The 57,671-nt window shown below is 60.5% G+C and carries 50 protein-coding genes and 1 pseudogene (1 of these 51 cut by a window edge); 15 read left to right on the plus strand and 36 right to left on the minus strand.

The window, feature by feature from the left end:
* Positions 1–769 carry the 5' portion of an acyltransferase family protein gene (locus ACIOYV_RS06545; protein WP_401321975.1) on the minus strand. Its footprint begins 230 nt before the window's first position, so only the first 769 of its 999 coding nucleotides appear in the window; its start codon is at positions 767–769; the stop codon falls past the left edge of the window.
* A gap of 202 nt (positions 770–971) precedes the next feature.
* On the opposite strand from ACIOYV_RS06545, the gene ACIOYV_RS06550 reads away from it, so the two are divergent.
* On the plus strand, positions 972–1,181 hold the full coding sequence (locus ACIOYV_RS06550; protein WP_290028575.1) for a hypothetical protein: 210 nt from the start codon (positions 972–974) through the stop codon (positions 1,179–1,181).
* A gap of 43 nt (positions 1,182–1,224) precedes the next feature.
* Here ACIOYV_RS06550 and metC read toward each other — a convergent pair whose 3' ends face one another.
* The 10 genes from metC to ACIOYV_RS06600 are packed head-to-tail and all read right to left on the minus strand — an operon-like array spanning position 1,225 to position 11,941.
* Positions 1,225–3,948: a cystathionine beta-lyase gene (gene metC, locus ACIOYV_RS06555; protein WP_401321978.1), complete on the minus strand. Its 2,724-nt coding sequence runs from the start codon at positions 3,946–3,948 to the stop codon at positions 1,225–1,227.
* Positions 3,949–3,972: 24 nt separating this feature from the next.
* A complete protein-coding gene (locus tag ACIOYV_RS06560) occupies positions 3,973–4,629 on the minus strand; it encodes a glutathione S-transferase N-terminal domain-containing protein (protein WP_401321980.1) in 657 nt (218 codons plus the stop codon).
* Positions 4,626–5,222, minus strand: coding sequence for a cysteine dioxygenase (locus ACIOYV_RS06565; protein WP_401321983.1), 597 nt, complete (start codon positions 5,220–5,222; stop codon positions 4,626–4,628). Before ACIOYV_RS06565 ends, ACIOYV_RS06560 begins: the two co-directional genes overlap by 4 nt.
* Positions 5,223–5,239: 17 nt before the next feature.
* Positions 5,240–6,076, minus strand: coding sequence for an amino acid ABC transporter ATP-binding protein (locus ACIOYV_RS06570; RefSeq protein WP_401321986.1), 837 nt, complete (start codon positions 6,074–6,076; stop codon positions 5,240–5,242).
* On the minus strand, positions 6,063–6,851 hold the full coding sequence (locus ACIOYV_RS06575) for an amino acid ABC transporter permease (protein WP_401321988.1): 789 nt from the start codon (positions 6,849–6,851) through the stop codon (positions 6,063–6,065). Before ACIOYV_RS06575 ends, ACIOYV_RS06570 begins: the two co-directional genes overlap by 14 nt.
* Positions 6,841–7,575, minus strand: coding sequence for an amino acid ABC transporter permease (locus tag ACIOYV_RS06580; RefSeq protein WP_054614482.1), 735 nt, complete (start codon positions 7,573–7,575; stop codon positions 6,841–6,843). Before ACIOYV_RS06580 ends, ACIOYV_RS06575 begins: the two co-directional genes overlap by 11 nt.
* Positions 7,572–8,783, minus strand: a complete 1,212-nt coding sequence (locus ACIOYV_RS06585; protein ID WP_401321992.1) for an aminotransferase class I/II-fold pyridoxal phosphate-dependent enzyme — start codon at positions 8,781–8,783, stop codon at positions 7,572–7,574. Before ACIOYV_RS06585 ends, ACIOYV_RS06580 begins: the two co-directional genes overlap by 4 nt.
* Positions 8,780–10,204, minus strand: a complete 1,425-nt coding sequence (locus ACIOYV_RS06590; RefSeq protein ID WP_401321995.1) for an FAD-binding oxidoreductase — start codon at positions 10,202–10,204, stop codon at positions 8,780–8,782. Before ACIOYV_RS06590 ends, ACIOYV_RS06585 begins: the two co-directional genes overlap by 4 nt.
* Complete coding sequence (locus ACIOYV_RS06595) at positions 10,201–11,052, minus strand: transporter substrate-binding domain-containing protein (RefSeq protein WP_401321998.1); 852 nt, start codon at positions 11,050–11,052, stop codon at positions 10,201–10,203. Before ACIOYV_RS06595 ends, ACIOYV_RS06590 begins: the two co-directional genes overlap by 4 nt.
* A 46-nt stretch (positions 11,053–11,098) precedes the next feature.
* Complete coding sequence (locus ACIOYV_RS06600) at positions 11,099–11,941, minus strand: transporter substrate-binding domain-containing protein (protein WP_401322000.1); 843 nt, start codon at positions 11,939–11,941, stop codon at positions 11,099–11,101.
* Positions 11,942–12,187: 246 nt separating this feature from the next.
* Between ACIOYV_RS06600 and ACIOYV_RS06605 the strand changes: the two genes are divergently transcribed.
* Positions 12,188–13,039 carry a LysR substrate-binding domain-containing protein gene (locus ACIOYV_RS06605; RefSeq protein WP_054050770.1) on the plus strand — a complete coding sequence of 284 codons (852 nt, stop codon included), beginning with the start codon at positions 12,188–12,190 and terminating at the stop codon, positions 13,037–13,039.
* Between the two features lie 407 nt (positions 13,040–13,446).
* Here the strand turns inward: ACIOYV_RS06605 and ACIOYV_RS06610 are convergent, their stop codons facing one another.
* A complete protein-coding gene (locus ACIOYV_RS06610) occupies positions 13,447–13,644 on the minus strand; it encodes a YbdD/YjiX family protein (RefSeq protein ID WP_401322003.1) in 198 nt (65 codons plus the stop codon).
* Between the two features lie 15 nt (positions 13,645–13,659).
* Positions 13,660–15,717, minus strand: a complete 2,058-nt coding sequence (locus tag ACIOYV_RS06615) for a carbon starvation CstA family protein (protein WP_163914555.1) — start codon at positions 15,715–15,717, stop codon at positions 13,660–13,662.
* Between the two features lie 277 nt (positions 15,718–15,994).
* On the opposite strand from ACIOYV_RS06615, the gene ACIOYV_RS06620 reads away from it, so the two are divergent.
* Together ACIOYV_RS06620 and ACIOYV_RS06625 are read left to right on the plus strand one after the other, a co-directional pair.
* Complete coding sequence (locus ACIOYV_RS06620; RefSeq protein ID WP_401322007.1) at positions 15,995–17,350, plus strand: cache domain-containing protein; 1,356 nt, start codon at positions 15,995–15,997, stop codon at positions 17,348–17,350.
* Positions 17,351–17,389: 39 nt separating this feature from the next.
* Positions 17,390–18,022 (plus strand): response regulator transcription factor, encoded by a 633-nt coding sequence (locus ACIOYV_RS06625; RefSeq protein WP_054614475.1) that lies wholly within the window; start codon positions 17,390–17,392, stop codon positions 18,020–18,022.
* 190 nt (positions 18,023–18,212) lie between these two features.
* Here the strand turns inward: ACIOYV_RS06625 and ACIOYV_RS06630 are convergent, their stop codons facing one another.
* Positions 18,213–18,428 carry a molybdopterin-binding protein gene (locus tag ACIOYV_RS06630; RefSeq protein WP_034150404.1) on the minus strand — a complete coding sequence of 72 codons (216 nt, stop codon included), beginning with the start codon at positions 18,426–18,428 and terminating at the stop codon, positions 18,213–18,215.
* A gap of 226 nt (positions 18,429–18,654) precedes the next feature.
* On the opposite strand from ACIOYV_RS06630, the gene ACIOYV_RS06635 reads away from it, so the two are divergent.
* Positions 18,655–19,608: an aliphatic sulfonate ABC transporter substrate-binding protein gene (locus tag ACIOYV_RS06635; protein WP_401322012.1), complete on the plus strand. Its 954-nt coding sequence runs from the start codon at positions 18,655–18,657 to the stop codon at positions 19,606–19,608.
* Between the two features lie 426 nt (positions 19,609–20,034).
* Here the strand turns inward: ACIOYV_RS06635 and ACIOYV_RS06640 are convergent, their stop codons facing one another.
* From ACIOYV_RS06640 to ACIOYV_RS06670, 7 genes are all read right to left on the minus strand, one after another.
* Positions 20,035–21,054, minus strand: coding sequence for an ABC transporter substrate-binding protein (locus ACIOYV_RS06640; protein ID WP_401322015.1), 1,020 nt, complete (start codon positions 21,052–21,054; stop codon positions 20,035–20,037).
* Positions 21,055–21,472: 418 nt separating this feature from the next.
* On the minus strand, positions 21,473–22,234 hold the full coding sequence (locus tag ACIOYV_RS06645; protein WP_054050757.1) for an ABC transporter ATP-binding protein: 762 nt from the start codon (positions 22,232–22,234) through the stop codon (positions 21,473–21,475).
* Between the two features lie 6 nt (positions 22,235–22,240).
* Positions 22,241–23,572 (minus strand): ABC transporter substrate-binding protein, encoded by a 1,332-nt coding sequence (locus ACIOYV_RS06650; RefSeq protein ID WP_401322018.1) that lies wholly within the window; start codon positions 23,570–23,572, stop codon positions 22,241–22,243.
* A gap of 53 nt (positions 23,573–23,625) precedes the next feature.
* Positions 23,626–24,693: a branched-chain amino acid ABC transporter permease gene (locus ACIOYV_RS06655; RefSeq protein ID WP_401322020.1), complete on the minus strand. Its 1,068-nt coding sequence runs from the start codon at positions 24,691–24,693 to the stop codon at positions 23,626–23,628.
* A gap of 22 nt (positions 24,694–24,715) precedes the next feature.
* Positions 24,716–25,597 (minus strand): branched-chain amino acid ABC transporter permease, encoded by an 882-nt coding sequence (locus ACIOYV_RS06660; protein ID WP_054050750.1) that lies wholly within the window; start codon positions 25,595–25,597, stop codon positions 24,716–24,718.
* A gap of 2 nt (positions 25,598–25,599) precedes the next feature.
* The gene (locus ACIOYV_RS06665; RefSeq protein WP_401322024.1) at positions 25,600–26,400 is read right to left on the minus strand and encodes an ABC transporter ATP-binding protein; all 801 of its coding nucleotides are present in this window, start codon (positions 26,398–26,400) and stop codon (positions 25,600–25,602) included.
* 9 nt (positions 26,401–26,409) lie between these two features.
* The gene (locus ACIOYV_RS06670) at positions 26,410–27,501 is read right to left on the minus strand and encodes an AMP-binding protein (protein WP_401322027.1); all 1,092 of its coding nucleotides are present in this window, start codon (positions 27,499–27,501) and stop codon (positions 26,410–26,412) included.
* 282 nt (positions 27,502–27,783) lie between these two features.
* Between ACIOYV_RS06670 and ACIOYV_RS06675 the strand changes: the two genes are divergently transcribed.
* The 3 genes from ACIOYV_RS06675 to ACIOYV_RS06685 all read left to right on the plus strand — a co-directional run bounded on the left by ACIOYV_RS06675 (position 27,784) and on the right by ACIOYV_RS06685 (position 31,797).
* On the plus strand, positions 27,784–27,945 hold the full coding sequence (locus ACIOYV_RS06675; RefSeq protein ID WP_177332730.1) for a hypothetical protein: 162 nt from the start codon (positions 27,784–27,786) through the stop codon (positions 27,943–27,945).
* A complete protein-coding gene (locus ACIOYV_RS06680) occupies positions 27,942–28,589 on the plus strand; it encodes a helix-turn-helix domain-containing protein (protein WP_054050744.1) in 648 nt (215 codons plus the stop codon). The genes ACIOYV_RS06675 and ACIOYV_RS06680 overlap by 4 nt, the downstream gene beginning before the upstream one ends.
* Before the next feature lie 241 nt (positions 28,590–28,830).
* The gene (locus tag ACIOYV_RS06685; RefSeq protein WP_401322032.1) at positions 28,831–31,797 is read left to right on the plus strand and encodes a hypothetical protein; all 2,967 of its coding nucleotides are present in this window, start codon (positions 28,831–28,833) and stop codon (positions 31,795–31,797) included.
* A 407-nt stretch (positions 31,798–32,204) separates the two neighbouring features.
* Here the strand turns inward: ACIOYV_RS06685 and ACIOYV_RS06690 are convergent.
* Positions 32,205–32,715: pseudogene (locus ACIOYV_RS06690) on the minus strand (hypothetical protein).
* A 394-nt stretch (positions 32,716–33,109) separates the two neighbouring features.
* Here ACIOYV_RS06690 and ACIOYV_RS06695 point away from each other — a divergent pair.
* On the plus strand, positions 33,110–33,571 hold the full coding sequence (locus tag ACIOYV_RS06695) for a DUF3574 domain-containing protein (RefSeq protein ID WP_401322035.1): 462 nt from the start codon (positions 33,110–33,112) through the stop codon (positions 33,569–33,571).
* 39 nt (positions 33,572–33,610) lie between these two features.
* Here the strand turns inward: ACIOYV_RS06695 and ACIOYV_RS06700 are convergent, their stop codons facing one another.
* The 12 genes from ACIOYV_RS06700 to ACIOYV_RS06755 all read right to left on the minus strand — a co-directional run bounded on the left by ACIOYV_RS06700 (position 33,611) and on the right by ACIOYV_RS06755 (position 46,721).
* Positions 33,611–35,998 carry a TonB-dependent receptor plug domain-containing protein gene (locus ACIOYV_RS06700; protein ID WP_401322038.1) on the minus strand — a complete coding sequence of 796 codons (2,388 nt, stop codon included), beginning with the start codon at positions 35,996–35,998 and terminating at the stop codon, positions 33,611–33,613.
* 404 nt (positions 35,999–36,402) lie between these two features.
* The gene (locus tag ACIOYV_RS06705) at positions 36,403–37,458 is read right to left on the minus strand and encodes a substrate-binding domain-containing protein (RefSeq protein ID WP_401322041.1); all 1,056 of its coding nucleotides are present in this window, start codon (positions 37,456–37,458) and stop codon (positions 36,403–36,405) included.
* A 31-nt stretch (positions 37,459–37,489) separates the two neighbouring features.
* Positions 37,490–38,515 (minus strand): ABC transporter permease, encoded by a 1,026-nt coding sequence (locus ACIOYV_RS06710; protein WP_054050734.1) that lies wholly within the window; start codon positions 38,513–38,515, stop codon positions 37,490–37,492.
* A complete protein-coding gene (locus ACIOYV_RS06715) occupies positions 38,508–40,061 on the minus strand; it encodes a sugar ABC transporter ATP-binding protein (protein WP_401322045.1) in 1,554 nt (517 codons plus the stop codon). Before ACIOYV_RS06715 ends, ACIOYV_RS06710 begins: the two co-directional genes overlap by 8 nt.
* Positions 40,058–40,729, minus strand: a complete 672-nt coding sequence (locus ACIOYV_RS06720; RefSeq protein WP_401322047.1) for a methionine ABC transporter permease — start codon at positions 40,727–40,729, stop codon at positions 40,058–40,060. The genes ACIOYV_RS06715 and ACIOYV_RS06720 overlap by 4 nt, the downstream gene beginning before the upstream one ends.
* Complete coding sequence (locus ACIOYV_RS06725) at positions 40,726–41,697, minus strand: methionine ABC transporter ATP-binding protein (protein WP_401322049.1); 972 nt, start codon at positions 41,695–41,697, stop codon at positions 40,726–40,728. Before ACIOYV_RS06725 ends, ACIOYV_RS06720 begins: the two co-directional genes overlap by 4 nt.
* Positions 41,694–42,518, minus strand: coding sequence for a MetQ/NlpA family ABC transporter substrate-binding protein (locus ACIOYV_RS06730; RefSeq protein WP_401322052.1), 825 nt, complete (start codon positions 42,516–42,518; stop codon positions 41,694–41,696). Before ACIOYV_RS06730 ends, ACIOYV_RS06725 begins: the two co-directional genes overlap by 4 nt.
* Positions 42,519–42,536: 18 nt before the next feature.
* On the minus strand, positions 42,537–43,574 hold the full coding sequence (locus ACIOYV_RS06735) for an isopenicillin N synthase family dioxygenase (RefSeq protein ID WP_401322055.1): 1,038 nt from the start codon (positions 43,572–43,574) through the stop codon (positions 42,537–42,539).
* A gap of 183 nt (positions 43,575–43,757) precedes the next feature.
* Positions 43,758–44,744 carry an ABC transporter substrate-binding protein gene (locus ACIOYV_RS06740; protein WP_401322058.1) on the minus strand — a complete coding sequence of 329 codons (987 nt, stop codon included), beginning with the start codon at positions 44,742–44,744 and terminating at the stop codon, positions 43,758–43,760.
* Positions 44,745–44,766: 22 nt separating this feature from the next.
* Positions 44,767–45,546, minus strand: a complete 780-nt coding sequence (locus ACIOYV_RS06745; RefSeq protein WP_054614458.1) for an ABC transporter ATP-binding protein — start codon at positions 45,544–45,546, stop codon at positions 44,767–44,769.
* A gap of 1 nt (position 45,547) precedes the next feature.
* A complete protein-coding gene (locus tag ACIOYV_RS06750) occupies positions 45,548–46,420 on the minus strand; it encodes an ABC transporter permease (RefSeq protein WP_401322061.1) in 873 nt (290 codons plus the stop codon).
* 94 nt (positions 46,421–46,514) lie between these two features.
* Positions 46,515–46,721: a hypothetical protein gene (locus tag ACIOYV_RS06755; RefSeq protein WP_401322064.1), complete on the minus strand. Its 207-nt coding sequence runs from the start codon at positions 46,719–46,721 to the stop codon at positions 46,515–46,517.
* Between the two features lie 61 nt (positions 46,722–46,782).
* On the opposite strand from ACIOYV_RS06755, the gene ACIOYV_RS06760 reads away from it, so the two are divergent.
* On the plus strand, positions 46,783–47,871 hold the full coding sequence (locus ACIOYV_RS06760; protein WP_163914519.1) for an LLM class flavin-dependent oxidoreductase: 1,089 nt from the start codon (positions 46,783–46,785) through the stop codon (positions 47,869–47,871).
* A 529-nt stretch (positions 47,872–48,400) separates the two neighbouring features.
* On the plus strand, positions 48,401–49,348 hold the full coding sequence (locus tag ACIOYV_RS06765; RefSeq protein ID WP_401322067.1) for a Dyp-type peroxidase: 948 nt from the start codon (positions 48,401–48,403) through the stop codon (positions 49,346–49,348).
* Positions 49,349–49,486: 138 nt separating this feature from the next.
* Here the strand turns inward: ACIOYV_RS06765 and ACIOYV_RS06770 are convergent, their stop codons facing one another.
* Both ACIOYV_RS06770 and ACIOYV_RS06775 read right to left on the minus strand, forming a co-directional pair.
* Positions 49,487–50,281 (minus strand): class II aldolase/adducin family protein, encoded by a 795-nt coding sequence (locus ACIOYV_RS06770; protein WP_054614454.1) that lies wholly within the window; start codon positions 50,279–50,281, stop codon positions 49,487–49,489.
* Positions 50,282–50,400: 119 nt separating this feature from the next.
* Positions 50,401–51,306: a LysR family transcriptional regulator gene (locus ACIOYV_RS06775; RefSeq protein ID WP_401322070.1), complete on the minus strand. Its 906-nt coding sequence runs from the start codon at positions 51,304–51,306 to the stop codon at positions 50,401–50,403.
* Positions 51,307–51,535: 229 nt separating this feature from the next.
* Here ACIOYV_RS06775 and ACIOYV_RS06780 point away from each other — a divergent pair, with 229 nt between their 5' ends.
* The 4 genes from ACIOYV_RS06780 to ACIOYV_RS06795 all read left to right on the plus strand — a co-directional run bounded on the left by ACIOYV_RS06780 (position 51,536) and on the right by ACIOYV_RS06795 (position 57,620).
* Positions 51,536–52,144 (plus strand): cysteine dioxygenase, encoded by a 609-nt coding sequence (locus ACIOYV_RS06780; protein ID WP_401322072.1) that lies wholly within the window; start codon positions 51,536–51,538, stop codon positions 52,142–52,144.
* Complete coding sequence (locus ACIOYV_RS06785) at positions 52,141–53,724, plus strand: rhodanese-related sulfurtransferase (RefSeq protein ID WP_401322075.1); 1,584 nt, start codon at positions 52,141–52,143, stop codon at positions 53,722–53,724. Before ACIOYV_RS06780 ends, ACIOYV_RS06785 begins: the two co-directional genes overlap by 4 nt.
* A 235-nt stretch (positions 53,725–53,959) precedes the next feature.
* Positions 53,960–54,829, plus strand: a complete 870-nt coding sequence (locus ACIOYV_RS06790; RefSeq protein ID WP_401322078.1) for a TauD/TfdA dioxygenase family protein — start codon at positions 53,960–53,962, stop codon at positions 54,827–54,829.
* 316 nt (positions 54,830–55,145) lie between these two features.
* Positions 55,146–57,620, plus strand: a complete 2,475-nt coding sequence (locus tag ACIOYV_RS06795; RefSeq protein WP_401322081.1) for a TonB-dependent receptor plug domain-containing protein — start codon at positions 55,146–55,148, stop codon at positions 57,618–57,620.
* The last annotated feature ends 51 nt before the right edge of the window (positions 57,621–57,671 follow it).

A 57,671-nucleotide genomic window follows, 5' to 3' on the forward strand; every position in this document is an offset into this window, starting at 1 on the left:
TGTTCCCCAACAACTCATCCACCCGATGGTACTTCAGCTTGCTCAGCACAAAGACAGCCGGAACGCCCAAGGCAATACCGGCAGTGACCTCCGCGTTGAAGGGCCGCCGGGGAATGAGTCCCGTGACAATCGCCAGGAACATCAGGGCCGCGACGATGGCGGTGCCGGCAACGATCATCCCTGCCCTGGCCCGCATGCGGTACAGGTAGCTGCCGCAAAGGAAGATGAACAGCACGCCGGGCAGTAGTCGGTAACCGTAGACATCGGTGTTGATATAACCCAGCGCTGCGACCATGAATACCGCCACGGACAGCGCATACGCGATGCCCCGGACCTTGTAGACGATCAGGAACGGAATCAGCAGGTAGAAACACATTTCGAGACCCAGCGACCAGGCCGCCGGCAGGATCTCGGGAATGGTAATGCCGAACATATAAAAACCCATCGGCACAATCGGCAGGCTGGTGACGATGTTGTTGACGGTCAGCGCCGCCGCTTGGGGCGTACCGGGCAACAGGAAATGGATCACGGCGCAGGAGCTGACGAAGTAGAGCAGAAACTGCGGATAAAGCCGCAAGACCCGATCAGCGTAAAACCGTTGAAATTGCTCCGGCGCGTTGTAGTTCCTCTCGATCAACGAGGTCATCACAAAGCCGCTGATGAGCAGGAAGGAAACCACCGCAATGACGCCAGGATTGAAACCCGCAAACGCCACGCCCATATGAGAAATCGCCACCAGCATCGCCAGCAGCAGTCGATAAGCCCCCACGCACATCATCCCTGAATGTCTGATTATTTTGCGCGGTAAGGTACGTGGCTTTTCGCTTGTGGAAAAGTGTTTTTCAAGATGTGTTTACTCAACGACGAGCCGCCAGTCCCCACGGCTGGCAACAACCCGTTTCCTCAACTAACGTTTCTACCTCATCGAACAGCTCCCGCTTCATCGCGGGCGCTTAATCAAGGAGAGATAGATGACCCCCGTTCGTATCGCCGAGCAAACCTATCGCACCTGGTCCAGCCCGATCCTGCTGGAACTCAAGGAGCGCGAAGATCAGCTGGACCCGGTGGCCCGCCAGGCATTGCAGAATGTGCTGGTAGAACGCCGGCTGGTGGACACCGGCAACTCCGCCGGCCCGGAACGGCGCAATGCCGGTCCGGTCAAGCGCGACAAGTTCTGGTAACGACCGCTCACCGTCGATTCGCTGCCAGGGAGGTTTCAACGCCTCACGTTGCCGCAGCGAATCCCCGTTGCAGATCCTCGATCAACGCCTCGACATCTTCCAGCCCGATGTGTAAACGCAGCACCGGGTTGAGTGCGCGATCTTCGGTGCTCTCGCGTTCCTTGAGTTCGGCGACGGTGACCAGGCTTTCGTAGCCGCCCCAGGAAGCGCCCAGCCCGAACAGTTGCAGCGCATCGATGAAGCGCTCGAGATAGGCCTCGTCCGCGTCGCGCAGCTCGAATGAGAGCAGGCCATTACTGCCCTTGAAGTCTCGCTGCCACAAGGCGTGGCCTGGGTGATCGGGCAACGCCGGATGGAACACTTGCTTCACTTGAGGCTGAGCCTGTAGCCAGTGGGCGATTTCCAGGGCCTGGCGTTCATGCACGTCGAGGCGTGTGGCCAGGGTGCGGGCGCCGCGCAGCACCAGATAAGCGTCGTCGGGACTGACCGCGTTGCCGAAAGTGTCGCCCATCGCCGCCAAGGGTTGCCACACCTCTTCCCGGGTGCAGACACTGCCCATGACCACATCGCTGTGGCCACACAGGTATTTGGTCAGCGCCATGATCGAGATGTCTGCGCCGAGAGTCAGTGGCCTATACAGGTAGCCCGAGCCCCAGGTGTTGTCCACCGCCAGCAGGATGCCGCGCGGTTTGCACAGGGCGGCGATGGCCGGCAGGTCGCAGAGTTCGTACAGCAACGAACCGGGGACTTCGGTGTAAACCATTTTGGTATTGGATTGCAGCTTCGCAGACAGATCGCTGCCGTCGGGGGCGAAGTAGCTGACTTCAATACCAAACGGCTGCAGAAACTCCCGGGCCAGGCGCCGCACCGGCGAGTACACCGCATCGGTGATCAGCACATGATCGCCGGGCCGCAGATAGGCGAGGAACGTCTGCGCCACCGCTGCCAGGCCGGTGCCGAACAGGCGCGTGCGATAGCCGCCCTCCAATTCGCTGACCAGGTCTTCGAGGGCGAACGCCGTCGGATTGCCGCGTGCGCCGTAGCTCAGGACGCGCTCGTGGTCGCGGCGGGAACGCGCATCGCGCATTTGTGCGAGGTTGTCGAACAGCACCGTGCTCAAGCGTGTGACCGGGACATTGACGGCGCGACCGCCATTGCCCTTTTCAGTGCGCGCGGAATGAACCAGTTGAGTGCGAACCCGAAGCGTTTGCTCACGCAGCGGCTTGAGGCTGGCGATTTCCTCCGTGCTCATCTGCGCCAGCAAACCGATTTCCCAGGCCAGGTACTGGCGCGCCGCGTCCTTGTTGCCGGAGTGACGGTCGTGGGTGAAAAACAGGAAATCGATGCATTGCTCATCGGGCGGTGTGCTGGCGTCCGCTTGCAGCTCAAGACCCGCCACATTCCCGGCGAACCGGGTTTGCTGGCGCTGATGCTCGGGCAATTCCAGCGCCGCAAACGCCGCCAACCGTGGATCATCCGCCAGCAGCACCAATGGCCGTTGCTCCCCGGCGACCTCGGCCGTCAGCAACGAACGGATCGACCAACGCGCCCCGGCGATATGACCTTTGCGATACACCATGCTCGGGCGCAGATCGATCAATGCGACCGCGTCATCCTTCAACGCATCGGCCAGCGCTTGCGTCGTGATGGTTGGCAACGCTTCAGGCGCAATGCTTTCAAGCGCCGGCAGCACAAGAGCACTGCCCACACCGCCCTCAAGCACATACGCCTCATGCCCCAACTGCCGCAGCCAACTGGCGACAATCGGTGCGCGCACGCCATCGCTGTCGATCAGCACCAACCGCGCTTTACGCACGCCGATATAAAGGTCGGTGGATTGAATCAACTGCCCGCCCGGCGTGTGTTGTGCGCCCGGCAGCGTGCCGGCGGCGAATTCCTCGGCGGTGCGCACGTCGCACAGGAACAGGCTGCGCCCACTCTCCTTCGCCCACTGCTCAACCTGCGCGGCCCCGACGGTTTTCACCCCAGCCTTTTCCGCCAATTGCGCAGCGGCCAAGCGTTGACCCGGTAAAGCATCGGATGACACCTCATCGGCGTAACGCCGCGTGCTGCCATGCTCCAGCTGAAAGTCTTCCAGATACCAACCCTGAGTGCCGTTTTCCAAGGCGTAAACCGGATTCTTCACGCCCAGGTTGATCAGTGTCTGCGCGCCGATAATGCTGCGGGTTCGACCGGCGCAATTGACCACGATCGGCGTGCTCTCGTCCGGCACCAGATCATGCACGCGATAGCCCAGCTCGCCATTCGGGCAGCACACCGAACCGGGAATGGTCATCTTGCGGTATTCATCGAACGGCCGACCGTCGAGCACCACCAGCGGCTCGCCCCGCGCCTGCCATTCGGCCAACTGCGTGGCGGTGACATGCGGCGTATGGCTCGCCTCCTCCACCAACTCGCCAAACGCCTTGGACGGCACATGCACACCGGCAAACAACTGGAAACCGGCGGCCTGCCAGCCCTCAGCACCACCCTCCAGAATATGCACGCGGCCATAGCCCAGCGCCTCTAAACGCTGGGCGGCACGCGCCGCAACATCGCCACCGTCCTGGTCGTAAATCACCAGCCGTACCTGAGGATTCGGCGCCAGGCGCCGGGCCTCCAGCTCCAGGCGGCTATAGGGCAAATTCACGCCGAAAAACAGATGGGCTTCGCCATATTGGCCATGCTCACGCACGTCGAACAGGGCAATTTCCTGCCCGTCGAACAGCCACTGTTGCAGTTGCCCTGGGGTTACGGTCTGGCTCATGGAAGTCCCGCTTGAAAATAGAAATTATTGAAGCGCGAGGGAGCGCTCGTTGGCGGCGATGTCGCGGCCCTTGGCATAGGCGCGCTGGATCGCCGGCCGCGCCTTGAGGCGTTCGCGCCAGGCGTGGATTCGCGGGTAGTCCGCCAAATCCTGGCCCTGGCGCAGCGGCTGAATCCACGGGAAGATCGCCATGTCGGCGATGGAGTACTCGCCCGCCACATACGGCACTTCGGACAGGCGCGTTTCCAGTACCCGATACAGTCGCATCGCCTCGGCATTCAGCAGGTCGAGGGCGAACGCAATCGGTTCCGGCGCCTTCTCTTTGAACAGCTGTAACTGGCTCAGGTAAGGCGTGACATGGCCGACTTGCCAGAACAGCCATTCCTGGACCTTTTGCCGCTCGGCCGTCCCGCTTGGCGGCAGAAAACGCCCGGCCTTGTCGGCCAGGTAATTGAGGATCGCACCCGACTCGAACAGGCTCAGCGGTGCGTCCAGCGCCTCGGGTGCATGATCGACAATCGCTGGAATCCGCCCGTTGGCGCTGATGCGCTGGAACGCCGGTTGCTTCTGTTCGCCGGTGCGGATGTTGACCGGCACCACGCGGTATTCCAGCCCGAGCTCTTCGAGCAGGATGCCGATCTTCAAGCCGTTGCCGGTCGGCCAGTAGTACAAATCGATCATGCGTAGGCCTTGATCGATGGCGCCATTTGCGAGGCGTTGTAATTGAGAATCCGCCCGTCGGCTTCGACGCCGTAGCGACCGTTGAGGGATTCCAGCGGCAAGCCATAGAGGTGGAAATGCAGGGTCGCCTGCTCGCCTTCGACGCTAATCCCGTGCAGGTCTTCACCGAGGAACGAGATCGACGTGCCGGGTTGCACGATCACTTCTTTTTCCAGGTGCAGGGTGGTGAAGCCCGGCTCGCGACCTTCATCACTGCGCCCGTAGACGTAGTTGATTTCCTGGCCCTCGACGGCGCTGATGATCGCCCAGGTTTCGTGGTTGTGCGGGATCGTGCTTTTGCCCGGCAACAACGAGTTCAGGTACAGCGTCGGCGTGTCGCCATCGTCGTTGAGGCGGTAGCGGAACGCGGTGCTGCCCTGCCCCGGCACGGGTGCCGGGAACGCGTCGAAGTTGAACAAGTCGCGGCGCTCGGCCAGGGTTTCGAGCAAGGCGACAATTTCCACCAGCGCGGCGCGGTCGACGCCACGTTGATTGATCACACGGATTTTCTTGAGGAAATCCTCGATGACGACGGCACGGTTATCGGTACTCATGAATTAGCTCCTCGGTGTTACACGGACAGGCTGTAGCGGCTCAGGTTGGTCAACAGGTACGGATCATTGGAATTCGCCGGGCGACGGCCCGGATCACCCAAGGCGTGGCGCAGGAATTCCTGGGTGCGCTCGCTGCTCGGGTGTTGGAAGATTTGTGCGGCGCTGCCGTGTTCGACGATCACGCCGTTTTCGGTGAAGTAGACGATGTCGCTGATTTCCTCGGCGAAGCGCATTTCGTGGGTCACCAGCACGCAGGTCATGCCCTCTTCGGTCAGCTCGCGAATCACCGTCAGCACCTCGCCAACGGTTTCCGGGTCGAGGGCCGAGGTCACCTCATCGAACAGAATCAGTTCCGGGCGCATCGCCAGTGCGCGGGCAATCGCCACCCGTTGCTGCTGGCCGCCGGACAACTGGCCCGGATAGGCGTCGGCCTTATGTTCCATGCGCACTTTGGCCAGCAGCGCCCGGGCCTCTTTTTCGGCCTCGGCGCGGCTACGGCCCAACACTTTGCGCGGGGCGATCACCAGGTTTTCCAGCACCGACAAATGCGGGAACAGGTTGTATTGCTGGAACACAAACCCCACGCGTTTGCGCAGTTCGATGCGCTGGGCTTCCTTGGCCAGGGTGTGCACTTCGGTGTTGCCGACGCGGATGCTGCCGCGCTGGGGCTGCAACAGGCCGGTGATGCAGCGCAGGATCGTCGATTTGCCCGAGCCGGACGGGCCGATGATCGACACGGCCTGGCCGCGATGCACATCGAGGTCGATGCCCTTGAGCACCGGGTTGGCGCCAAACGACAGGTGCAGGTCACGCAGGCTGACCAGGGGCTCGGCGACGGTTTCAATAGAAGGCATAACGTCGCTCCAGGCGTTGGGTCAGTCGGGAAATCGGGTAGCAATAGGCAAAGAACAGCACCAGCAAACTCAGGTAAATCACCACGGTGAAACCGGTCATGTTCACGGTGTTGCTGGCGATCTGCGCGGTGTCGATCACGTCATGCACGCCCACCAGCGAGGCCAGTGCGGTGCCCATGGTGATCACCGCATAGAGGTTCATCCACGGCGGCAACATGCGTTTGAAGCATTGCGGCAGGATGATCGAGCGGAAAATCTGCCCACGGGTGAAGGCCAGGGAACGCGCGGCTTCCCATTGGGTGCTGGGGATCGAGGCGATGGCGCCACGGAAGATTTCCGCAACGTTGGCACTCGCCGGCAAGGCCAGGCCGATGGTGACCTTGACCCAGTCCGGAAACGAGACATAAGTGCTGCCGAGTTTGATCTCGAACGGAAACACGTAGGTGGTGAAATAGATCAGCACCAGCCACGGCGCGTTGCGGAAAACCTGCACCCAGATCTGCGCCGGCAAGCGCAACAGGCGCAGCGGCGACACCGCCAACGCACCCACCAACAATCCCAGTACCGAGCCCAGACCAATCGCCACCAGGCTGATCAGAATGTTCTGGCCAAAGCCGACCGCCAATGCCGGCGACCATTGCAGCAAAGCTTTAAATACTGGACTTTGCGGCGCGAAATACAGCAGGAACAGCACCGCGCCAGCCAACAACAGCAATTTGCCGACATGCCGGCGCGGCCAGGCCAGCGGTGCGCTGACGGACGATTCAATGGCCATAGCCGGGCATCCTCAGGCGCGCTTCGAGCAGCCGCCCCACACAATTGACGATAAAACTCAGCAGGCCGAAAAAGCTCAGGATCAGGATCATCAGCTCCAGCACGTTATCGCTCTGGGTCCAGATCATGATCGCCGCGTAGGTGATGTCGCCCACGGCGATTGCCGAGGCCACGGCGGTCATCTTCACCAGGTCGATCAGGTTGTTGATCAGCGACGGCAAGGCAAAACGCAGGGCCAGCGGCAGTTGCACATTCCACAGCAACTGGCGGCTGCTGAAGGCCAGGGAACTGGCAGCCTCCAGGGTCACGGCTGGTACGGCTTCGATCCCGGCGCGCAAGGCTTCAGCGTGGAACGCGCCCTTGTGCAGCGAGATCACGATCACCACCCAGGCAAACGGCGTCAGCGGATTCGCCGCGCCGACGGCTTGGGTCAACAGCATGTTCAAGACCAGGAACGCGCAATACAGCTGCACCAGCGTCGGCGTGTTGCGGGTGACTTCGATGAACACCCGCGCCGGTTTCGCCAGCCACGGCTTGCCCGAGGTCAACATCGCCGCCAACCCGACACCCGCCAGCAAACTGCCAACGATGGTGAACAGGCACAGCAGCGCGGTGGTCAGCGCGCCTTGTTCCAGAGTGCCGCGTTGATAGGCGTCCAGCAGGAAGTTGTAGTTGAGACCAAACCCGGCGGTCCAGTGGACGAACAGCTCCAACAGATGACTCATGCTGTCCCCCGCAATTGCCCGCAAGCATGGGCGATGCGGCGACCGGCTTCGGCAACGCTGTCAGTCGCGGTGGCGATGGACAGGCGAAACCACGGCGACAAGCCATACGCGCTGCCCGCCACGCCAGCGACGCCCTCCTCCAGCAAATACGCGACGACATCGGCGTCGCTGTCGAGACGCACGCCGTTCGGGCGATAACGTCCCAGCAAGCCTTCGCAGCGGACGAACACGAAGAAGCCGCCCTGGGGTTCGAGCACCTCAAGACCGTTTACGGCTTTTAACGCCGTCACCAACAAGTCCCGACGCTGCTGATAGGCCGCGACCTGCGCCGGCAGGAAATCCAGTCCGCCGTCGAAAGCGGCCAGCGCCGCAGCCTGTCCGACCGAGGAAGCCCCCGACGTCGATTGCGATTGCACAACCGCCATCGCGCTGGTCAGCACTTGCGGCCCGGCACCGAAACCGATGCGCCAACCGGTCATGGCGTAAGTCTTGGACACCCCACCCACCAACAGGCAACGCGCCTGCAAATCCGGCGCGACGTTTAGCAAACTCAAAGGTGGCTGCCCGTCAAAGCGAATATGTTCGTAAAGCTCATCCAACAGGATCAGCACTTGCGGATGGCGCCGTAGCACCTCGGCCAATGCCTGCAACTCGGCGGCGCTGTACACCGCGCCGCTTGGGTTGCCTGGACCGTTGAGAATCAGCCATCGCGTGCGTTCGCCGATGTGCTGTTCCAGCTGTTGCGGCGTCAATTTGCAACCCTGGGCCAGTCCGCACTCGATAAACACCGGCTCGCCGCCATTGATGCGCACGCTGTCCGGGAACGACGGCCAGTACGGCGTCGGCACCAGCACTTCATCGCCCTCATCGAGGGTCGCGGCGAAGGCGTTGAAGATGATCTGTTTCGCGCCGTTGGCAATCACGATGGATTCCAGCGGGTACTCCAGCCGGTTTTCGCGTTGGAGCTTGCGTTTTACGGCCAGTCTTAACGCTTTCACTCCCGGCGTCGGCGTGTACTTGGTGGCGCCAGCGGCGATGGCGGCATACGCGGCTTGCTTGATGTGTTCCGGCGTGTCGAAATCCGGCTCGCCGGTGGTCAGGTCGAGGATATCGCGACCGGTCTCGCGCAACGCCGTGGCCTGGGATTTGGCGGCGGCGTTGGCCGACAGCGAAACCCGCTGCACGCGTTTGGACAGGCGAACACTCATGGCTTGGCCACCTCCACGACTTTGCCCGGATTGAGCAGGTTTTTCGGGTCCAGCGCGTGCTTGATGCGCCGCATCAGGTCCAGCTCCACCGGGCTTTTGTAGCGATCCAGCAAGCCGACCTTACGCTGCCCGATGCCGTGTTCGGCACTGATCGAGCCGCCGTGGGCGTGGGCGCTGTCGTGCACCAGTTCGCTGAGCTCCGCGTAATTCGCCATGTGCGCCTCGACCGTCGAACCCAGTGGATGCGCGACGTTGTAGTGCAGGTTGCCGTCACCCAGATGGCCGAAGGTGAAATGCCTCACGCCGGGAAAGTGTTGTTGCAGCAGCGCATCGGTGTGCGCGACAAATGCCACGACCTGGGAGATCGGCACCGAGATATCGTGCTTCATGTTGCGCCCGGCACGCTTCTGCGCCTCGCTCATGTTTTCGCGCAGCAGCCACAAACCTTCGCTCTGAGCCAGGCTTTCGGCAATCAGCGCGTTGGCCAGCAGCTCCTGTTCAAAGGCATCGCCCAGCACCGTTTCAAAGGCTTCGCGGGCATGGCTTTCGCTGTGGTTATCCGAGAGTTCCAGCAGCGCAAACCACGGTTGCACCGCGCCGAGAAACGGTTGCGGACCTTCGGGAAACTGTTCGCGCAACAACGCCAGGCAATCGGCGCTGAGCAATTCGAACGCAGTCAGGCTGGCGCCGAAACCGGCGCGGGCGTGGGACAGGAACGTCACCGCTTGGGCCAGCGAGTCGAAGGCCAACAACGCGGTAGCCTGAGCCTTGGGCAGCGGAAACAGCTTCAGGGTCGCAGCGGTGATAATGCCGAGCGTGCCTTCGCTGCCGATAAACAGGTCGCGCAGGTCGTAGCCGGTATTGTCCTTGCGCAAACCGCGCAGGCCATTCCAGATTTCGCCTTGGGCGGTGACCACTTCCAAGCCGAGGGTCAGCTCGCGGGTATTGCCATAACGCAGCACCGCCGTGCCGCCGGCGTTGGTGCCGAGGTTGCCGCCAATCGTGCAACTACCTTCAGCGCCGAGGCTTAGCGGAAATAGACGCCCGGCGTTGCGCGCCACGTCCTGCACGGTTTGCAGGATGCAGCCGGCCTCGACGGTCAGGGTGTCGTTGTCGGTGTCCACGTTGCGCACGCGGTTCAGGCGATCGAGCAGCAGCAACACGGCGCGGCCACTGGCGTCCGGGGTCGCGCCGCCCATCAAGCCGGTGTTGCCGCCCTGCACCACGATGGGCGTGTCATTCGCCACGCAAGCGCGGACCACCGCTGCGACTTCTTCGGTGTTGGCGGGATGCACGGCGGCAATCACCTGCCCGACGTAGCGCCCCTGTTTGTCCGTCAGGAACGGCGCAGCCTCTTCGCCACTTTGCACATGGCTGGCGCCGAGCAGTTGCTGCAATGTCGCGAACAGCCCTTGGCTCATGGTTGAACCGCCAATGGCGCCGCGTTGCGATACTGCTCATGCAAGTCACGCAAAGCCTGGGATGGCGCCATGCCGGTGCGTTCGCCCAGCGCGATCAACCAGCCGCTGCGGTGCCAGTCGCGGACGATGGCATCCAGTCTGGCTTGGGTATCGTGCTCACCCTTGCGAATCCAGATCACCGAGTTCGACGGGATCAAATCCCCCGGCAGCGGGATTTCATAACCGGCCCATTCGGCATCGCTCAACAACGCATGCATGGTCGGGCTGACATGCACCGCCGCCACGCAACCATTGCCGCGCAGAGACAACAGTGATTCAGATTGACTGCGGAACGCCTTGATCTCGGCGCCGTAGGTTTCCTGCAACGGCTTGATGAAGTTGCTGCCCTGGGACACGCACACCGGTTTGCCCTTCAGGTCGGCCCACTGGGTGATGCCCGCGCCTTTGCGAATCAGTGCGGCGCCGCCGACTTCTTCATAAGGCGTGGGCACGTAATCGAGAATCTCGGCGCGCTCATCGGTGTACTGCATGTTGGCGATCAGGATGTCGACTTTGCCCTGTTGCAGGAACTGCACGCGGTTCGGCGCCAGCACTGAAACAGTGTTGGCCTCGACCCCCAGAGCCTTGCCGATACCCTTGGCCAGTTCGACGTTGTAGCCCAGGTGTTCGCCGCTCTTCGGGTCGATGGTGCCGAACGGCGGGCCACTGAGAATCACCCCGACGCTGATGGCGTGGCGCTGTTGAATCTTGTCCAGGGTGGCGTCGGCCTGGGCGAGGCTGGCGGCCAGTGCGGCGCATCCGGCCAGGCACAGGGTGGTCAGGGATCTGGCGGAAAAAAGTGGCTTCATGCACGGCTACCTTGAGCGTTGATCGGTTGAAAACGAGGAGCCGGACTCAGGCGCCGTTGGCCTGGAACTGTTTCTGCAACTCGACCAGCGCCGGGGATGCCGGAGTGATGTGGTTGCGAGTCTGGGCCTCGATCAACCAGCCGCTGCGGTGCAGTTCCTTGATGATCGGGTCGAGTCTGGCCTGGGTGTCGCTCTCGCCACGGCGGGTCCAGATCACCGACGGCGCCGGGTTGAGTTCCGGCGCGAGCGCGCGATAGCCCTGCCATTCCGCGGTGTCGGCGATCAACGGATTGATCAGCGTGGCGTCGTGCACGGCAGCGACGCAGTTGTTGCCGCGCAGGGCCAGCAAGGATTCCGACGAGCTCTTGAATGCTTTGATCTCGGCGCCCAACTCGGTCAGCGGCTTGACGTAGCTACTGCCCTGGGAGGTGCAGACCGGTTGATTCTTCAGGTCTTCCCAACGGGTGATTTTGCTGTCCTTGAGGACGGCTGCAGTGCCGCCGACGCGGTAGAACGGTGTCGGCACAAAACCGAGAATCTCGCCGCGTTCGGCAGTCCATTCCATGTTGGCGATCAGCAAATCGACCTTGCCCTGCTGCAGGAATTGCACGCGGTTGGCCGGCAGTACCGGCACCAGTTGAACTTCGGCGCCGAGTTGCCGGCCAAGCTCGTTGGCGAGGTCAACGTTCAAGCCGCGAGGTTTCTGGCTGGTGGGATCGATCCCGCCGAATGGGCCGCCGGACAGCAGCACACCGACCACCAACACGTGGCGTTCCTGGATCTTGTCCAGAGTCGCATCGGCTTGCGCCGCATTGATGCCGGACAAGGAGATCAGGGCGCCCAGCATCACAGGCAATAATCGTTTTACGGGTGAGCGCTCGAGCAACATGGAATTCCCCCTCATGGATGATCGGCGTACCCCGACCTGATTGAGTGGGCATCCTGGGTACAGCGCCCAGGTAACGGAAATACAAATATCTAATATCGTTATAACTCGCAGTATTTCCTTTTTGAGCAAAACGCTTATATCGCCGTATTTACTGGGACTCGCCGTCGCCGCGGAAAATACCCATCAACAAACACATAAAAATATGTAATGTTTAGGTTTGCACCCTTGATATAAAAAGCAGCCGCCATGTCGACCCTCGATCTCGAATTACTGCGCACCTTCATTGCCGTGGTCGATCACCACAGCTTCGCCGAAGCCGGCGCGCAACTGGACCGCACGCAATCGTCCGTCACCCAGCATATGCAACGCCTGGAGCAGCAGGTTGGCGTGAGTCTGTTCGAGAAACGCGGGCGGCAAAAACAGCTCACCGAAGCCGGCCAGCAATTGCTGCGGCATGCGCGGCAGATGCTGTCCTTGAATGACGATGCGCTGAATTCCCTGCGCGAAAGCAGCTTGAGCGGCGTGTTGCGCATCGGCTCGCCCCACGACATCGCCGACACCATCCTGCCGCCGATGCTCAGCCACATTGCGCGCTCGGCACCGCGCTTGCGCCTGGAGATCGATGTCGGGCGCAGTCCGTTCCTGATGGATGACCTGCACCGGGGCAAGGTCGACATGGTGATCTCCACCCGCGCCGATCCCAACCTCGAAGGCTTCGCCTTGCGCACCTCGCCGGTGTGGTGGATCTGCTCGGCGCAGTACATCCACAATCCTGGAGAACCGTTGCCGCTGATCCTCGTGGATGAGCCGAGTATTTATCGGCGTTATGCGCTGGAAGCCCTGGAACGCGCAAACATTCCCTGGCGCCAGGCGTACCTGGCGTCGAACCTGATCGGCATCAAAGCCGCGACCCGCGCAGGGTTGGGCGTGACCCCCAGAAGCATGGAAATGCTCGGGCCGGACATGCGGGTGCTGGGGGAAAACGATGGGTTACCGCGGTTACCGGATGTGACGTATCACCTGTGGATCCGGCCAAACACCGTGAACCCGCTGGTGCGCAGGGCCTACGATCTAATCAAAAGCAATCAGGGTCACTAACCAACACCACAAAACAACTGTGGGAGCGAGCTTGCTCGCGATGACGGCTTAACATTCAACAATGATGCTGACTGTCAGACCGCTATCGCGAGCAAGCTCGCTCCCACAGGGGTTTTGCGTCGCTCACAAATACAAGGCTCAACCCCAATCAAATGTGGGAGCGAGCCTGCTCGCGAAAGCGGTGTGTCAGCCAACAAAGATATCGACTGACAGATTGCCTTCGCGAGCAGGCTCGCTCCCACAGGGGTTTTGCGTCGCTCACAAATACAAGGTTCAACCCCAATCAAATGTGGGAGCGAGCTTGCTCGCGATGACGGCTTAACATTCAACAATGATGCTGACTGCCAGACCGCTATCGCGAGCAAGCCCGCTCCCACAGGGGGATTTGCATCTACCGGGCTATCGGCTTAACAACACTTCGGCCCGGCCTTGCTCCCGTAACGTGCTTCCTGACGTTCGCGGAAGAACATCTCGCAGTCCATCACCGGTTTGTCCGGGTGTTTGGTTTGCATATGCTCGACGTAGTTGTCGTAGTCGGGCATGCCGACCATCAGGCGTGCGGCCTGACCGAGGTATTTACCGAGGCGACTCAGGTCATTGAACATCGTGGCAATCCTCGATCACACGTCCGGCACAGCCTGGAATGGCGATTCTTTATCCGTGCGTTCTTTGGTGCCCCAGGCCGAAATACCGACCTTGAGCGCATAGAACAGGATGCTGAACACCACGAACAGGAACAGCGCGGTCAGCGTTGCATTGGTGTACGCGTTGTAGATCACGTGCTGCATCTGGTTGATGTCCTTGGCCGGCGCGAGGATCTGGCCGTTGGCCAAGGCATCGCTGTATTTCTTGGCCAGGGCCAGGAAGCCGATCGCCGGGTTAGCGTCGAACAGCTTGATGAAGCCCGCAGTCGTGGTGCAGATCAGCAACCACGCGGCTGGCAACAAGGTCACCCAGATGTAGCGTTGGCGTTTCATTTTGATCAGCACAACCGTGGCAAGCATCAACGCGATGCCGGCGAGCATCTGGTTGGAGATGCCGAACAGCGGCCACAAGGTGTTGATCCCGCCGAGTGGATCGATCACGCCTTGATAGAGCAAGTAACCCCACATCGCCACACAACCGGCGGTGGCGATCAGGTTGGCGGTCCAGGACTCGGTGCGTTTCAGCGCCGGGACGAAAGAACCGAGCAAATCCTGAAGCATGAAGCGTCCAGCACGGGTGCCAGCGTCCACGGCGGTCAGGATAAACAGCGCTTCAAACAGAATCGCAAAGTGATACCAGAACGCCATGGTGTTTTCACCCGGCAGCACGCTGTGCAGGATCTGCGCGATACCTACGGCCAGGGTCGGTGCACCGCCGGCGCGAGCCAGTACGGTGGTTTCACCGATGTCATGGGCCACGGCTTGCAGCGCTTCTGGAGTAATCGCAAAACCCCAGCTGCTGACGGTTTGCGCCACAGCCACCACGTCACCACCGACCACGGCAGCCGGGCTGTTCATGGCGAAGTACACGCCCGGCTCGATCACCGAGGCAGCAACCATCGCCATGATCGCGACGAAGGATTCCATCAGCATGCCGCCGTAACCGATGTAACGGGCATGGCCTTCGCTGGCGAGCAGTTTCGGCGTGGTGCCGGAAGCGATCAGTGCGTGGAAACCGGAGACCGCGCCACAGGCGATGGTGATGAACAGGAACGGGAACAGGCCGCCCTTCCACACCGGCCCGGTGCCGTCGATGAATTGGGTCAGCGCCGGCATTTTCAGCTCGGGCATGGTCACCAGGATCCCGACGGCCAGCGCCAGGATGGTTCCGATTTTCAGGAAGGTCGACAGGTAATCACGCGGCGCGAGGATCAGCCACACCGGCAAAACCGCCGCGACAAAACCGTAGCCGATCAGCATCCAGGTGATTTGCACACCGGTGAAGCTGAAGACCTTGGCCCAGGCTGGATCAGCCGCAATCTGCCCGCCGACGAAGATCGAACCGAGCAGCAACGCCACGCCGATCACCGAGATTTCGCCAATGCGACCCGGGCGGATATAGCGCATGTAGATGCCCATGAACATCGCGATCGGGATGGTCGCCATCACGGTGAACATGCCCCAAGGGCTATCGGCCAGGGCTTTCACCACGATCAGCGCCAGCACCGCAAGGATGATGATCATGATCAGGAAGCAGCCAAACAGCGCGATGGTGCCGGGGATGCGGCCCATTTCTTCACGGACCATATCGCCCAGGGAACGGCCGTTACGGCGTGTGGACAGGAACAGCACCATGAAGTCCTGCACCGCACCGGCAAACACCACACCGGCGATCAGCCACAGCGTGCCGGGCAGATAGCCCATTTGCGCCGCCAATACCGGCCCGACCAAAGGTCCTGCGCCGGCAATTGCCGCGAAGTGGTGACCGAAAAGGATGTGTTTGTTGGTCGGGACGTAGTCCAGGCCATCGTTGTTGAGAACTGCGGGAGTGGCGCGATTGGGGTCGAGTTGCATCACCCGGGTGGCGATGAACAGGCTGTAGTAGCGGTAGGCAACAAGGTAGATGGCGGTGGCGGCGACGACGATCCAGAGGGCGTTGATCGCTTCGCCGCGGCGCAAGGCCACGACACTCAGCGCAATCGCTCCAATGACAGCCACGACAAACCAGGCGAGGTGTTTAACCAGACGGGTCATTGCGTGTCTCCTGCCGGCAGTCCGATAGGCCGCGGCGATAATTTTTATAATGGTGCCCGTTATGCGAGCGTGCCTAATATCCGCGCATGTCGCCATCAGTGAAATCCGCAGTACTACGTAAGGCCCTTCTACGTAGTACTACGCAGAGCGGATTTATCCATTAGTTCGACGGCGCTTTACGCTGGGGAAGTGAGGATCTTTTTGGCCTATGATGCGCCAACCACGCCACCCACCAACGGCCCTGCCGCACCGTCGCCCGGTCTGGACAGGAGTAGATATGCAGCTCAAACACAAAATCGTTGCCCTGGGCATCCTGCCGCTGATCCTCGCGATTGCAGTGATTTGCGCCCTGGTCATGTTCCAGAATCGCCAGCTCGGCGAGCAGCAGGCGCAGTTGATCGAGGACAGCATCCTCGCCAGCAAACGCGCGGAACTGAAAAACTACGTAGAAATGGCCAAGAGCCTGATCGAGCCGCTGTATGCCGACGGCAAGGGTGACGAAGTCGCGCAGCAGCGGGTGCTCGAAGAGTTGCGCAAACTGAGCTTCGGCATCGACGGTTATTTCTTCGTCTACGACCGTCAGGGCCGCAGCCTGATGCATGCACGGCAATCGGACCTGGTGGGCAAATACCTGTGGAACATGACCGACCCGCACGGTCTGCCGGTGATTCAAGCCCTGCTGAAAAGCGCGGAGTCCGGCGCCGGTTTCCAACGCTACGCCTGGAAAAAACCCTCGACCGGCGCGGTCACCGACAAACTCGCCTACGTAGTGATGCTCGACCGCTGGGGCTGGATGCTCGGCACCGGCATCTACCTCGAAGACGTCGAGCAGGCTACGCAACAAGCCCGGGATGAAGTTGCCAATGGCATCCACGGCACCATGCTGGCGATTGCTGCGGTCGCACTGATTGCGGTGCTGCTGGTGTTCGTCAGCGGCATGACATTGAACGTCAGCGAACATCGCCTGGCCGACAAAAAACTCCAGCGCCTCAACCAGCGCATCGTCAGCTTGCAGGAAGAGGAACGCTCGCGGGTTTCCCGGGAACTGCATGACGGCATCAGCCAATTGCTGGTGTCGATCAAGTTTCAGTTCGAACTGGCCAGCCATCTGATCGAGGCCGGACGCGACAATGGCCTGAGTATTTTGCGCGAAGCCACGGAGCGTCTGGGCAGTGCCATCGGCGAGGTGCGGAGCATTTCCCATGACTTGCGTTCATCGCTGCTCGACACCCTCGGCCTGCCCGCCGCCATCGGCCAATTGGCTGCCGAATTCCAGCAACGCAGCGGCTTGCAGGTGAACTACGAAAGCGACCTGTTCGATTGTGATCTGGTGGACGGCGCCGCCGTGGCCGTGTTCCGCATTGCCCAGGAAGGCCTGACCAACATTGAACGGCACGCCCAGGCCAGCTCGGTGTCGATCACGTTGCAGGGGTCCAAAGAGGCGTTGCGACTGGTGGTCGTGGATAACGGCGTCGGCTTTAACGTCAACCGCGTCGATCGCCTGAACGCCGGGATTGGCTTGCGCAATATCCGTGAACGGGTCGAGCACTTTGGTGGCCGACTCGACCTGCATTCAACGCCGGGCCGAAGTGAACTGAACGTCCTTATCCCGATGAGCATGACGGCTGCGTGACGCCGATCATCCTCACACAACAATAAGAGAGCTGCATTGATGAGCCTGCCCTTCCCGATCCGCGTCGCTTTGGTCGACGATCATTCACTGGTGCGCGACGGCATCCGTGCGTTGCTGACGGTGGTGGATTTCCTGGCCATCGTCGGTGAAGCCGACAGTGGCGCGAGCGCGATTGAAATGGTCCGCGAGACCCAGCCGGACTTGCTGCTGGTGGATATCGGCCTCAAGGACATGAATGGCCTGGAACTGACTAGGCAACTGCGCCGCGAGCACCCGGAGATCAAGATCCTGATCCTGAGCATGTACGACAACAACGAGTACGTGAGCGAGTCGGTGCGCTCGGGGGCCAGCGGCTATGTGCTGAAGAACTCGCCTTCGCGCGAAATCATCGCCGCGATCGAAGCGATTGCCAGCGGCGGCACGTTCTATAGCGCGGAAATCGCCCAGAAACTGGCGGCCGAGCGCCCTGCCGACAACGAGCTCACCCCGCGTGAAAGCGAGGTGCTGTGCAAAATGGTATTGGGCATGAACAACAAGGAAATGGCCCGCGAACTGGATATCAGCGTGCGCACCGTGGAAACCCATCGCCTGAGCATTCGCCGCAAACTCAACATCGACAAACCGGCGGCGCTGCTCAACTACGCGATTGAGCGTGGGTTGATTTCCCGCTGAGAATTGTGCCCCCGCGAAACCCTGTGGCGAGGGGGCTTGCCCCCGTTCGGCTGCGGAGCAGTCGTAAAACCTGACGACGGGGTCTATCTGAGAGATTGCGGGGGGCCGCTTCGCGACCCAACGGGGGCAAGCCCCCTCGCCACAAGCAAGCTCCCTCGCCACAGGGACAGTGTTTCAACTTGAAAGATCTTCAGAGCTTGGCAATCGACACTTCGGTGGACTTCACGAAGGCAATCACTTCGCTGCCGATTTTCAATTCCAGATCGCGCACGGAACGGGTGGTGATCACCGAGGTAACGATGCCGGAGGCAGTTTGCACATCGATTTCCGAGACCACTTCGCCTTCCAGGATTTCTTTGATTACACCTTTGAACTGGTTACGAACGTTGATCGCTTTAATGGTCATGTTGAGGCTTCCTGTCTGATGTGGGGCGAAACCGCACTGAGGTGCAGGCCTTCAAAATGCACTGCTTCGGCAGATTACAAAAGGAATAAATAACGATTTATTTATTCCTGAATAGAATATGCAAAACCCCTAAGCTAAGATCCAAAAATTATTTAAAGAATAATTCTTAGAACCCTATGCTCATGACAGTTCGCCACCTTCTCCATTGCCAACTGTCGAGTTCGCCATGTCAAAACCCCTCAAGAATGCTGTGCTGTCCGGTCTGGTTGTCGCACTGGCCTTGTCCTTCGCACTGCCGGCCCAAGCCCGGGAAACCGTGCGCATCGGTTACCAGAAGTCATCGACCCTGATCACCCTGCTGAAAACCCAGGGCACCCTGGAAAAGACCCTCGCGCAAAACAACATAGACGTGACTTGGCATGAGTTCTCCAGTGGCTTACCGCTGCTGGAAGCGTTGAATGTCGGCAACGTCGATATCAGCGCCGACGTGGCCGATACCGTGCCGATCTTCGCCCAGGCCGCGCAGGCCAAATTGACCTACTTTGCCGAGGAAGCGCCCTCGCCTTCGGCCCAGGCGATTGTGGTGCGCAAGGATTCGCCGTTGCAGCAACTGGCAGATTTGAAAGGCAAGAAAATCGCGGTGACCAAAGCGGCGGGTTCCCACTACTTGCTGATCGCTGCGTTGAACAAGGCTGGCTTGAAGTTTTCCGACATCGAGCCGGCGTACCTGTCCCCGGCTGATGGCCGGGCGGCTTTCGAGAACAACAAGGTCGATGCGTGGGTCACGTGGGAACCGTTCCTGACTGGCGTGCAACGCCAACTGCCGACCCGCACCTTGGCAGACGGCGCCGGGCTGGCCAGCTACAAACGCTATTACCTGACCAGCAATGCCTACGCCAAGGAACACCCGGAAGTCCTGAAACTGGTTTACGAACAACTGCACAAGGCCGGCGACTGGATCAAACACAACCCCCGCGATGCCGCGCAAGTGCTAGGGCCGCTGTGGGGCAACCTGGATGTGGAAACCGTCGAGGCGGCGAATGCCCATCGCAGTTACCAGGTACAACCGGTGAAGGCTGAGCAGTTGGGCGAACAGCAGAAAATCGCCGATGCGTTTTTTGCCGAGGGGTTACTGCCCAAGGCAGTGGACGCCAAAGACGTCAACATCTGGAAGCCCTAGTTGCCAGTTTTTTGTGATTGAGAGCAGACACTGACTCACCACGATCAAATTGTGGGAGCGAGCTTGCTCGCGATGGCGGTGGTTCAGTCAACATCAATGTTGGCTGTAATGGCCTCATCGCGAGCAAGCTCGCTCCCACAGGGGTTTGTGGTGGTACGCAAATACCTGATCCACCCTAGATCAACTGTGGGAGCGAGCTTGCTCGCGATGGCGGTGGTTCAGTCAACATCAATGTTGGCTGTAATGACCCCTTCGCGAGCAAGCCCGCTCCCACAGGGGTTTGTGGTGGTACGCAAATACCTGATCCACCCTAGATCAACTGTGGGAGCGAGCCTGCTCGCGAAGGCGGTATTCCAGGCACAGAGGATGTGTCGGATGTACCGGCCCCTTCGCGCCGCTTCTGGCAACGTTAGCGCTAACCCGGCTTCAACTACCCGCCCCGCCATGGGCTTCTTCAAAGAAATAATCCTTCCAGCTCGCCGCCTTGTTTTTCAACACACCCAACTCCTGCAATTTCTCGGCATAGATAAAGGTGCGCTGTGGCACGACTGTGAAATCGATTTCCGGGTCGGCGACGATTTTCTCAACCAGCGGCAGGGCCAGTTTCGATTGCTCTACGCGAATGTAGGTCTGGGCCGCTGCGGGTTTGTCGGCCTTGATGATTTTCTCGGCTTCAACCAGCGCGTCGTAGAAGGCCTTGTAGGTCTTCGGGTTTTCGTCGTGGAATTTTTCAGTGGTGTACAGCACGTTGAACGTGGCCTGGCCGCCGAGTACGTCGTAGGAACTCAGCACTTTGTGCACGTTGGGATTCTGCAGTTCCTGATACTGGAACGGAGGGCTGGAAAAGTGCGCGTTGATTTCCGAACCGCCCGCAATCAGCGCCGCTGTTGCATCCGGGTGGGCAAGGCTGATCGAGATATCGTCAAACTTCTTGTAATGCTCTGGGCCAAACTGTTTCGCCGTTTCGATCTGCAACGTGCGCGACTGGAAACCCACACCCGCCGCCGGTACGGCGATGCGGTCCTTTTCAGTGAAGTCCTTGAGGCTCTTCACGTTCGGATTGTTGGTCAGCAAGTAATTGGGCATCGAGCCCAGCGATGCGATGCCCTTGACGTTCTGCTTGCCCTTGGTGCGGTCCCAGATCGTGAGCATCGGCGGCACACCGGCCGACACCACGTCCAGCGCACCGGCCAGTAGCGACTCGTTCATCGCCGTAGCACCCGAGATGCTGTTCCAGTCGACCTTGATATCGAGGCCTTGCGCCTTGCCCTGTTTCTCGATGAGTTGCTGATCGCGCACCACATCCAGAATCAGGTAACCGATGCCGAATTGTTGGGCGATGCTGATCTTGCCTTCGGCCTGTACGCCGGGACTCAGCAACAGGCTCGCCGTCGCCAGGGAGGCTGCCAATAGTGTCAACGCTGAACGCTTGAAAGGAGTTGCCATGAATACCTCAAAGTCATTGCAAGAAAGGGAAAGCAAAATTCGCACGGATACGCAGGCGCTCAAAGTGCACTGCCCGTAACAACACTAAAAGGAATATTTAAAGCTTTGGTTATTCAATAAATGAATATACAAGCCTGCCCATCTGCCTCGAAAGATACCTAGGCCAGATTCGTGTGCCCCCACCGCCGATGCAGTCCTCTGGCCAATGCATCAAGGGCAAAGCCCAGCACACCGATCAGCAGCACCTGACGCCTTCGCTGTAGGAGCGAGGCTTGCCCGCGAAGGCAGTGTGTCAGGCAACGTCAATGTTGAATGAACGACCGCTTTCGCGAGCAAGCTTCGCTCCTACAGAGGATCGGTTGTGGACGCAAAATCTGTGTCCGACGGGGATCGGTTGTGGATAACGCGGTGTACCAGGCTACCCCACAGCCCCCAGGTAGTAAGTGTGCAAATCCTCCCGCGCGGCCAGTTCGGCCGCTGAACCTTCGTCCACCACCCGGCCGTTTTCCAGCACAAACGCGTACTGGGCGTAATCCAGTGCGATGTTGATGTTCTGCTCGGCCACCAGCAGGCTCAGGCCTTCTTCACGATTCAGCCGGGCAAGAATATCGAAAATCTCCTCGACCACCTGAGGCGCCAATCCCATGGACGGTTCGTCCAGCAGCAACAGGCGCGGCTCGGACATCAACGCACGCCCGATGGCGACCATTTGCTGCTCGCCGCCGGAGGTGTAGCCCGTGAGGCGTTTGCGCAACAGCCGCAACCTCGGGAAGTAGCCGTAGATGCGTTCCAGCCGCTGACTCAACACTTTGCGTGAAGGCCGCCCAGCAAAGCCGCCGATCAACAGATTCTGCTCGACGCTGAGGTGCGTAAAACAGTGCCGCCCCTCAAGCACCTGGGCCAAACCCGCCAGCACCAAACTGGCAGGGTCGGCCTCGGTGATCTCTTGCCCTTGATAGACAATCCGCCCCGTGGTCACTTCCCCGCGTTCGGCGCGCACCAGGCTGGAAATCGCCTTGAGCGTGGTGCTTTTACCGGCGCCATTGGCCCCGAGCAACGCCACCATCTGCCCTTTGCCGACCTGCAATGAGACGCCGCGCAAGGCGAGAATCGACTGTTCGTAAAAAACTTCGACCTGCTCCACGCTCAGCAGCGGGTCGGCTATCGGGCTCTGGCTCATCGGACTTTATTGCTCCTGGCTGCAATTGCGCGGGGTGATGCCTTTTTCCTTCGCGTATTGCGCGGCGGAGGCTTCGATGATCGGCCGCAACAAGGCGCGGTCGGCCTGGACCCAATCACTGATCAGGTTCCAGCGCTGGCCGTCCCATTGCTGGAAGCGCACCGCACCGCCGCCTTCATGATCGGCGCACGACAGCTTCAGCGGCTGCACCAACCCTTTCGCGCCCAAGGCCTGCAAGCGCGCATCGTCGAGGTTCAGGTGTTCGAAGCCCCAGCGCACCTGCTCACCGGTCAGCGGTTTATTGCCGTATTTTTCCTGGGCCAGGCGCACGGCTTCGACGTTTAGAATGCCGTTCACCACGCCGAGGTTGTAGTACACGGTGCCGAAGCGTTTCGGATCGGCGAGGTTGCCTTTGCCGGCGTCCACCACGCTTTGCTTGATGCCTTGCAGCACCGGGAAATCGGTGCCCGACGGGTGCGTGGTAATCGCGATGAAACCCTTGGCCGCCGCGCCTGCCGGCACCACGTCCTCTTCCGAGTTGCTCCAGATATTGCCGATGATGTGATCCGCTGGGTAACCGACTTTTTGCGCCGACTTCAACGCTACCGGATTCATCACGCCCCAGCCGCGCAGGATCACCCAGTCCGGCTTGAGGCGACGGATGTTCAGCCATTGCGATTGCTGCTCGTTGCCGGGGTGCGGCACTTCCAGCAGGGTCAATTCGAAACCGGCGTTTTTCGCCAGTGTCTCCAGCACGCCGTTGGTTTCCTTGCCATACGGCGAACCGTGGTAGAGCACGGCAATTTTCTTGCCTTTGAGTTTGTCCGCGCCGCCTTCGCGCTCGCCGATGTAATTGATGATCGCCGACACTTCGGAATACGGGTTGAGCTGCAACGGGAACACATACGGGAACACGCTGCCGTCGGTGGAATCCGTGCGCCCGTGGTTGATGGTGATCAGCGGCAGTTTGTCGGCGGTCGAACGATCCAGGGTCGCGTACGCAATACCTACCGACAGCGGGTTGGTGGCGGCGGCCGGTGCACCGTTCAAGCCACCCTTGAGGCGTTCATAGCACTCGACGCCCTTCTCCACCACGTACTCGGTTTCGCATTCGCTCCAGGTCAACTTGACCCCGTTCACCCCACCCTTGGCGTTGATGTATTGCAGGTAGTCGATAAACCCGCCGAAGAAACCGGTGCCGCCAGCGGCATAAGGCCCGACGCGATAGCTCTGCAACGGGAAATACTGTTCGTTGGCAGCCTGGACCCCGGCACTCAGGCCGGCAGTCAGTAAAGCCAGGCCCAGTGCCAGGCGGCGCAGCGTTTTGCGGTGAGTCATGAAAGCAGTTCCTCGTGGGAGATCGATGGTGTTTTTGTCAGGGATGAAAGCAATCAGTACCGCAGCGGCCAGACCCTGGCCCGTTGCCGAAAGCGCTGCCACAGTCGGGCCAGGCCTTCGGGTTCCTTGATCAGAAAGGTGATGATCAGTGCGCCGAACAGCATTTTCTGGATGTTTTCCAACTGGCCGGAATCGATCAGCCCCGCCGGTAATAACCCGCAGACATTGGCCAGCAGAATCGGAAACAGCACGATGAACGCGGCGCCGAGAAAGTTGCCGAGCACACTGCCCAGGCCGCCGATAATGATGATGAACAACACTTGGAATGAACGGCTGAGATCGAAGCCGTGGGGTTCCACCGTGCCCAGGTAAGCGAACGCCCACAGCGACCCGGCTACCCCGAGGTAGAAGCCGCTGATGGCAAACGCCAACAGCTTGGCCTTGAACAGGCGGATGCCGATTACTGCAGCGGCGGTGTCCATGTCGCGCACCGCCATCCAGTTGCGGCCCAACTCGCTGCGCACCAGGTTCTTGCCGAGCCAGAACAGCACGACCACCACCGCCAGGGTCAGCAGGTAACGGCCCCGGGGCGAACTGAAATCCAGTCCGGCGATCAACAGCGGCGGCGAGGTGATGACCCCGGAGGCGTTGTCGTTGGTGAACCAGCTGAAGCGGGTCAGCACCCATTCCACGACAAACTGCGCGGCCAGGGTCGCCACCAGCAGGTAGAAGCCCTTGATCCGCAGGCTCGGCAAGCCGAACAACACCGCCACCAACGCAGCGATCACGCCACCGAGGGCGAAGCTCACCAGCAACGGCAAACCGGGCACGCGCAGTTGCAGGTTGTAGGCAGCAAACGCCCCGACCGCCATGAACGCCGCCGAGCCCAGCGACAGTTGTCCGGCATAGCCCGTCAGCAGATTCAAACCGAGCCCCGCCAGGGACAACACCAGCAGCGGCACCAGAATCGCGCTGAACCAATAATCATTGCCCAGCCAAGGCACGGCGACGAAGGCAAACGCCAACAGCAGCCACAGGCCGAGGCGATCCTGGCGCAAGCGAAACGTGCGCCGCTCTGCCGCATAGGTGCTGTTCAGTTGACCGGCTTCTTGATAAAGCATGCAGGCATTCCTTGAAAAAATGTCAGACCCGCTCGATCGCGCGCTCGCCGAATAACCCGGCAGGCCGCACCAGCAGGAACAGCAACGCGAGGACGTAAGGCACCCAGTTTTCGATGCCGCTGCCGATGATCGGGCCGAGGTAAATCTCAGCGATTTTTTCCGCCGCACCGATGATCAAGCCGCCGACAATCGCGCCACCAATCGAAGAAAAACCGCCGATGATCAACACCGGCAGCGCCTTGAGCACCACCAGCGACAACGAGAACTGCACCCCGAGACGCGCGCCCCACAGCAGCCCCGCCACCAACCCGACGAAACCCGCCACAGCCCAAACCAGCGCCCAGATCCGTGGCAGGCGAATGCCCACGGCCAAGGACGCGAGCGGATCATCGGCGACCGCGCGCAAGGACAAACCGACCCGGGTTTTGTTGAACAGCAGCGACAAGGCAATCACCAAGGTCGCGGCGGTGCCGGCGGCGAACAGATCGAACTGCGAGAGCAGCATCCCGCGAATTTCCAGCGGCTCATCGGGAATGCCCAATTCCAGCCCATGCACCTGCGCGCCCCAGAGAAATTGCGCCAGGCCTTCGATCATGTAAGACAGCCCGAGGGTGGCCATGAACAGGATGATCGGCGGGCGATTGACCAAGGGCCGCAGCACCATTTTTTCGATCAGCAACGCCAGCACCACCATGCTCGCCAGCGTCGCGACAAACGCCCAGAAGAATGGCAAGCCGCGCTCCAGCAGACTGACGAAAGTCAGCGCGGCAAACAGCACCATCGCGCCCTGGGCGAAGTTGAAAACCCCGGAGGCCTTGTAGATCAGCACAAACCCAATCGCCACCAGCGCATACATGACACCGGCCAGCAAACCGCCAATCAGCACTTCGAAGAAAAATTCCATGCTCAGCGAGCCTCCGCGCGGGAACGTCGGGTGCCCAGGTAGGCCGCGATCACTTCTGGATTGGCGCGCACTTGGTCGGGGGTGCCGTCGCCGATTTTGCGGCCGTAATCGAGCACCACTACGTGATCGGAAAGGCCCATGACCACGCTGATGTCATGTTCGATCAGCACGACGGTGGTGCCGAACTCACGGTTGATGTCGCGGATGAATTGGCTCATCTCGCCCTTCTCTTCCGCGTTCATGCCGGCCATGGGCTCGTCGAGCAGCAGCAACTTCGGCTCAGCGGCCAAGGCCCGGGCCAGCTCAACGCGTTTTTGCAAACCGTAAGACAGCTTGCCCACCAGCACGTGGCGCCAAGGATGGATGCGCAGGAACTCGATGATTTTTTCGGCGTGGCGGCGTTGCTCGTCGTCTTCACATGGGGCGCGGCCAATGCGCAACATTTGCTCGATCCAGCTGCTGCGGCGCTTGAGGTTGCGCCCGGTCAGCACGTTGTCGAGCACGCTCATGCCTTTGAACAAGGCGATGTTCTGGAAGGTGCGGGCAATCCCGCCCTCGGCGGCTTGGTGCGGACGCATGCGGCGTCGGGTCTGGCCGGCATAACTGACGCTGCCGCTCTGGGCCTGGTAGACGCCGTTGATCACGTTCAGCAACGAACTTTTGCCGGCGCCATTCGGGCCGATCAGGGCGCAGATTTCCCCGGTCTTCACCGCGAAGCTGATGGAGGTAATGGCCTTGACGCCCTTGAACGACAGGGAGATGTCATCGAGCCGCAATAAGATGGATTCAGTGGTCGCGCGCATGGGGGCTCGTCAGACGGAGTGAGGAATCAGGTGGGCCAGGACTTCGGCGGGTTCACGCGGTGTGGACGGTTCTTGCCAGTGGCCGGGACGAATCCCCAACGCCGCGAAGAACGCCGCGCTGTCCTCGGTCAGGGCCGGCCCCACCAGCAACGGCACGCGCAAACGGCTCATGCCCAACACATCGAGCAAGGGTCGGCGGATCAACCAATGGCCGAGCCAGCGCCGGACCCCGTGCGCATCTGGGACCATCGCCCAGCGATACAGGTGATGACTGAGCGTGCCTGGCAACGGCAAGCGTTCCCGGGCCCAGTGTTCGAGGCGTGCATAGGATTCGTGGGTGCCCAGCACCAAGGTCGGTCCGAGCTCACGGCGGTCGGTGTCGCGAGTGGCCAGGGCTTCGGGAAAGTTCAGGCAGAACCCGGCACTCAGCCAGGGCGCCAGCAGATAACGGGCCTGACCGCTGGCGGCGAACACTCGGGCGGCGAGCGCTTCTTCATCGGCGCTGAGGTTTTCCCGTGCGATCAATTTGCGCGCGCCCTCCAGCAACTGGCCGTGACTTAAACGCTGGGGTTGGCTGTCATCAGCACGATGAAATACGAAGGCTGTTGACGCTGACTCCGTGACGGGGGCCGGGGGCTCGGCGGTGATGCCAACCGTCAATTCGGCATACGCGCTCAACCCGGTATCGGTGGCGGCATTCAGGCCACGTCCGTCGAGGTACAACAGAACCCGAGGCGCGTGATCGGCGCTGCGAACCTGCTGCACGGCGTCGAGGGTTTCGGCCAGTACAAACGCTGGTTTCAGCGTGGCCAACAGATGCCGGTGATCAAGGTCCGGGTCCAACAGCGTGACACTGCCGCCCAGCCATTGCGCTGCCAGTGCCAGCAACAAGGCTTCGGCCCGGGCCTGACTAATGATGAGCAAGTCATCGCCGCAACCGAACCCACGTTGCTGCAAACCCGCAGCGAGACGGCTGACGTCCTGCGCCACTTCACTCCAGCGCCGGACCTGCCAGATACCCAACTGTTTGTAACGCAGGGCAATCGCCGAACCTCGGGTGGCGGCTTGTAGCAACAAGGCCTGGGGCAGTGTCTGGGTCATGGGGCGATCTCTTCGGGGGCTGACTGCAAACAGCCATTGCAGCCTCCGTGCCAGCCAATAAATACTTAACTATCAATCAGTTAGTCCATAACGTCGGTTTAGCTCCATGTATCGCCCGCGCACAGCCTGCCGAATCCCTGTTGCCCCACCAACACTTGCGCCCCGCCACTGCCCCTATAAGAACCAAAACGAATTAATAAATACAAAATCAGTATTTATCGTTATAAAAATATTCGCGTACTGTCAGCTCATCCCGTCATTCATCACACAGTGAAGTGCCCCATGAATCCGACTGCCAACGTCATCGACTTCGCCAGCTACCGCAAACGCAAACAGGCTCAGCAACGGGCGCGGGCCATGTGGGAAATGTACGCACGCAACGCCGGTTTGCAGGCCTTTCAATGGGTGCAAGCGGCCCAGGCTTCCGAGACGCGTCACGCGTGAACGGGCAGCAACCCTCGCGCTTTCTGGCGAGCGCCGACGAGCCTGTCGTGGATTTGAATAACCTGGAATCACAGGAAGAAGACCCGATCTGCGAGCGTGTCGCGCAGAACCTGCAACGCCTGCGCGGCAAGCGACATCTGTCCCTTGATGCCCTCGCCCGCCAATGCGGCGTGAGCCGGGCGATGCTGGCGCAGATCGAATCCGGGCGCAGCGTGCCGTCGATCAAAGTCCTGTGCAAAATCGCCAAGGGTCTGAAAGTGTCGGTGGCCGCGTTTCTTGAGCACCGCGCCTTTGAAGGCGTGGCGGTGTTGTCGGCGAGCCAGAGCAAACGCCTGGTCAGTGCCAGTGGTGCGTTTGTCAGCCGGGCGCTGTTTCCGTTCGACGTGGCACGGCAATCGGAGTTTTACGAGCTGCGCTTGAGCCCGTTGGGTGAGGATGTTTCCGAGGGGCATGGCCCCGGTGTCCAGGAAAACCTGGTGGTATCCCAAGGCGTGCTGGAAATCAGCGTCAACGATGAACGTTACCTGCTCTCCACCGGCGACTCGATCCTGTTCTACGCCGACCAGCCCCACCGCTATCGCAACCCGGCGGACAGTGAGGCCGTCGCGTACCTGGTAGTCACCTACCCCGAACGCCTGGACTGAACTCCATCCCCCTGTGGGAGCGGGCTTGCTCGCGAAGGCGATTTTACTTCCAACACATTCGTCAACTGAACCACCGATTTCGCGAGCAAGCTCAGCTCCTACAGTTTTGGCGTCTGCCAGCTCTCCACTCGTCGCTACTGTCAGATCTGACAGTAGCCAGCCCACTACCCTTTCCCGCTTGATACCTCCATCCCGCTGGCCCCTTCCGGCCAGCCCCGTTTTGCGGTGAAGGAGCGTTCCCATGACCAAAATCCCGGCAGTTGAGTCCGAAGCGTCCAGCGCACCCCTGACCTTGCGCCCGCCGTACTTCCCGTCCAGCACCACCCTGGCCGACCCGCGGCACTACGCCGGCGGGATTCCGATTCGGGCCCTCGAAGGGAATCTGCAGTGCATCATCCCGCCCTGGAACATCATGGGAATTGGCGATCGGGTTGATGTGACTTGGCAGAGCCTCACCTCGCCGGCCGTCAGTAAAACCATCGAGTTTGATCACGAAGTGGATAAACAAGTGGTGCTCTGGATCCCTCGCGGTCAGGTTCTGGAGGGCGACGCGGAGCCGGTGTTTTACCAGGTCACGCGACGCGGCCAGACTTCGGAACGCTCGGACCCGCTGGAGACCTACCTGGTCAAGACCACCCGCCCCGGCGGTTATGACGACAGTCCTGAAGAGGGGCATTCCGGGTTCAAGTACAGCTTCCTCACGGACATCTCCGGCGGCGTCGACGCCGACATGGCGAACCGCGGCGTGCAGATGCGCATCGAGCCCTACGAACACATGACCGCGTACGACCGCATCGTCTGCCGCTGGGGCAGTCAGGAAGTCATGCATTACCCGGTGACCCAGGCGCAAGTCAACGACCCGGTCAACAACCCGATCATCATCACCTTCACCCGCGCCGTGATCGAAGCCGCCGGGGATGGCCCGCGCGTGGTGGTGACCTTTCAGGTCATCGACTGCGTCGACAACCGCCCGGATGAACGCGCGCCGTGGGCGAAATACACCTATGTGCTGGTGGATCTGGGCGGCAATCGACTGGATGCACCGCTGGTGCTGGTGGCGGGTCTGCCGACCGACAGCATCGACCTCGATCAGTTGGGCGATGACGATGTGAATGTGCGGGTCTATACCCCTGTCGCGGACTTCGCAGTGGGCGACACCGTTCGACTGACCTGGACCGGCACACCAGCCCAAGGCACACCGATCATCGTCGGGCCGCTGTTGGAGTTGGTGAACTTTGTGCCCTTTCAGCTCGACTTCACCATCCCCAACGCCGCCGTCAAAGCCATCGCCCAAGGCTACGCCACGGTCTCCTACGTGCGCATCCGCAGCGGTGAGGCGGATCGTCCGTCGAAAAACGCCAGCGTCAGCGTGCGCGGCAACATCAACCGTTTACCCGCACCAAGCGTGGCGCAGGCCCCGGGCGGAACCCTGCCCGCGGATGCACCCTATGCGACGATTTCCGTGGCGTACTTCGAAGGTCGAAAAACCGGCGACCTGATCACGATCCATTGCCAGGGCCAACGTCCGGGCGGCAGCGAAACCTATTACCCGATCCGCATCATCGTCGCCGACAGTGACGGCCGATCAGCCATCACCCGCGACCTGCCCGGCAGTGAAATTGCCCCGTTGGGCGGCGGCACCCTGAGGCTCTACTACGTGGTGGCCAACGATGACCTGACGGTGCGCAGCGAACGCGAATCCCTGCCGCTGAACCTCAACGTCGGCGTGGCCCTGCCCGACTTCAACCGGGCGGAGATCACCGAAGCCGACGGCGATGTGCTGCTACCGGAAAAAACCCCGAACGGCGCCAACGTCATCGCGCCGTTCAACGTGCCGGGGGATACTCTGCCGGGCGACACCGTCGGCCTGCGCTGGACCGGTTCGGTCACTGGTGCGCATCCGCTGTATGAAATCCCCCTGACCACCCAGACCGCCGGCAAACCGGTGCCGTTTCTGGTCAGCGCGGAGCATATTCATCCCAATGTGAATGGCACGGTGGAGGTGGATTACTACCGCAAGCGCGGGACTGAGGCGACACGGTTTTCGCGCAAACGGGTGTTGAGTGTTGGCAATGCGCTGCCGGATTGGGACGCGCCAGCTATCAAGGAAGCGAGCGGCGGCACCCTCGATCCGATGAGGGCGACGCTCACCCTGACCGTGCAGGTTCCCGGCACCTTACAACCCGATGATTTGCTGAGCGTAACCTGGTCAGGTGCGGCAGGTTCCGGTTCCTACACTAGCGAGGCGAAACCGGTACGGGAAATCGGTCAGAACATCGAAATCTCGGTATTGCTCGTCGCCTACAACCTGGGCCGAGACGTGACGGTGAGTTACGCAGTCAGTCGAGGTGGCGTGCCAGCAAAAGCGTCGTTGCCGTTGGTGCTGAATGTGCAGCGTATTCCTGATGAACATCCCGGCTTCCCAACGCCCAGGATCAGTCGCGCCCAAGGCAATGAACTGGATGTCAACCAACTGGTTGGCACCGATACGTTGTTGATTGATCGGTGGCCTTTTCCGGCGGTGGGTCAACGTGTCTATCTGACGTTAAGTTGCCCCGGAGCTGACGGCACGAATGTGCCATTGGTAATCTGGACCGGGCAGGCACACAACTATGAACCGGAGATAATGTTGCCTTTGCAGAACTATTTGAACTGGTTGAAGGGACGCAGGGACGGTGCAACGCTGAGTATTGTATTTAAGGTGAACCTGGACAAAGTGGCGAATGATGCGACGGCGGTGAAGTTTCCGGTGCGCACATATATCGTCAGGGCATCTGACGAGAAAAGAGAGGACTTCGAAAGTATTGCCGATCAAAGAATAGTCGTCCCATTCACACTACCAACACTAACTATAACTCATGCGCAAATGCCAGCTTTTATTGAGACTCACAATTTTGGAAACAGCCCTAATAGAAAGATCCTTCGAATAGACGGATCTAACTCCATGAGCCGCAACTGTGATATTGAGATAACATCGACCTGCAAGAAAATAAGCTTTTGGTACGTCAACAGCGATAGCGGAGGCGAATATACTGACATCCTAGTCTATAACAGCACCGGTAAATTAGTTGGGGCCGATGTTATTAACCGAGCAAACCCTAATCCTGTGTTGTGCACCATAACGGGTGCTGATCTCAAAAAAATAAGGTTCTCCCTGAGTTTCCTGTCGATAAGCATTGATGAGTTCATATTCGAAGGCTGGAATTAACTCTATCAACGAAAAAACGGGACAGCATTATTTAATAGTTGCTTCGTCTGGACTGAAGCGAAGGAGACGGATTTATTTATCAAATACACAAATCCCTCTGTGAGGGCGAGTCTGCTCGCGATAGCGATTTTCCATTCAACATTGATGTTGACTGATACTTCGCCTTCGCGAGCAAGCTCGCTCCCACAAGGGATCGACGATGGGCGCAAATTTTGTGTACGACCGCGATCAACTGTAGGAGCGAGGCTTGCCCGCGAAGGCGGTGTGTCAGGTAACAACAATGTCGACTGAAAGACCGCTTTCGCGAGCAAGCTTCGCTCCTACAATTTTGATTTTTGGTGATTTCAGATATGAAAAAGCCCCCGCGGCCTAATGGCCTGCGGGGGCTTTTTTTGTACTGCCCGGTATCAGCAGGTGCAGCACATCAGCGGCATGCCGTTGCAGCTCATCATCATCGGCATGCTGCAGTCGTTCATCATTTTCATCATCAGGGTGCAGCAGTTTTTCATCATGTCCATGTTCATGCCGGCCATCGGCATGATTTTGCACATCATGCAGTCATCCATCATGGTGCATTCCATGACGCACTTCATCGATGGCATTGGCATGCCCATCATCGGCATTGGCATCATCATGTTCATCATCGGCATGGTCCATGGCCGCCTGGGACATGCACATCATGCTCATGTTGCCGCAATGCATCATCATCGGCATGCCGCAGTTCATCATCATCTGCATCATTTCAGCGCTGTTCTTGAACATCGCCATGTCCATGCCAGCAGCTGGCATCATTTTGCACATCATGCCGTCGTCCATCATGTCGCACGACATGGTCGCCATCATCATCGGCATGCCCATCATCGGCATCATTGGCATGTTGGCGTTCATCGGCATTTGCATCTGCATGGCGTTCATCATGGTGTTGTTCCCCGAAGGATTGAATAGTTGGACGAAGCTGATGGAGTGGATTCTAAGGATTGGTGACCGGGCGACAAGAGGGTGACAAAACAGCAAAAACGGACGCCGGAGCCGACTTAGTGTCGCGCACGGGACACTTGTGACTGCTGTAGAAGCTTATTGATGGTCATGACGGAAAATATGAATACTGCGGCATGTTTTCATCGGTCATGGATATTCGACCGGAAGCTATATAAATAACTGAAAGAAATATTCGTTCTAAACAGCCGCAACTTTTTTCACCCCGCTGCTTATGCCGTTAGTTACCACCAGGCTGATTTTTTAATCTTTTCTAGCTATTAAGCCGCCCCCTTATAATAACCACGCTCTCCAACTCGCTAAATAAGGACGTTCCATGCCTCAACGCCTTTTACTGGCTGCACTGTTCCTGGCGGTCGCCGGGTGTGCCAGCCCACCGCCCGTTTCTGTTCATACCAAGGATCCCGCCAGTTCGACCCTGCAAGGCGACGCCACGCGTCCGGCGCAGGCGCAATGGGTGCGCACCGAGCTGTATTTCTCGGTGGGACCACTGGAAGGCAAGCAAGGTGTGATCAGCCCCGCGCGCTGGCGCGAGTTTCTCGATCAAGAGGTCACGCCACGCTTTCCGGACGGCTTCAGCGTGCTCGACGCCTACGGCCAATGGCGTGACCACGGCGCCAAGGAGCCGGAGCGCCTGGGCACCAAAGTCATCGTGATTCTCCACGAAAACGACGCCCGCCATGACAAGGACATCGAAGCGATTCGCCTCGCGTGGAAGCGGATTACCGGCGACCTGTCGGTGCTGCGGCTGTCGCAACCGGCGCAAGTCTCTTTCTAAGGGCCGGTTAATCGCCACCCAAGTGGATGGCGGTGTTTCTCAGAAACCGTAAGTGGCGCGAGCGTAGTAGTAGGCGCCGTTAGTACCGATCGGCGACAGCACGTCATATGGCAGGTTGCCGCCGTAGTTGATTTCCGACTTGGAGCGCTCCGGGTAGTTGTCGGTCAGGTTGTTGCCGCCCAGGGCGATGTCGAACTTGGGGGTGAATTTGTATTGCACTTCGGCATCCAGTTGCCAGACCGCGCCGTAGGTCTGCTCCGGCTGCGAATCGCCGAAATCGAAGACCCGAGTGGTTTCGCCCTGACGGGTCAGGCGCCCGAGCAGGCCCCAATGCTGACTGGCCCAATTCGCGGAAATCATGAAACGATCCTTGGGCGCGGCGTCGGTCAAGGTGTTGCGTTCCTCGACGCCAACCAGCGCGTCGTTGCCGATCCCCAGCGCGGTGAGTTGCGACGGCGTGCTCTTGGTCTTGGTGACTTTGGTGTGGTTGTAGGTGTAGGCCGTGGTCAAACCCAGCAAGCCTTCGTACAGCGGTTGGTGGTAGTTGAGCACCAGTTCGGCACCTTCGGTGCGGGTGTCGGCGGCGTTGGTGAAGAAGTTCACGTCGTGCACGCCGGCCACGCCGAAGTTGTCGTTGATGTACTGCTCCAGCGCGTCACTGCCGATGCGTTGGGACAAGGTCACCCGATCCTTGACGTCGATGCGGAACACATCGAGCGAGGCATCGAAGCGCTCACTCAGTTGCGCGGTCAGGCCAAGGCTGAAGTTCTTCGAGGTTTCCGGATCGAGCTTTTCAGCCCCGAGGGCGCGGGCAATCGGGTCGTTGACCGAGAGCACGCGGATATCGGTCAGCGTGCCGCCGTCGCCAAAGTTGCTGGTGGTGTTCTGGAAGCCGATCTGCGCCAGGGACGGCGCGCGGAAGTTGTTGGAGACCGCGCCGCGCAACGCCCATTGATCAGTCAATCGATAACGTCCGCTGAGCTTGCCGGTGAGTTTGCTGCCGGCGTCGTCGTAACGCTCCCAGCGCGTGGCGGCGTCGACGAATAAACGATCGGTGAGGTCGCCGGACAACTCGGCGTAGGTACCGAACACGTTGCGGTCCAGGTCCACCTCTTCACTCGGGCGTAAACCGTTCGCGCCGTCCGCGCCCGTGCCGATGTACGAAGCTTCGTCGCCGGCAAAGGTCAGGTAGTTTTCGTAGCGGTATTCGCCGCCCAGGGCCAGCACGAACGGACGCCCGGCCAGGCGCAACTCGCGGGTGAAGTCGAGGTTGGCGGTGGTCTGGCGCAGCTCGTATTCGCCAGTGTCGAACCGGGTTGGCGAATCGGCACCGAGGGTGACGTTGAGGGTGCGCCGGGTCGCGGAATCGAAGTGGTTGCGGCCGTGGGTGACGCTGCTGTCGAAGTCCCAGTCGTCGCCGATCAGGCCCTTGAAACCGGCGGTGGCGGAGATGTCCTGATTGTCGCCGAGGGATTGCGGCAGGTAACCGTTGGGGTAGAACTGCGGCTGCTCGGAGGGGTAGCGATAGAACTCGGCGCCAGTGGTGTGGCGTTCGTTGTAAGTGCCGAAGGAATAGGCCTTGCCGCCGGCCAGGGGCAACTCGGAGTTAAACCAGGCGTTGACGTCCCGCGCGATGCCGTCGCCCATCACGTAGTTGCGCTGGCCCGGCGTATCGGCGAAGCCGTCGAAACCGGCGCGGTTGGTCGGGTCACGATCCTTGTACTCGGTGCCGCCACGAATGAACCCGCCCTCCTCGCCAAGCCGTGTGCCGATCTTGGCCGTGGTCATGCTGTTCTGGCCGTCGGTGGTGGTCTTGCCGATCGCATCCTGATGGGTGTGGTAGGCGCCATAGGTGGTGGAGACTTCGCCGCCCTCCGGCGCGTCGTCGAGAATGATGTTGATCACCCCGGCAATCGCATCGGAACCGTATTGCGCACCGGCACCGTCGCGCAGCACTTCGATGCGCTTGATTGCACTGATCGGAATCGAGTTGAAGTCCACCGGCGCCGTGCCCCGGCCGATCTTCGACGAATCATTGACCAGCGCTGAAGTGTGGCGGCGCTTGCCGTTGACCAGCACCAACACCTGATCGGGGCTCATGCCGCGTAACTGCGCGGCCCGCACATGGTCAGCGCCGCCGGAGTTGGATTGGCGCGGAAAACTGAACGACGGCAACAACGTCTGCAACGCCTGGCCGAGTTCGCCGTTACTGGCCCCGGCGGACTTGAGATCCTCGGCGGTCAGCACGTCCACCGGCACTGGCGAATCCAGCACCGTGCGGGCGGTGCCACGGGTGCCGGTGACCAGCACGGTTCCCAACCGAGTGTCGTCGTCGGCGCGTGCAGAAGTTTCTTCGGCCTGCACGGGAAGTTGCGTCATTGCTGTGACTACAGCAGCGGCGAGTAATGAACGAGAACGGTGATACATGGAACAGCTCCTTTTATCGCAGCTAATACCCGGCCCTTGCCGACAAAAAGAAGTCGGCAAAAAGTGCACGGCAATGTCTGCTGTAGTTTTAGTAATCAGGAAGGCAGCGAACGCTGTTAAAGCATGCTTTCAAGTGCAATAGCACCCGAGCGGTAGAACCCCAAAGTTAGTACAGGGGCGATGCTAGACGAGGCGTTTAAGTTTGGAAAAGAACCAATACTACTTAGGTTATATCGGCAAAAAATCAACTAAGCCAAACCACTTATTTCAATAAAACACAGCACCCTGTGGGAGCGAGCTTGCTCGCGATAGCGGTTTAACATTCAACATAAATATTGACTGATAGACCGCTATCGCGAGCAAGCTCGCTCCCACAGGGTATGTAAACAGTAGTCAGGGCAATGTTAGTCCGCAGCAGGAATCCACGAAGTCCGCGCCACATTCGCCGTATCACCAAACGCTGGCAGTTTCTGCGCCAGGTCCCGAACGTTCTTCACATCCAGATCCAACAATTGTTGCCGGGTAATCAACGTCGGCGGCACCAGCACTTTATGCCCCGGATTCTCCCCGGCAATCAGCATCGCCAGACTGCGCACACTGATCGCCCCGGCCACTTGCGGATTCACCGCCGCCGTCGCCGCCCACGCACTGTCCGGCTCTTTCATGATCTGAATATCGGCGGTGGAAATATCCGCGCTGTAGATTTTCACTTTCTTGCCAAGCCCCGACTCGTCCACCGCGATTTTCGCGCCTTTGGCGAACTCGTCGAACGGCGCGAAGATCACGCTGATCCCCGGATTGGCGCGCAACACGGCGCTGGCCTGATCCGCGACCGAGTTGGCAATCGGCGGATTGAGCGTACCGAAGCGCGCCTTCTCGATGATCCCCGGATTCGCGGCCTTGACCTGACTCCAGATCTCGTCGCGGCGCTCCATCGGGGTGAAGCCGCTGATGTAGACGTAACCGGCATCGAAGCGCGTGCCGTTGTCCTTGACCGCTTGATCCAGTGCCAGACGCGCCAAAGCGTGGTGATCCTGCTCGACCTGGGTGACTTGTGGGGTGTTCAGGTCGACGTCGAACGCGACGACCTTGATGCCCTTGGCGATGGCCCGGTCAATCGGGCCCTTGAGGGTTTCTGCCAGACCGAGCTGGACGATGATGCCGTCAACCCCGAGGTCAATCGCCTGATCGATCATCTCGCGCTGGCTGGCCGCCTGCTGTCGGGCGTCGAACACGCGCAAGGTCGCGCCCAGGGCTTCGGTCTGTTTCTCGACGCCGCGCAAATAGGCTTCGGTGAAATCCCCGGAGAACAAATAGCCCACTAGGGCAATTTGCACATTGCCCTTGTCGAACGGCGCCGGCGCCCCCGGCAGTGCCTTGGCCTGGGCATTTAGCGCCAGCGCCGAGAACACGGCGGTGGCCAGGCAATGACGAACAAAAACCTTGAGTGATCCGCGCATACAGCTTCCTTGGTCGAACGTTAAAAGCGGCTCAACGCGCCCGATGCGCGAGGCCGAAAGTGAACATCAGGGCCAGTACCAGCACCAGTCCCTTGACGAAATCCTGCGCGTAATACGGCGCGTTGAGCATGGTCAAGCCATTGAGCAACGTGGCCACCAGCAACGCGCCGACCAGGGTGCCGAAGGCATTCGGTTTCTTGGCCCCGAGCACCGCGAAACCGATCAACGCCGCGCCCAGCGCATCGAGCACCAGGCCATTGCCGGAACTGACATCGCCCCGGCCCAAGCGCGCCGCCAGCAACAAGCCACCCAACGATGCGAGCACCGCTGAAAGTACGTAGGCCAGCAACTTGAATCGCTGCACCGGCGCCCCCGCCAGACGTGCAGCCTGCTCGTTGCCACCGATGGCATAGAACAAACGACCGATGCGCGTGCGCTCCAGAAACAGCCACACCACCAGCGCCACCACAGCGGTGATCAACACCGGGATCGGTACCGTGTCCCACAGCCGCCCGCGACCGAGGGCCAGAAACAGCGCACTGAAGGTGCCTTCGGCCTCGTCGCCATTGGGCAGGGTCATGCCCACCGCAATCGAGCGCCCGCCGGTAGGAATCAGCTGCACACCAATCACCAGAAACATGCTGCCGAGGGTCGCGAGAATGTCCGGAACCCGCATCTTCACGATCAGCCAGCCGTTGAGCAGCCCCACCAGCGCGCCACCCGCGAGACTGATCAGCACCGCTGGCACCGCGCCCCAACCGAGCACCACCATCACGTAACTGGCGATCATCAAACTCATCGCCGCCACCGCGCCAATCGACAAATCGAGGCCGCCGACCGCCATGGTCAGGGTCACGCCCAACGCCAGCAACGCGACAATCGACACCGACTGCAAGATGCTGAACAGGTTGCCGACCCGCAGGAATGCCGGTTCGGCGAAGCTGAAAAACACCACGATCAGCGCCAGCACCCAGAGCAATCCATAGCGAATCAGCGCTTGCAGCAGACGCTCCCCTGGTGCGGGGGCGGTCGATAACAACGAACTCGAATCAGGCACTCGCTCTACTCCTTGGCGTGGCTTGAACAGGTGAAAACGTGGCTTCGACGCCAGCCAGCGCCGCCACCAGCGTGGCGCGGCTCAGGCCGGCGCGGGGGTATTCGGCGACCACGGCGTGATCGCGCACCAACAGAATCCGGTCGGCGATTTCCAGGGCTTCGTCGACATCGGCGCAGATCACCAGGGTGGCGCGGCCGGCGGCACTGTCGCGCAGCAATTGGCCGATCTCGCGGCGGGAGCGCACATCGACACCCTGGAACGGCTCATCAAGAATCAACACCCGCCCTTCCCCCAACAGCCAGCGGCCCAACACGACTTTCTGCTGGTTGCCGCCGGACAGTGCACTCATCGGCACGTCGATACCGGCCGTCTTGATCCCGAGTGCCGCGACCTGCGCTTCCACCGCCGCAGCCTCCGCGCGGTTGCGGATAAAACCGCCACGGGTGAAGCGTTCGAGAAATGGCAAAGTCAGGGTGCGGCGCAGGGAGAAATCGGCGATCAACGACTGGCTGGCGCGATCCTCGGCGGCGAAAAACACACCGCTGCGAATCGCTTCCCGTGGTGAGCCCGGCTGCCAGTCAACGCCGTCCAGTTGCAACGTGCCGGCCGCCGCTTCTCGCAGACCAAACAACACTTCGGCGATCTCGGTTTTGCCGGCGCCGAGCAACCCGGTGAGCACCACCACTTCGCCTTCGCACAGGGTCAAATCGAAGGCCTGCTTTTGCGGAGCGATTTTCGCCCCAAGCAAAGACAGGACTTCCCGCCCCGCCGTGCGCGGTTCATAAACATGGGTGTCCAGCGCGTGCCCGAGCATGGCTTCGACCGCTTCGGGCAACTGGCGGGCGCTGAATTCGCCGGCCAGTTGCCCGTCACGCAGGACGATGGCGCGGTCGGCGACCCGCTGCAGATCAGACAATCGATGGGAGATGTACAGAATCGCCACCCCGCGACTGCGCAAGGTGTCGATCAAACCGAACAACCGCTGGGCCTCGACGTCCGAGAGCGCCGCCGTCGGTTCATCAAGAATCAGCAAGCGCGGTTGCAGGGCGAAGGCCCGGGCCAGCACCACCAGTTGCCGTTCGGCTTGGCCGAGACGTTCGATCGGTTGCTCCAATGGCAGCTCCAGCCCAAGGCCGGCAGCGATGCTCGCGGCGCGTTCGAACAGGCGCTTGCGGTTGAGCCAGAAGTCCGCGTCGGGCTGGCATAGTTCATCGAGCAAGAGGTTTTCCGCCACGCTCAAACCGGGGGCAATGCCATCGTTGACCTGCTGATGCACCGCGACAATCCCGACCCGCCGCGCCGACAGTGGCGAGGCGAAATGCCGGGGCTGGCCATCGACCCACAATTCACCGGAATCGGCGGCCTGACTGCCGCCAAGAATCTTCACCAGGGTCGATTTGCCCGCGCCGTTGGCGCCCAGCAGCGCCACCACTTCGGCGGGATAAATCTCCAGGCTGACCCGATCCAGCGCGCGGCTGGCGCCAAAGGTTTTGCTCAGTTCACGCACACGAATCAGTGGCTCGGGCGCCACGGCCAGCGGCCTCATCGACGGTGCGCCAACGAGCGAACCAACCGATCGCCGAGGCTTTGCACGCTCTGCACCAGAATCACCAGCACCACCACCGTGGCGACCATCACTTGGTTGTTGAAACGCTGGTAGCCGTAGCGAATCGCCAAGTCACCGAGTCCACCGCCACCGATGACCCCGGCCATGGAAGAAAAGCCGATCAGCATCACCAACGTCAGCGTGATGCCCGCCAGCAGCGCCGGCAGCGCTTCGGGCAGCAGCACTTTGAAAATCACATGCCAGATATCACCGCCCATGGCGAGGATCGCTTCGATGCGACCCTTGTCGACTTCGTCCAGAGCGTTTTCGACGATGCGCGCGAAGAACGGAAAGGCGCCGATGGTGATTGGCACCACGGCGGCGGTACTGCCCAAAGTCGTGCCGACCACCAGCCGGGTCAGCGGGATCAGGGCAATCAGCATCACCACGAAGGGCAACGAGCGCCCCAGGTTGACCAGGCTGCCCAGACCTTTGTTGAGTCGTGGCATCGGGAACAAACCGCCGCTGCGGCTGATGAACAGCAACACACCGAGCGGCAAGCCGATCAGCAAGGTGAACAAACCCGCCAACAGCACCATGTACAGGGTTTCGCCGGTGGCCGTCAGCACCAGTTGGAAAATCTCGTTCCAGTCGATCACACGGTTCATGAGCGCTCCACCCTGACCCCACGTTGCTTGAGAAACGCCACCACCTGGTTCAATTTCGGCTCATCCGCAGGCTGCCGAAACGCCACGCGCAGACGCCCCACGCGTCGCCCACCGATGGATTCCACGCCGCTGGCCAGCAGGTCCAGCTCCACGCCTTGTTGCTTGAGTTCGTTGAGCACCGGGGTGGCCAACAGGTTGTCGAAAAAACTCAGGTCGAGGGCATCGCTGCCCAACGGTGTGCTGTAGCCCGGCAGCAGTGAGCGACCAAGGCTGGAATCCGGATTGGCCAGTAATTCGGTAATCGGCCCGGCCTCGACCAATCGGCCGTGGGCCAGTGAAGCGGCGTGATCGCAGATCGACTTGACCACGTCCAGCTCATGGGTGATCAGCACGATGGTCAGGCCCAACTGGCGATTGATGTCGCGCAGCAGTTGCAAAATCGAAGCGGTGGTTTCCGGGTCAAGGGCGCTGGTGGCTTCGTCCGACAGCAGATACGCCGGTCGCGCCGCCAAGGCCCGGGCAATGCCGACCCGTTGTTTCTGCCCGCCGGACAGTTGCGAAGGAAACGCCTGGGCCTTGTCGCTCAGGCCCACCAGATCCAACAATTCCTTGACCCGTGCATGACGCTGCGCTTTACCGACGCAGGCGATTTCCAGCGGTACGGCGATGTTGTCGAAGACGTTGCGTGAGTGCAGCAGGTTGAAGCCCTGGAAGATCATGCCGATGCGCTGGCGCTGGCGGCGCAGTTCGATGTCGGACAGCGCCGTCAGGTCCTCGCCGTCCAGCAAAATGCGCCCGGCGCTGGGCCGTTCGAGCAGATTGAGGCAACGCAGCAGCGTCGATTTGCCCGCCCCACTGCGCCCCAGGATCCCGTAGATCGCGCCATCGGGAATGCTCAGGGACACCTGATCCAGCGCCGGTGCCTGCCCTGGCCCGTAGGTTTTGCTCAACTGCTCGACGACGATCATGGCTTGTTGGCCGCGACGCTCACCGGCACCACCGGGATTACCGAACCGGCAAAGTTATCGGTGATGAACTTGGCCACTTCCGGCGACGTCAGGTCCTTGGCCAGTTGCTTGATCCGTGGGTCGTCCTGCAATTTTGGCGTGGTCACCAGGATATTCGCATAAGGGTTGTGCGCGGCCTTCTCCAGCCCCAGCGCATCCTTGGCCGGCGACAGACCGGCCTCCAGCGCGTAGTTGCCGTTGATCACCGCAAGGTCCACGTCATCCAGGGCGCGAGGGATTTGCGGCGATTCGATTTCGAGGATCTTCAGCTGTTTCGGGTTCTCGGCGATGTCCTTTGGCGTTGCCTGATCGGTGGCCGGGTCGTTGAAGCCAGCCTTGAGTTTGATCAGGCCGTTGTCCTGCAACAGGTACAACGCGCGGCTGAGGTTGGTGACGTTATTCGGCACGGCCACGGTGCCTTGTTGCGGGACCTGAGCGAAGGTTTTGTGACGATGGGAATAGATCCCCAGCGGTTCGATATGCACGGTCGCCGCCACCGCGAGTTTTTCGCCGAGGGCCTGTTCCTGGGACTTCAGGTACGGCAAATGCTGGAAGTAATTGGCATCGACATCACCGTGCACCAGCAGCTCATTGGAGTTCACGCCGTTGGGAATCTCGATCACCTTGAGGTTCAGTTTTGGGTCGAGCTTTTGCACGAACGCCAGAATCTGCGCGTGGGGCACCGGGTCCGCCGCGACGCGCAATGGCTCCACGGCCAAGGCACTGAAAGAGGTCACCAGAGCGCCCAGCACGGCCAGGGTCAATCCTGTTTTTTTCAACATGTTCGCAGTCCTTTTTGATTAGGCAGACAGTGCTTTGGGGATCAGTGCATCGGCGTAAAAACGCTGGGCGACATCGGGATGCGAACGCAGGCGGCCCTTGAGGTAGTTCCAGCCCACGTCACGAAACAACGGATTGTCCGGATCACTCGCCGGGCCCCGCGCTTCGCGCAACAACGCGGTGGGCAAGGGATACAACGGCACCACCGCGTCGAGTTGCGCGCCGAGGAAAAACGCAATCGACAAGCGCTCGCTGTCCTTTGGCGGCGACACCACGCGGTGCACCGTGGCACGCAGATAACCGTTGCTGGCCAGCTCCAGCAATTCGCCGATGTTCACCACCAGGGTGTTGTCCCGAGGCAGCGCATCGATCCAGCGGCCCTCTTCGATCTCGACTTGCAAACCGGCCTGCTGGTCTTGCAGCAGGAAGCTCAGGAAACCCGAATCCTTGTGTGCGCCGACGCCTTGGTGGCTGCCGCCAGGCCCCTGCCCCGGATAGCGCATCAGCTTGATGTGCTCGTTGGGCTTGTCGCCGTACAAACGATCGAACGCGTCGTGTGGCAGCGCCAGCGCCTGGGCGAAAGCTTGTAGCAGGCGCAGGGACATGCGGGTCATCGCTTGCTGCCAATCCAGCAGCAACGGCTTGAGCGCCGGCAGTGCGGCCGGCCATTGATTGGGGCCTTGGAGGCGCGCCCAGAACGGACTGTTTTCATCTTGCGGCAACACCTCGCGCTCGGCGCCCAGATCGAACTGTTCACGCAGGTCAGGCTTGCCGCGAGTGATCTCCGAAGCGGCGCGGTTGTAGCCGCGAAAGTGTGGCGAGTTGATCATGCCGACCGCGGTCTTTTCGCTGTCAGGCAAGGCAAAGAATTGGCGAGCGTGACCCTGCACCTGGCTCAGCAAATGGCTGTCGATGCCATGCCCGGTCAGGTAGAAAAAACCCACGTCCCGGGCGGCGTGGCGCAGGTCGTCAAGAAAGCCCTGGCGTTGTGCCGGGGTGCCGTCGAGCAATGACAGGTCGAGGGTCGGCAAGGTGGTGATGTCCAGTGGATGCGGCATGATTCACTCCCATGTGAAACGATGTTTTGTGTGGCGATGCATCCAAGCTAAACGATCTTAAAAACTCGTAATAAATATCTTTTTTGCATTAGCTTAGGTTCGCTTCATCCAGGCTTTTGCTGATTCAGAAGCACAAAAACGCCCCTGCCAGAGACAGGAGCGTTGTTGGGGAACAACCCGGTTTTATTGGGCGGAAGTGCTTCGACTCAGCGCCAATGACTCACTGGAAAACACCTGCGCATCGGTGAATTTTTCTACGTCCACACGGTGCGGAAAGATCTTCTTCTCGACAAATAAATCATCCACCTGCTGCAAGGCCTGGACGTCGCGTGGCTCGACCGGCACCAGCGACTCATCGCCCCAACTGCGCAGCCGCTGCGAAACTTCCAGCGGTACATCGTTGGCCTTGGCGAACACCCGCGCGTACTCGTCGGGGTTTTGCCGGGCCCATTCGAAGGCCTTGGCGAAACGCTGCAAGACGTCGCTGAGGGCTTGGCGTTTGAGCGGGTCAGTCAGCACTTCATCCGAGGCCGTGATAAACGTCAGTCCGGTGTTGATGCCTTCGCCGCTGATCAACACCCGGGCGCCCTGCTGCTCGGCAAACGCCTGGTAGATACCGAACGTGGCCCAGGCTTCGATCTTGCCGGCGTTGAACGCGGACAAAGCGTCGGTGGGCAGGACGAAGCCGACGTTGACGTCCTTCTCATCGACCCCGGCGTTGGCCAGTGCACGAATCAACAGGTATTGGGAAATGCTGCCCCTGGCCGAAGACACCACCACGTTGCGACCTTTCAGATCGGCGACGCTGTAAATCGGCGAATCCTGCGGCACCAGAATGCCGATGCCTCGAGATTGACTGCGGCGGACCGCGACGATGCGCAACGGCGTGCCACCGGTGGCGGCCGCGAGCACCGGCGTATCACCGGCCGGCCCCAGATCGACAGCACCGGCACGCAAGGCTTCGAACAACGGCGCGGCGCCCTGGAAGTTGGCCCACTCGACCTTGTACGGAATGCCCTCCAGCGCATTGGCCGCTTCGACCACCGTGCGCAGGCCCTTGGCTTGATCGCCGAGGATCAGTTTGACGCTGGACAAGTCCGTCTGTTTTTTGGGTTCGACGGTATCACCGCAGCCACCGAGCAACAGCGCGGCACCTGACAGCAACAGCATCGCCGATTTCCATAGAGGTCGATCAAGCATGGGCAAACCGCCGAAGCACCGGTTGACGCTCAGCCACCGCAGCGCTTTCCACTTCGACGCCCAACAGGCTCAGCAAGCGTGCGCGAATGGCCTGGAAACCGTCCTGCCCGGTGTCGCGAGCGCGGGGCAAATCGATGGTCAACTGCTCGGCAATCTTGCCGTTGGCCAGCACGATGACCCGGTCGGCGAGCAGGATCGCTTCGTCCACATCGTGGGTCACCAGCAGCACCGCCGGCGTGTGTTTGCGCCACAGTTCGATGATCAACCGATGCATCTTGATCCGGGTCAGGGCATCGAGGGCGGCGAACGGCTCGTCGAGCAGCAACAGCTTGGGCTCGCGCACCAGGCCACGGGCCAGCGCCACTCGCTGCGCTTCGCCGCCGGAGAGGGTTGCCGGGTAGGCTTCCAGGCGATGGGCCAGCCCGACTTCGGTCAGGGCTTGCACCGCACGCTCCTTGGCATTCGGGATGTGCAGGCCGAGGATCACGTTTTTCCAGGCGCGTTTCCACGGCATCAAGCGTGGCTCCTGGAACACCGCGGCACGGGCCTTGGGCACGCGCAACTGGCCGCTGTCGATGCTGTCGAGCCCGGCCAGACTGCGCAATAACGTGGTCTTGCCGGAACCGCTGGCCCCGAGCAACGCGACGAACTCGCCCGGTGCGATGTCCAGGTCCAGGCCATCGATGACCCGTTGCTGACCGAACTGGCGTACTACGTTGCGCAGTTGCACGGGCGCTGTGGATGGTGCGTCCAGAATATCGACGTTCGACATGTCAGTTCCTCACAAAAGATGGGCGCCACGCCAGGGCGAAACGCTCCAGCGTGCGGATCAGTCCGTCGATCAACAAACCGAGGACGCTGTAAATCAACAGGCAGATAACGATCACGTCGGTGCGCATGAAGTCCCGGGCATCGCTGGCCAGGAAACCGATGCCGGCAGTGGTGTTGATCTGCTCGACGAACACCAAAGCCAGCCAGGAAATCCCCAACGAATACCGCAAGCCGACAAAGAACGAAGGCAAAGAGCCCGGCAGGATTACGTGCCAGATCAACTCGCGACGATTCAGGCCGAGGGTGTTGGCGGCCTCGATCAATTTGGGGTCGATATTGCGGATGCCGGAGAACAGATTGAGGTACACCGGGAAGGTAGTGCCGGTGACGATCAGTGCGATCTTGGTGAACTCGCCGATGCCGAACCAGAGGATGAACAGTGGCACCAGCGCCAGGGACGGAATGGTGCGCAACATTTGCATCGGCGAATCGAGGATCACCTCGCCGCGTTTCGACAGGCCGGTGATCAGCGCCGCGACCACGCCAACGCTGACCCCGATGCTCAAGCCCAACAGCGCACGCTGCAGGGACACCAGCAAATGCTTGCCCAGCTCACCGGAGATGATCATCGCCCACAGCGTGCCGCCGATCTGCGACGGCGCGGCGATGACCCGCTGCGGGATCAGGCCGAACTGCGAGGCCAGCTCCCATAACAACAGCAGCGCAATCGGGCTGAGCAAGCGCAGGAAAACTTCCGGGGTTCGCCAATTGCTCAGCCAGTTGGGGATCAGCCGCGACGCACGTGGGCTATCAATCGCCTTGTTGACGGAAAATGAGCTGCTGGCGCTCGGTGTATCGAAGGTCTTTTCGGTCATCAGGCTTCCTTCCTCATCAAAATCATGGCTTCGGATTCATGCTATTCGCATAAAAAACGCCAGTGAAATTCTTTTTGGGAATAACCTAATATGATTAAAAATCAGATAGCGCATGATCCAGATAAATTATTTGCATAATTAAAGCGTTCAGCCCGCGTCCTTCGCGGCGCGCATGTCCGGCCACGATTAAAATGCGGATTGCTGATATCTTAAATTTATTATGATTCATTAAATTAATAATTAACTTAGAACAAAACGGCATTTCACAGCCTGCCCTCGCAGCGCCTACTTTCGATACCACGGACCGACCCCTTGCCCGGTGGAGGTGAATCACGCCTATCTCTAAAGACAAGGAACTCAGCATGAGCATCGAATTTATCGGCTACATCGGCGGCCACCATTCCTCAGAGATCCACCCGCGCAGTGGCCCGGTGTTGCAACCCGACTATGTGGAAACCGTCGCCCGCGCCCATGACGAGGCCGGGTTCGACCGCGCGCTGGTGGCGTTCCACTCCAACAGCCCGGACAGCACGCTGATTGCTTCCCACGCCGCCAGCGTGACGAAAAACCTCAAGTTCCTGATCGCGCATCGCCCGGGGTTCGCCGCGCCAACCCTGGCCGCGCGACAGTTCAATACTCTCGATGTGTTCAATGGTGGTCGCACGGCCGTGCACATCATTACCGGTGGCGATGACCGCGAACTGCGGGCCGATGGCAGCTACATCGGCAAGGACGAGCGCTACGCCCGCACCGATGAATACCTCGACGTGTTGCGCCAGGAGTGGACCAGCGAAAAGCCCTTCGACTATCAGGGCAAGTACTACCAGGTGGAGGGCGCGCACTCGGCGGTGAAGTCGCCGCAGCAGCCGCACATCCCGCTGTATTTCGGCGGCTCGTCGGCGGCGGCCATTGCGGTGGCGGGCAAGCATGCGGACGTGTACGCGCTGTGGGGCGAAACCTACGAACAGGTGCGTGAAGTGGTTAACCAGGTACGTGCCGAAGCGGCGAAGCATGGGCGCAGCATTCGCTTCAGCCTGTCGTTGCGTCCGATCCTGGCGGACACCGAAGCGCAGGCCTGGGAACGTGCTGAAAGCATTCTGGAACAGGCTACGGCGTTGGCGGAAAAGAATGGCTTCGTGCGGCGCGAACCGCCGAACGAAGGCTCCCGGCGGTTGTTGGCGGCAGCGGCGCAAGGCTCGCGGCTGGATAAGCGGCTGTGGACCGGGATTGCCGGGTTGCTTGGGGCGCAAGGCAATTCGACCTCGCTGGTGGGTACGCCGGAACAGGTTGCCGAAGCTTTGCTCGACTATTACGACCTGGGCATTACCACGTTCCTGATTCGCGGCTTCGATCCGCTTAATGATGCTATCGACTATGGCAAGCGTCTGATCCCCCTGGTTCGTCAGTTGGTGGCCGAGCGGGAGCGGCAGGCGGCGGAGAAAGTGGCTTAAATGGCTTGATTCGGTGTTGGATGTGATGGCCTCTTCGCGAGCAAGCTTTGCTCCTACACAGGATTAGCTGCGTGTGCAGAATTTGTGTCCGGCGCTGATTTATTGTGGGAGCGAGCCTGCTCGCGAAGGCAGTTTCACATTCCATATTGATATTGGCTGATACACCGCTTTCGCGAGCAGGCTCGCTCCCACAGGGGGTCTGCGGTGCATGCAAATTTTTTGTACCACCACAAACCAGTGTGGGAGCGGGCTTGCTCGCGAAAGCGGCCTGACAGGCGGCATTGATTTGACTGAGCTGGCCTCATCGCGAGCAAGCTCGCTCCCACATTTGCCCTGCGTAAAGCCCCCCATCGCAGACAACGCAACTCCCCTGTGGGAGCGAGCTTGCTCGCGATAGCGATTTCACAGTCAACATTGCTGGTGACTGACAAGACACTTTCGCGAGCAGACCGGAGCGTCTCGAAGGCTGATTCACAGCCTTTATCCTGCTACTGTCTTTGCACTTCGCATCAACGACAGTGCTCACACCATGACCAACCCTACGCCTGATCCTCAAGCCGTTTGTGCCCCGATCACCAAAAGCGCGATTTTCATCGTGGCCACCGTGGCACCCGGCAGCGATGCCGCGGAAAAAGTCCGCGGCTGGTGCGGTGACATCGCCGCCCTCACCCGCTCCGTCGGCAAACGCGTGCCGACCGGTTACTTGTCCTGCGTTTGCGGTTTTGGTTCCAGCGCCTGGGACACACTCTTCGGCACCCCGCGTCCGGCCTCGCTGCACCCCTTCCGCGAATTCGGCGACGAAGGACGCCGCGCGGTGGCAACGCCGGGGGACATCCTGCTGCACATTCGTGCGGACCAGATGGACCTGTGTTTCGAACTGGCCACGCAGTTGCTCTCGGCGCTGGGCGATGCGGTTTCGGTGGTCGATGAGGTCCAGGGTTTCCGCTATTTCGACATGCGCAGCATCATCGGTTTTGTCGACGGCACGGAAAATCCGGATGATCGGCACATGGCCAAATTCACCATTATTGGCGATGAAGACCCGGCGTTTGCCGGTGGCAGCTACGTGTTGGTGCAGAAGTATTTGCACAAGATGGACGCGTGGAACGCGTTGTCCGTCGAGGCGCAGGAACGCGTGATCGGGCGGACCAAACTGTCGGATATCGAACTCGATGATGCGGCCAAGCCGAGCAATTCCCACAGCGCCTTGACCACCATCACCCAGGACGGTCAGGAAGTAAAAATCCTGCGTGACAACATGCCGTTCGGCCGGCCTGGCGCGGGCGAGTTCGGCACGTACTTCATCGGCTATGCGCGCTCGCCGGAGCCGATTGAGCTGATGCTGGAGAACATGTTTGTCGGCCGGCCTGCGGGCAACTATGATCGCTTGCTGGACTTCAGCACGGCGGTCACGGGTGGGTTGTTCTTTGTGCCTTCGGCGGATTTGCTGGAAGAGCTGGCGGACCGCGAGCCTTAATCAAGTCATGGCACAAATCCTGTGGGAGCGAGCTTGCTCGCGATAGCGGTGGGACAGTCAACACAGATGTTGAATGTTATGCCCTCATCGCGAGCAAGCTCGCTCCCACAGGGTTTTGATGTGAACCCAGGTTTTGCATCAATCCTTGTAAGCGGTATCAGTCCGCTCCAGCTGCCGAATAAGCGCATTCCAGTGCCGCGCCACGCCCGGCCCAGTTCCACTCTTGAATGCCTCCGCCTGCTGCTCGACCTTGGCCACCACTTCGGCCGGCGGGAACACCAGCTCGGCATTGCCACCGGCCTGTGCCGCGATCTGGATATTGCAGGCACGCTCCAGGCTCTGCAGTTGCTGGAACGCGTGTTCAACGCTGACACCCGCCGTCAGCAAACCGTGGTTGCGCAGGATCAGCACGCTTTTGTCCCCCAGGTCCGCCACCAGCCGCTCACGCTCGTCGAGGTCCAGGGCAATGCCTTCGTAACCGTGATAGGCCACTCGCCCGGAAAAAGCGATGGAATGCTGGGAGATCGGCAACAGCCCGTCGCGCTGGGCCGAGACCGCGATGCCGTCGCGGGTGTGGGTGTGCAGGACGGCTTGCAGGTCGGGACGCGCGCCGTGGATGGCGCTGTGGATCACGTAGCCGGCGTAGTTGATGCCGAGGCCGGTCGGGTCGTCGACGATGGTGCCGTCGAGGTCGACCTTGACCAGGTTGGACGCGCTGATTTCATCGAACAGCAGCCCGAAGGCGTTGATCAGGAAATGCTCTTCAGGCCCCGGCACCCGCGCGGAAAAGTGCGTGTAGATGTGATCGGTCCACTTGAACAACGCCGCCAGCCGATAGGCCGCGGCCAGTTTGACCCGGACTTCCCATTCTTCAGGGGTAACGCGCTGGCGAACATTTTTCGAGACACTGGACAACGGGCTGACGCTGCTCATGGCAAAACTTCCTGGATGGCCTTAAGAATTGCAGCCAGCCTATGGGAAGCAAAAAAATAATAAAAAGCACATTTTAATCTAAGCTAATTATCATTTTTTTTTATGTCTTCAGCCTGCCGTCATGCGGCGCTCTTGATCTTCTGCAGCGAGCCGGCGACCAGTTTGCCAAAGGCATCCACCGGCCCTTGCAGGTTGCCGAGGAAGTGCGGGTAGATCAGCCACAGGTCCATCACCGGTTTGAAATCCTTGAGCGGCACCACCGCCAGTTGATCGAAATGCGCACTGCGTTCCAGCAGGGGACGCGGCACCAGGCCAAGGCCCAGGCCATCGGCGACCAGGCCCAGCTGCAACTCGGTGCCGAAGGTTTCCAGGTTGACCCGCAGCGCCAGACCTTGATCCGATAAGGTCCGCTGCAACCCGGCGCGGAAACCGCAGCCGTCGGGATTGAGAATCCAGCCACTCTGGTAAACGTCGGCCAGTTTGCACGGACGCTTGGGCACCTCGGCCTTGGCGCAGACCACCACCAGTTCCATCTTGCCGATGGACTCGCCGATGATGTTGTCCGGGAAAATCTTGCCCGCCGGGAACAGCGCTGCCGCCGCGTCGAGTTCACCGCGTTCGATCTTGCCAACCAATTGACTGCCCCAACCCGTCGCCACTTGGGCGCGTAATTCCGGGTATTCGACGCGCAGATGCTTGAGGGCATCGAGCAGCACCACGTCGCCGATGGTTTGCGGCACGCCCAGGCGCAGCAGCCCGGTCGGCGGTGCGTCCGTCGCCACGAGTTCACGCAATGCGTCCATCTCCCGAAGGATCAAACGGCACTGTTCATACACCCGGGTTCCGATCAAAGTAGGCTTGAGCGGTTTGGTGTTGCGGTCGAACAATTCCACGCCCAACGCTTGCTCGAAGTTCTGCACCCGCCGGGTAATCGCGGGTTGAGTCAGTTGCAACGACTCGGCGGCATGGCTGATGGACTGGCAACGGATCACTTCGACGAAGGCATCGATATCATCAATTTTCATTTGGGCCGCACATAGAGAACAGTCAATAAGATGTCTGAAAAGCATAGTTCCATTGCTGGCATCTGGATAGCCCGAAGCTTCAGGTGCCCATATCGATAACGATTAACGCTATTCAATCGAGTTCTAAATTCCTTTCAGCTATAACCTAATCATATAAAAATTGCATATTAAGACTAATCATTATGCTTAGATAACCACAACAACCTTCGAAACCAACGATGGAATCGCCATGACCCAGGCCCGACACCCGGAGAGACTCAGAGCATTCATAGGCGCCCTGGCGGAATTGATCGACAGCAACCCGCGCGAGGGTGACCTGTTGCATCGCGGCGGCAAACTGCTCGGCCAACTGGTCAGCCATGACGACTGGCTGCCGGAAGATTTTGCCCGCCCCGACCCGGAGCGCTATCAGCAATACCTGCTGCACGCCGATTCGCGGCAGCGTTTCAGTGTGGTCAGTTTTGTCTGGGGGCCGGGACAACGCACGCCGATCCACGATCATCGGGTCTGGGGCCTGATCGGCATATTGCGCGGTGCGGAATATTCCCAGGGGTTCGCCCGTCACACCGACGGCACTCTGGTGCCCGAGGGCAACCGGATTCTGTTGCAACCCGGTCAGGTCGAAGCCGTGTCGCCGAAGATTGGCGACATCCATCAAGTCAGCAACGCGTTTGAAGATCAGGTCTCGATCAGCATTCATGTCTACGGCGCCAATATCGGTGCCGTGCGCCGCGCGGTGTATCAGCCCGACGGCAGCGAAAAACTGTTTATCTCCGGTTATTCCAACGCCTTTCTCCCCAACATCTGGGATCTGTCCAAAGAGAGCCAAGCCCTATGAGCAACGTACTGACCCGCACCTTCGCCGACATTCGCAAGGCTCTGCTGAAGAAGGAAGAACTGGCCCTCGTGGATGTGCGTGAAGAGGCGCCTTTCGCCGAGGCGCACCCGTTGTTCGCGGCCAATATTCCATTGTCGAAACTTGAGCTGGAGGTGTATTCGCGGATTCCACGGCTCGACACCGCCGTGACGGTCTACGACAACGGCGAAGGGTTGGCACAGATCGCCGCGCAGCGCCTGCAAGGTTTGGGCTATGTGAATGTCGCCCTGCTGGAAGGTGGCCTGGACGGTTGGCGCCGGGCCGGTGGCGAGTTGTTTATCGACGTCAACGTGCCGAGCAAAGCCTTTGGCGAACTGGTAGAGAGCCAGCGTCATACACCGTCTCTGGCGGCGGAAGAGGTCCAAGCGCTGCTCGACAGCGAAGCAGACGTGGTGGTGCTGGATGCCCGGCGCTTCGATGAATACCAGACCATGAGCATTCCCACCGGCATCAGCGTCCCGGGCGCGGAACTGGTGTTGCGTGCCCGCGAACTGGCGCCGGACCCGGCGACGCGGATCATCGTCAACTGCGCCGGGCGTACCCGCAGCATTATCGGCACTCAGTCGCTGATCAATTCAGGCATTCCGAACCCGGTGTCGGCCTTGCGTAACGGCACCATCGGCTGGACCCTCGCCGGTCAACAACTGCAACACGGTCAGTCGCGGCGGTTTGCGCCGACCAGCGAAGAACACCGTCACGTTGCCGCTCAGGATGCCCGTCGCGTTGCCGACAAGGCTTTGGTTGGTCGCGCCAGCCTGGCGGATCTTCAGCGCTGGCAGCAGGAATCGACCCGCAGCACTTACCTGTTCGATGTGCGCACGCCGGAAGAATTCGAAGCGGGTCACCTGCCCGCTGCGCGCTCGACACCCGGCGGGCAACTGGTGCAGGAAACCGATCACTTCGCCAGCGTGCGCGGTGCGCGTCTGGTGTTGGTGGATGACGACGGCGTGCGCGCCAACATGTCGGCGTCCTGGCTCTCGCAATTGGGTTGGGAGGTGCATGTGCTGGACGATGCGCAGCCTGCGCATTTCAGCGAAAAAGGTGCCTGGCAGGCGCCGGTCCCCGCACCGCAGCAAGCCGAGGAAATCAGCCCCGAAACCCTGGCCGAGTGGCTGCCCCATGGCGACGTCGTGGTGCTGGATTTCACCAGCAGCGCCAACTATGTCAAACGCCATATCCCCGGCGCGTGGTGGGCATTGCGCGGGCAGTTGCGGGAAGCGCTGGCCAATGTCCCCAAGGCAGAACGCTACGTCCTGACCTGTGGCAGCAGCCAATTGGCGCGGCTGGCCGTGGCTGATGTCGAAGCCCTGACCGGCAAACCGGTTTTCCTGCTCAAGGGCGGCACGGCCAGCTGGATCGCCGCGCAACTGCCGCTGGAGGAAGGCGAAACGCACCTGGCTTCGCCGCGCATCGACCGCTATCGCCGTCCGTACGAAGGCACCGACAGCCCGCGCGAAGCGATGCAAGCTTATCTGGATTGGGAATATGGCCTGGTCGCGCAACTGGCCCGCGACGCCACCCATGGCTTTTTTGTGATCTAACAACAACCCGTTGTAGCAGCTGCCGAGCAGCGCGAGGCTGCGTTCGGCGGCGAAGCCGTCGCAAACCCTGTGCACGCGGTTTATCTGAAACACTGCGTCGCCCGATTTCACGACGGCTTCGCCGCCGGACGCAGCCTCGCGCTGCTCGACAGCTGCTACAAAAACCCGTCACACACACAAACATCCGACCCCTCTCCAGGCGGAGGCTGAACCCACAACCGAGAGGAGTTTCACCATGCCTTCTGCCTTGCACCGCACTGATTTACAGCCGCAACCAACCTTGCACGTCACTCGCCTGGAACCGACCATCGGTGCCGAAATCTCCGGGATCGACTTGAGCCAGCCACTGACCCCAGCCCTGCGTGATGAGCTGCGCCAGTTGCTGCTGGAACACAAAGTGATCTTCTTCCGCGACCAGGTGATCAGCACCGAACAGCAGATCGCCTTCGCCCGGGAATTCGGTGAGCTGTACGTGCACCCGACCACTCAGCAAAACGACCCGACGCAACCGCAAGCGCACCTGATTCAAGCCCAGGATGAACGCAAGCTTTATGGTCCGAAGATCAGCGGCCGTTGGCACACCGATACCAGTTGGCTGCTGCGCCCGACCCTCGGCGCGATATTGCGCGCCGTGGATTTGCCACCGGTGGGCGGCGATACCTTGTGGGCCGACACCGGCGCGGTGTATCGCGCCTTGCCGGATGACCTGCGCGCAGAAATTGACGACGTGTATGTGGTCCACGACTTCAAAAAGGCCCTGGACAAGGTCGGCTACGACTACCCGATCCTCGCGCATCCGCTGGTGCGCACCCACCCGGAAACCGGCGAGGACGGCCTGTTCATCAACTTCTCGCAGAACCCTTCGGTGATCGGCTGGACGCCGGAAAAGAGCAAGCAACTGATCGATCGGCTGTTGCTGGAATTCAACAAGCCCGAGCATCAGGTGCGCTTCAAGTGGCGTGAAAACTCCGTGGCGTTCTGGGACAACCGCTCGACGCTGCACTACCCGGTCTACAACTACGGCGATTATCCGCGCCGCATGGAACGGGTGCTCATCGCTTATGACGACATTCCCCATCGGGTAAAACGCGCCAACGCGGCCTGACCCAAACCCCAAGAAAAGACCCGGCAACCCAATGCCGATCAACTAGCCACCACACGCCCCGTAGCAGCTGCCGAGCCTGCGAGGCTGCGTTCGGCTGCGCAGCAGTCGTGAAACCAGGCGACGCGGTGTTTCAGGCAGACCGCGTGCTCAGGTTTGGCGACTGCTTCGCAGCCCAACGCAGCCTCGTGCCTCGACAGCTGCTACGAGCCGAACGCAGCCTCGTGCCTCGGCAGCTGCTACGGGAGCCTGTCTGGCTGGCGATTTTTAGCTGATCGGCATTTTTGCCTGTGCGTGCAATCTTTCAGGAATTCGCGTCATGACCTCATCCAGCTCCCGAGTGAAATACGATTACTACGCCGCAGCAGCCTTGAGCCTGCTGACGGCAAGCCTCCAGGTGCATGCCGAAACCAGCGAACCGGACAAGACCCTGAGCACCGTGGTGGTGACCGGCAACCGCGGTAATCAACCGCGCACCATCACCGACAGCCCTTCGCCGATCGATGTGATCAGCGCCGAGCAATTGCAAGCCAGCGGCAAGGTCGGCCTCAAGGAACTGCTCGCACGCCTGCTGCCCTCCTTCAACCTGCCGGCGATCAATGGCGGCGGGACGTCCTGGTCGGTGCGCGGCGTGACCATGCGCGGGCTGTCCGGGGATCAGGTGCTGGTGCTGGTCAACGGCAAACGCCGGCACAACACCGCGCTGATCAACAACCTGGCGCGCATCGGCACGGCGGCGGTGCCGGTCAACCTCGACCTGATTCCGGTCTCGGCCATCGATCATATCGAGGTGCTGCGCGACGGTGCCTCGGCGCAATATGGCTCGGACGCCATCGCTGGGGTGATCAACATCATTCTCAAGGAAAACGACAGCGGCGGCAGTGCCGAAACCTCGTTCGGACGTTACGGCAGTGGCGATGGCGACACGGTGCACCAGACGGTCAACTATGGTCTGGCGCTGCCAAATGACGGCTTCGCCAACCTGGCGCTGGACAGCAAGGAACAGGAACCCTTCGACCGTACCGGCAGTGCCACCGGCAATCTTTATTCATCACCCGGTTTCCCCGACAGCCGCGACCAGACCGTCAATCGCCACGGCTGGAACCCGAGTTACGGGCTGGGCCGGGAGAAGGTCACCAACGCCAGCTATAACCTCGAATTGCCCATTCAGGATGATCTGAAGTTCTACTCGTTCTCCACTGCCAGCTATATGGAAACCACCAAGGTCACCGGCAACTATCGCCCCAACGACATCACGTCCCTGGCCGGCGATCCGAACACGCCCTACCCCGACGGCGTGCACGCGCAACGGCGCAACCGCACCATCGACTTCCAGGTGGCGGGCGGCTTCAAGGGTGAGGTCGGCGGCTGGAACTATGACGCCAGTTCGACCTGGGGCGAGGACGATTCGACCCTCAATGCGAACAACACCCTGAATCCGTCCATGGGGCCGACCAGCCCGACCTCGTTCAACCTGGCGTCGCAGATTTTCGATCAGTGGACCAACAACCTCGACTTCAGTCGCGGTTTCGACATTGGCCTGAAAAATCCGCTGCAAACCTCATTCGGTTTCGAATACCGCTGGGAGGAATACCAGATTGAGCCGGGTGACTTCGCGTCCTACACCCCCGGAGATTATGTGATCCCCAGCGGACCGTTTGCCGGCCGTACGCCGCTGCCGGGCCTGGCCTCCTACAACGGCACCAGCACCGCCGACGCCGGGGAAATCAGTCGCAGCAACGTCGCCAGTTATGTCGATCTGGGGTTGGACGTGACGGATAAATGGTACGTCGGCACGGCGGCGCGTTATGAGCATTACACCCAGGACATCGGCAGCACCTGGAGCGGCAAATTCTCGACCCGCTACAAAATCACCGACGCCTTCGCCCTGCGCGGCACGGTCAACAACGGCTTCCGCGCCCCGTCCCTGGCGCAAACCATTTATGCCTCGTCGACTTTCACTTCCGGCGGCGTGGTGAATGGCGAGCAGGTTTCGGTGCCGGTCAAGGTGTTGCCGGTCGACACTCCGGAGGCTCAGGCCCTGGGCGCGGAAAAGCTCAAGCCGGAAAAATCCCTGAACTACAGCCTCGGCTTCACCTACGACCCCACGGCCAACTACCGGTTGACCACAGACCTGTATCAGATCGGTATTCGCGACCGCATCGTCTCCACCAGCCTATTGGGCGGCCCGGCGGTTTCGCAGATTCTGGTCGCCAACGGCTTGTCGCCGGGCCTGTTCGCCCAGTACTACACCAACGCGGTGGACACCCGGACACGCGGCATCGACATCATCAACGAGTACCGCCAGCAACTGGATGAATACGGCCAGGTGCGCTGGAGCGCTGCCTACAACTGGAACCAGACCAAGATCGAAAAACTCCAGGACAACCCGGCCAAACTCACCAGCCTAGGCTCGAACTACCAGTTGTTCGACCGCCGTCTGCAGAAGGACCTGACCGTCGCCACGCCGCAATCGAAACTGATCCTGGCCGCCAACTGGAAAGTCACCGACTACAACCTGAACCTGGCGCTGACCCGCTTCGGCAGCTACACCGAGGGCGACAACAACCCGGTGAACGACCGCAAATTCAGCGCCAAATGGATCACCGACCTGGACGCGGCCTACGACCTGACCAAACACCTGACGGTAGCGTTGGGCGCCAACAACCTGTTCAACGTGTACCCGGACAAAAACGGCATCAAGGACTGGGCCGGCGGCTACAAATACGGACAGTTTTCGCCGTTCGGATTTGGCGGCGCGTATTACTACACGCGGTTGGCGTACAACTTCTGACGCACAGCCCTGTAGGAGCGAGGCTTGCCCGCGAAAGCGGTTTCACATTCA

The organism is Pseudomonas sp. NPDC087342 (assembly GCF_044744265.1).
Classification (GTDB): domain Bacteria; phylum Pseudomonadota; class Gammaproteobacteria; order Pseudomonadales; family Pseudomonadaceae; genus Aquipseudomonas; species Aquipseudomonas nunensis.

Bases quoted from the DNA above. Each gene is read 5' to 3' on its own strand.
- ACIOYV_RS06565 (WP_401321983.1), bottom strand. From the start codon at position 5,222: ATGAGTACCGATAACCGTGCCGTCGTCATCGAGGATTTCCTCAAGAAA.
- ACIOYV_RS06620 (WP_401322007.1), top strand. From the start codon at position 15,995: ATGCAGCTCAAACACAAAATCGTTGCCCTGGGCATCCTGCCGCTGATC.
- ACIOYV_RS06790 (WP_401322078.1), top strand. From the start codon at position 53,960: ATGCCTTCTGCCTTGCACCGCACTGATTTACAGCCGCAACCAACCTTG.
- ACIOYV_RS06635 (WP_401322012.1), top strand. From the start codon at position 18,655: ATGTCAAAACCCCTCAAGAATGCTGTGCTGTCCGGTCTGGTTGTCGCA.
- ACIOYV_RS06675 (WP_177332730.1), top strand. From the start codon at position 27,784: ATGAATCCGACTGCCAACGTCATCGACTTCGCCAGCTACCGCAAACGC.
- ACIOYV_RS06615 (WP_163914555.1), bottom strand. From the start codon at position 15,717: ATGACCCGTCTGGTTAAACACCTCGCCTGGTTTGTCGTGGCTGTCATT.
- ACIOYV_RS06610 (WP_401322003.1), bottom strand. From the start codon at position 13,644: ATGTTCAATGACCTGAGTCGCCTCGGTAAATACCTCGGTCAGGCCGCA.
- ACIOYV_RS06765 (WP_401322067.1), top strand. From the start codon at position 48,401: ATGACCAACCCTACGCCTGATCCTCAAGCCGTTTGTGCCCCGATCACC.
- ACIOYV_RS06785 (WP_401322075.1), top strand. From the start codon at position 52,141: ATGAGCAACGTACTGACCCGCACCTTCGCCGACATTCGCAAGGCTCTG.
- ACIOYV_RS06750 (WP_401322061.1), bottom strand. From the start codon at position 46,420: ATGACCGAAAAGACCTTCGATACACCGAGCGCCAGCAGCTCATTTTCC.
- ACIOYV_RS06645 (WP_054050757.1), bottom strand. From the start codon at position 22,234: ATGAGCCAGAGCCCGATAGCCGACCCGCTGCTGAGCGTGGAGCAGGTC.
- ACIOYV_RS06630 (WP_034150404.1), bottom strand. From the start codon at position 18,428: ATGACCATTAAAGCGATCAACGTTCGTAACCAGTTCAAAGGTGTAATC.
- ACIOYV_RS06595 (WP_401321998.1), bottom strand. From the start codon at position 11,052: ATGAAGCCACTTTTTTCCGCCAGATCCCTGACCACCCTGTGCCTGGCC.
- ACIOYV_RS06650 (WP_401322018.1), bottom strand. From the start codon at position 23,572: ATGACTCACCGCAAAACGCTGCGCCGCCTGGCACTGGGCCTGGCTTTA.
- ACIOYV_RS06730 (WP_401322052.1), bottom strand. From the start codon at position 42,518: ATGTTGAAAAAAACAGGATTGACCCTGGCCGTGCTGGGCGCTCTGGTG.
- ACIOYV_RS06780 (WP_401322072.1), top strand. From the start codon at position 51,536: ATGACCCAGGCCCGACACCCGGAGAGACTCAGAGCATTCATAGGCGCC.
- ACIOYV_RS06770 (WP_054614454.1), bottom strand. From the start codon at position 50,281: ATGAGCAGCGTCAGCCCGTTGTCCAGTGTCTCGAAAAATGTTCGCCAG.
- ACIOYV_RS06725 (WP_401322049.1), bottom strand. From the start codon at position 41,697: ATGATCGTCGTCGAGCAGTTGAGCAAAACCTACGGGCCAGGGCAGGCA.
- metC (WP_401321978.1), bottom strand. From the start codon at position 3,948: ATGAGCCAGACCGTAACCCCAGGGCAACTGCAACAGTGGCTGTTCGAC.
- ACIOYV_RS06775 (WP_401322070.1), bottom strand. From the start codon at position 51,306: ATGAAAATTGATGATATCGATGCCTTCGTCGAAGTGATCCGTTGCCAG.
- ACIOYV_RS06665 (WP_401322024.1), bottom strand. From the start codon at position 26,400: ATGCGCGCGACCACTGAATCCATCTTATTGCGGCTCGATGACATCTCC.
- ACIOYV_RS06590 (WP_401321995.1), bottom strand. From the start codon at position 10,204: ATGAGCCAAGGGCTGTTCGCGACATTGCAGCAACTGCTCGGCGCCAGC.
- ACIOYV_RS06575 (WP_401321988.1), bottom strand. From the start codon at position 6,851: ATGGCCATTGAATCGTCCGTCAGCGCACCGCTGGCCTGGCCGCGCCGG.
- ACIOYV_RS06660 (WP_054050750.1), bottom strand. From the start codon at position 25,597: ATGGAATTTTTCTTCGAAGTGCTGATTGGCGGTTTGCTGGCCGGTGTC.
- ACIOYV_RS06720 (WP_401322047.1), bottom strand. From the start codon at position 40,729: ATGAACCGTGTGATCGACTGGAACGAGATTTTCCAACTGGTGCTGACG.
- ACIOYV_RS06695 (WP_401322035.1), top strand. From the start codon at position 33,110: ATGCCTCAACGCCTTTTACTGGCTGCACTGTTCCTGGCGGTCGCCGGG.
- ACIOYV_RS06655 (WP_401322020.1), bottom strand. From the start codon at position 24,693: ATGCTTTATCAAGAAGCCGGTCAACTGAACAGCACCTATGCGGCAGAG.
- ACIOYV_RS06585 (WP_401321992.1), bottom strand. From the start codon at position 8,783: ATGAGTGTTCGCCTGTCCAAACGCGTGCAGCGGGTTTCGCTGTCGGCC.
- ACIOYV_RS06560 (WP_401321980.1), bottom strand. From the start codon at position 4,629: ATGATCGATTTGTACTACTGGCCGACCGGCAACGGCTTGAAGATCGGC.
- ACIOYV_RS06550 (WP_290028575.1), top strand. From the start codon at position 972: ATGACCCCCGTTCGTATCGCCGAGCAAACCTATCGCACCTGGTCCAGC.
- ACIOYV_RS06570 (WP_401321986.1), bottom strand. From the start codon at position 6,076: ATGCCTTCTATTGAAACCGTCGCCGAGCCCCTGGTCAGCCTGCGTGAC.
- ACIOYV_RS06685 (WP_401322032.1), top strand. From the start codon at position 28,831: ATGACCAAAATCCCGGCAGTTGAGTCCGAAGCGTCCAGCGCACCCCTG.
- ACIOYV_RS06705 (WP_401322041.1), bottom strand. From the start codon at position 37,458: ATGCGCGGATCACTCAAGGTTTTTGTTCGTCATTGCCTGGCCACCGCC.
- ACIOYV_RS06580 (WP_054614482.1), bottom strand. From the start codon at position 7,575: ATGAGTCATCTGTTGGAGCTGTTCGTCCACTGGACCGCCGGGTTTGGT.
- ACIOYV_RS06640 (WP_401322015.1), bottom strand. From the start codon at position 21,054: ATGGCAACTCCTTTCAAGCGTTCAGCGTTGACACTATTGGCAGCCTCC.
- ACIOYV_RS06605 (WP_054050770.1), top strand. From the start codon at position 12,188: ATGTCGACCCTCGATCTCGAATTACTGCGCACCTTCATTGCCGTGGTC.
- ACIOYV_RS06625 (WP_054614475.1), top strand. From the start codon at position 17,390: ATGAGCCTGCCCTTCCCGATCCGCGTCGCTTTGGTCGACGATCATTCA.
- ACIOYV_RS06600 (WP_401322000.1), bottom strand. From the start codon at position 11,941: ATGTTGCTCGAGCGCTCACCCGTAAAACGATTATTGCCTGTGATGCTG.
- ACIOYV_RS06740 (WP_401322058.1), bottom strand. From the start codon at position 44,744: ATGCTGTTGCTGTCAGGTGCCGCGCTGTTGCTCGGTGGCTGCGGTGAT.
- ACIOYV_RS06795 (WP_401322081.1), top strand. From the start codon at position 55,146: ATGACCTCATCCAGCTCCCGAGTGAAATACGATTACTACGCCGCAGCA.
- ACIOYV_RS06760 (WP_163914519.1), top strand. From the start codon at position 46,783: ATGAGCATCGAATTTATCGGCTACATCGGCGGCCACCATTCCTCAGAG.
- ACIOYV_RS06735 (WP_401322055.1), bottom strand. From the start codon at position 43,574: ATGCCGCATCCACTGGACATCACCACCTTGCCGACCCTCGACCTGTCA.
- ACIOYV_RS06715 (WP_401322045.1), bottom strand. From the start codon at position 40,061: ATGAGGCCGCTGGCCGTGGCGCCCGAGCCACTGATTCGTGTGCGTGAA.
- ACIOYV_RS06700 (WP_401322038.1), bottom strand. From the start codon at position 35,998: ATGTATCACCGTTCTCGTTCATTACTCGCCGCTGCTGTAGTCACAGCA.
- ACIOYV_RS06670 (WP_401322027.1), bottom strand. From the start codon at position 27,501: ATGACCCAGACACTGCCCCAGGCCTTGTTGCTACAAGCCGCCACCCGA.
- ACIOYV_RS06745 (WP_054614458.1), bottom strand. From the start codon at position 45,546: ATGTCGAACGTCGATATTCTGGACGCACCATCCACAGCGCCCGTGCAA.